General features: G+C 39.1%; 60 protein-coding genes, 1 tRNA gene and 6 pseudogenes (1 of these 67 only partly in view). 28 read left to right on the top strand and 39 right to left on the bottom strand.

What is annotated here, in order from left to right; translation table 11 throughout:
* Positions 1-1592: pseudogene (locus ACFINU_RS04935) on the top strand (toprim domain-containing protein) (its annotated part extends 271 nt beyond the left edge of the window); the annotation flags it as partial.
* Here the strand turns inward: ACFINU_RS04935 and ACFINU_RS04930 are convergent.
* From ACFINU_RS04930 to ACFINU_RS04900, 7 genes are all read right to left on the bottom strand, one after another.
* Complete coding sequence (locus ACFINU_RS04930) at positions 1572-1919, bottom strand: hypothetical protein (RefSeq protein ID WP_375617954.1); 348 nt, start codon at positions 1917-1919, stop codon at positions 1572-1574. The pseudogene ACFINU_RS04935 and the gene ACFINU_RS04930 sit on opposite strands and share 21 nt — an antisense overlap.
* A 563-nt stretch (positions 1920-2482) precedes the next feature.
* Positions 2483-2788 (bottom strand): hypothetical protein, encoded by a 306-nt coding sequence (locus ACFINU_RS04925; RefSeq protein ID WP_375617953.1) that lies wholly within the window; start codon positions 2786-2788, stop codon positions 2483-2485.
* Between the two features lie 164 nt (positions 2789-2952).
* A complete protein-coding gene (locus ACFINU_RS04920) occupies positions 2953-3216 on the bottom strand; it encodes a hypothetical protein (RefSeq protein ID WP_375617952.1) in 264 nt (87 codons plus the stop codon).
* 34 nt (positions 3217-3250) lie between these two features.
* On the bottom strand, positions 3251-3439 hold the full coding sequence (locus tag ACFINU_RS04915) for a hypothetical protein (protein ID WP_375617951.1): 189 nt from the start codon (positions 3437-3439) through the stop codon (positions 3251-3253).
* A 26-nt stretch (positions 3440-3465) separates the two neighbouring features.
* Positions 3466-3912: a hypothetical protein gene (locus tag ACFINU_RS04910; protein ID WP_375617950.1), complete on the bottom strand. Its 447-nt coding sequence runs from the start codon at positions 3910-3912 to the stop codon at positions 3466-3468.
* A gap of 72 nt (positions 3913-3984) precedes the next feature.
* The gene (locus tag ACFINU_RS04905) at positions 3985-4185 is read right to left on the bottom strand and encodes a hypothetical protein (protein ID WP_375617949.1); all 201 of its coding nucleotides are present in this window, start codon (positions 4183-4185) and stop codon (positions 3985-3987) included.
* Between the two features lie 17 nt (positions 4186-4202).
* Positions 4203-4556: a hypothetical protein gene (locus ACFINU_RS04900; protein WP_375617948.1), complete on the bottom strand. Its 354-nt coding sequence runs from the start codon at positions 4554-4556 to the stop codon at positions 4203-4205.
* An 86-nt stretch (positions 4557-4642) separates the two neighbouring features.
* Here ACFINU_RS04900 and ACFINU_RS04895 point away from each other — a divergent pair, with 86 nt between their 5' ends.
* A complete protein-coding gene (locus tag ACFINU_RS04895) occupies positions 4643-5212 on the top strand; it encodes a hypothetical protein (RefSeq protein WP_375617947.1) in 570 nt (189 codons plus the stop codon).
* A 17-nt stretch (positions 5213-5229) separates the two neighbouring features.
* On the opposite strand, the gene ACFINU_RS04890 is transcribed toward ACFINU_RS04895, so the two are convergent.
* Complete coding sequence (locus ACFINU_RS04890; RefSeq protein WP_375617946.1) at positions 5230-5355, bottom strand: hypothetical protein; 126 nt, start codon at positions 5353-5355, stop codon at positions 5230-5232.
* Positions 5356-8348: 2993 nt separating this feature from the next.
* On the opposite strand from ACFINU_RS04890, the gene ACFINU_RS04885 reads away from it, so the two are divergent.
* Positions 8349-8672, top strand: coding sequence for a hypothetical protein (locus tag ACFINU_RS04885; protein WP_375667402.1), 324 nt, complete (start codon positions 8349-8351; stop codon positions 8670-8672).
* Between the two features lie 886 nt (positions 8673-9558).
* Here the strand turns inward: ACFINU_RS04885 and ACFINU_RS04880 are convergent.
* The 7 genes from ACFINU_RS04880 to ACFINU_RS04850 form a co-directional block, all read right to left on the bottom strand.
* A complete protein-coding gene (locus ACFINU_RS04880) occupies positions 9559-10110 on the bottom strand; it encodes a DUF6990 domain-containing protein (RefSeq protein ID WP_375667400.1) in 552 nt (183 codons plus the stop codon).
* A gap of 19 nt (positions 10111-10129) precedes the next feature.
* Entirely contained in the window at positions 10130-10729 is a 600-nt protein-coding gene (locus ACFINU_RS04875; RefSeq protein WP_375667398.1) for a hypothetical protein, read from the bottom strand.
* 13 nt (positions 10730-10742) lie between these two features.
* Positions 10743-11117, bottom strand: coding sequence for a hypothetical protein (locus tag ACFINU_RS04870; protein WP_375617943.1), 375 nt, complete (start codon positions 11115-11117; stop codon positions 10743-10745).
* Between the two features lie 512 nt (positions 11118-11629).
* Positions 11630-11788: a hypothetical protein gene (locus ACFINU_RS04865; RefSeq protein WP_375617942.1), complete on the bottom strand. Its 159-nt coding sequence runs from the start codon at positions 11786-11788 to the stop codon at positions 11630-11632.
* A gap of 885 nt (positions 11789-12673) precedes the next feature.
* Positions 12674-12952: a hypothetical protein gene (locus ACFINU_RS04860; RefSeq protein WP_375667396.1), complete on the bottom strand. Its 279-nt coding sequence runs from the start codon at positions 12950-12952 to the stop codon at positions 12674-12676.
* 646 nt (positions 12953-13598) lie between these two features.
* Complete coding sequence (locus ACFINU_RS04855) at positions 13599-14156, bottom strand: hypothetical protein (RefSeq protein WP_375667394.1); 558 nt, start codon at positions 14154-14156, stop codon at positions 13599-13601.
* Between the two features lie 122 nt (positions 14157-14278).
* Complete coding sequence (locus ACFINU_RS04850) at positions 14279-14557, bottom strand: hypothetical protein (protein WP_375633354.1); 279 nt, start codon at positions 14555-14557, stop codon at positions 14279-14281.
* 587 nt (positions 14558-15144) lie between these two features.
* On the opposite strand from ACFINU_RS04850, the gene ACFINU_RS04845 reads away from it, so the two are divergent.
* Both ACFINU_RS04845 and ACFINU_RS04840 read left to right on the top strand, forming a co-directional pair.
* On the top strand, positions 15145-15708 hold the full coding sequence (locus ACFINU_RS04845; RefSeq protein ID WP_375633355.1) for an NADPH-dependent FMN reductase: 564 nt from the start codon (positions 15145-15147) through the stop codon (positions 15706-15708).
* Between the two features lie 70 nt (positions 15709-15778).
* Entirely contained in the window at positions 15779-16243 is a 465-nt protein-coding gene (locus ACFINU_RS04840) for a short-chain dehydrogenase (protein WP_375667392.1), read from the top strand.
* 452 nt (positions 16244-16695) lie between these two features.
* Here the strand turns inward: ACFINU_RS04840 and ACFINU_RS04835 are convergent, their stop codons facing one another.
* From ACFINU_RS04835 to ACFINU_RS04780, 12 genes are all read right to left on the bottom strand, one after another.
* On the bottom strand, positions 16696-16872 hold the full coding sequence (locus ACFINU_RS04835) for a hypothetical protein (RefSeq protein WP_375617936.1): 177 nt from the start codon (positions 16870-16872) through the stop codon (positions 16696-16698).
* 15 nt (positions 16873-16887) lie between these two features.
* A complete protein-coding gene (locus tag ACFINU_RS04830; protein WP_375617935.1) occupies positions 16888-17460 on the bottom strand; it encodes a hypothetical protein in 573 nt (190 codons plus the stop codon).
* Positions 17461-17470: 10 nt separating this feature from the next.
* The gene (locus ACFINU_RS04825; protein WP_375617934.1) at positions 17471-17845 is read right to left on the bottom strand and encodes a hypothetical protein; all 375 of its coding nucleotides are present in this window, start codon (positions 17843-17845) and stop codon (positions 17471-17473) included.
* Between the two features lie 88 nt (positions 17846-17933).
* On the bottom strand, positions 17934-19085 hold the full coding sequence (locus tag ACFINU_RS04820; RefSeq protein ID WP_375617933.1) for a DUF6990 domain-containing protein: 1152 nt from the start codon (positions 19083-19085) through the stop codon (positions 17934-17936).
* 13 nt (positions 19086-19098) lie between these two features.
* Positions 19099-19464 carry a hypothetical protein gene (locus ACFINU_RS04815; protein WP_375617932.1) on the bottom strand — a complete coding sequence of 122 codons (366 nt, stop codon included), beginning with the start codon at positions 19462-19464 and terminating at the stop codon, positions 19099-19101.
* Between the two features lie 216 nt (positions 19465-19680).
* The gene (locus tag ACFINU_RS04810) at positions 19681-19962 is read right to left on the bottom strand and encodes a hypothetical protein (protein WP_375617931.1); all 282 of its coding nucleotides are present in this window, start codon (positions 19960-19962) and stop codon (positions 19681-19683) included.
* Positions 19963-20222: 260 nt separating this feature from the next.
* Positions 20223-20447 carry a hypothetical protein gene (locus tag ACFINU_RS04805; RefSeq protein ID WP_375617930.1) on the bottom strand — a complete coding sequence of 75 codons (225 nt, stop codon included), beginning with the start codon at positions 20445-20447 and terminating at the stop codon, positions 20223-20225.
* Positions 20448-20872: 425 nt separating this feature from the next.
* Positions 20873-21205: a hypothetical protein gene (locus tag ACFINU_RS04800; protein WP_375617929.1), complete on the bottom strand. Its 333-nt coding sequence runs from the start codon at positions 21203-21205 to the stop codon at positions 20873-20875.
* A 198-nt stretch (positions 21206-21403) separates the two neighbouring features.
* Positions 21404-21994, bottom strand: a complete 591-nt coding sequence (locus ACFINU_RS04795; RefSeq protein WP_375617928.1) for a hypothetical protein — start codon at positions 21992-21994, stop codon at positions 21404-21406.
* Positions 21995-22042: 48 nt separating this feature from the next.
* Positions 22043-22666, bottom strand: coding sequence for a hypothetical protein (locus tag ACFINU_RS04790; protein ID WP_375617927.1), 624 nt, complete (start codon positions 22664-22666; stop codon positions 22043-22045).
* Positions 22645-23112 carry a hypothetical protein gene (locus ACFINU_RS04785; RefSeq protein ID WP_375617926.1) on the bottom strand — a complete coding sequence of 156 codons (468 nt, stop codon included), beginning with the start codon at positions 23110-23112 and terminating at the stop codon, positions 22645-22647. Before ACFINU_RS04785 ends, ACFINU_RS04790 begins: the two co-directional genes overlap by 22 nt.
* Before the next feature lie 355 nt (positions 23113-23467).
* On the bottom strand, positions 23468-23692 hold the full coding sequence (locus ACFINU_RS04780; protein WP_375617925.1) for a hypothetical protein: 225 nt from the start codon (positions 23690-23692) through the stop codon (positions 23468-23470).
* A gap of 1377 nt (positions 23693-25069) precedes the next feature.
* On the opposite strand from ACFINU_RS04780, the gene ACFINU_RS04775 reads away from it, so the two are divergent.
* The 9 genes and pseudogenes from ACFINU_RS04775 to ACFINU_RS04735 form a co-directional block, all read left to right on the top strand.
* Positions 25070-25636 (top strand): hypothetical protein, encoded by a 567-nt coding sequence (locus tag ACFINU_RS04775; protein WP_375617924.1) that lies wholly within the window; start codon positions 25070-25072, stop codon positions 25634-25636.
* A gap of 1452 nt (positions 25637-27088) precedes the next feature.
* Positions 27089-28033, top strand: a complete 945-nt coding sequence (locus tag ACFINU_RS04770) for a YopJ/AvrA family T3SS effector serine/threonine acetyltransferase (protein WP_375617923.1) — start codon at positions 27089-27091, stop codon at positions 28031-28033.
* Between the two features lie 334 nt (positions 28034-28367).
* Positions 28368-29312 carry a YopJ/AvrA family T3SS effector serine/threonine acetyltransferase gene (locus tag ACFINU_RS04765; protein WP_375617922.1) on the top strand — a complete coding sequence of 315 codons (945 nt, stop codon included), beginning with the start codon at positions 28368-28370 and terminating at the stop codon, positions 29310-29312.
* A 334-nt stretch (positions 29313-29646) separates the two neighbouring features.
* Positions 29647-30573, top strand: coding sequence for a YopJ/AvrA family T3SS effector serine/threonine acetyltransferase (locus ACFINU_RS04760; protein ID WP_375617921.1), 927 nt, complete (start codon positions 29647-29649; stop codon positions 30571-30573).
* A gap of 628 nt (positions 30574-31201) precedes the next feature.
* Positions 31202-31864, top strand: a complete 663-nt coding sequence (locus tag ACFINU_RS04755; protein ID WP_375617920.1) for a lysozyme — start codon at positions 31202-31204, stop codon at positions 31862-31864.
* A complete protein-coding gene (locus tag ACFINU_RS04750; RefSeq protein ID WP_375606489.1) occupies positions 31861-32097 on the top strand; it encodes a hypothetical protein in 237 nt (78 codons plus the stop codon). The genes ACFINU_RS04755 and ACFINU_RS04750 overlap by 4 nt, the downstream gene beginning before the upstream one ends.
* Positions 32021-32233, top strand: coding sequence for a hypothetical protein (locus ACFINU_RS04745; RefSeq protein ID WP_375617919.1), 213 nt, complete (start codon positions 32021-32023; stop codon positions 32231-32233). The genes ACFINU_RS04750 and ACFINU_RS04745 overlap by 77 nt, the downstream gene beginning before the upstream one ends.
* A complete protein-coding gene (locus tag ACFINU_RS04740) occupies positions 32226-32438 on the top strand; it encodes a hypothetical protein (protein ID WP_375617918.1) in 213 nt (70 codons plus the stop codon). The genes ACFINU_RS04745 and ACFINU_RS04740 overlap by 8 nt, the downstream gene beginning before the upstream one ends.
* Before the next feature lie 503 nt (positions 32439-32941).
* Positions 32942-33072 (top strand): annotated as a pseudogene (locus ACFINU_RS04735) (integrase); the annotation flags it as partial.
* Between the two features lie 808 nt (positions 33073-33880).
* On the opposite strand, the gene groL reads toward ACFINU_RS04735, so the two are convergent.
* Together groL and groES are read right to left on the bottom strand one after the other, a co-directional pair.
* The gene (groL, locus tag ACFINU_RS04730) at positions 33881-35524 is read right to left on the bottom strand and encodes a chaperonin GroEL (protein ID WP_375606493.1); all 1644 of its coding nucleotides are present in this window, start codon (positions 35522-35524) and stop codon (positions 33881-33883) included.
* Positions 35525-35582: 58 nt separating this feature from the next.
* On the bottom strand, positions 35583-35879 hold the full coding sequence (gene groES, locus ACFINU_RS04725) for a co-chaperone GroES (RefSeq protein WP_005774667.1): 297 nt from the start codon (positions 35877-35879) through the stop codon (positions 35583-35585).
* Positions 35880-36106: 227 nt separating this feature from the next.
* Between groES and fumC (ACFINU_RS04720) the strand changes: the two genes are divergently transcribed.
* From fumC (ACFINU_RS04720) to ACFINU_RS04705, 4 genes and pseudogenes are all read left to right on the top strand, one after another.
* Positions 36107-37495, top strand: a complete 1389-nt coding sequence (fumC, locus tag ACFINU_RS04720) for a class II fumarate hydratase (RefSeq protein ID WP_375617917.1) — start codon at positions 36107-36109, stop codon at positions 37493-37495.
* Between the two features lie 199 nt (positions 37496-37694).
* Positions 37695-37841 (top strand): hypothetical protein, encoded by a 147-nt coding sequence (locus ACFINU_RS04715; protein ID WP_375617916.1) that lies wholly within the window; start codon positions 37695-37697, stop codon positions 37839-37841.
* Positions 37842-38428: 587 nt separating this feature from the next.
* Positions 38429-38602 (top strand): annotated as a pseudogene (gene fumC / locus ACFINU_RS04710) (class II fumarate hydratase); the annotation flags it as partial.
* A 625-nt stretch (positions 38603-39227) separates the two neighbouring features.
* Entirely contained in the window at positions 39228-40115 is an 888-nt protein-coding gene (locus tag ACFINU_RS04705) for an outer membrane protein (RefSeq protein ID WP_375617915.1), read from the top strand.
* 1084 nt (positions 40116-41199) lie between these two features.
* Here the strand turns inward: ACFINU_RS04705 and ACFINU_RS04700 are convergent.
* The 4 genes and pseudogenes from ACFINU_RS04700 to ACFINU_RS04685 all read right to left on the bottom strand — a co-directional run.
* Positions 41200-41904 (bottom strand): annotated as a pseudogene (locus tag ACFINU_RS04700) (RNA-guided endonuclease InsQ/TnpB family protein); the annotation flags it as partial.
* A gap of 12 nt (positions 41905-41916) precedes the next feature.
* Positions 41917-42342, bottom strand: a complete 426-nt coding sequence (locus tag ACFINU_RS04695; protein WP_375617914.1) for an RNA-guided endonuclease InsQ/TnpB family protein — start codon at positions 42340-42342, stop codon at positions 41917-41919.
* A gap of 50 nt (positions 42343-42392) precedes the next feature.
* Positions 42393-43017 (bottom strand): annotated as a pseudogene (locus ACFINU_RS04690) (IS607 family transposase).
* A 285-nt stretch (positions 43018-43302) separates the two neighbouring features.
* A tRNA-Leu gene (locus ACFINU_RS04685) sits at positions 43303-43387 on the bottom strand.
* A gap of 222 nt (positions 43388-43609) precedes the next feature.
* Here ACFINU_RS04685 and ACFINU_RS04680 point away from each other — a divergent pair.
* A complete protein-coding gene (locus ACFINU_RS04680) occupies positions 43610-44215 on the top strand; it encodes a YqaA family protein (protein WP_375617913.1) in 606 nt (201 codons plus the stop codon).
* A 12-nt stretch (positions 44216-44227) separates the two neighbouring features.
* Complete coding sequence (locus ACFINU_RS04675; protein WP_375617912.1) at positions 44228-44800, top strand: disulfide bond formation protein B; 573 nt, start codon at positions 44228-44230, stop codon at positions 44798-44800.
* On the opposite strand, the gene ACFINU_RS04670 is transcribed toward ACFINU_RS04675, so the two are convergent.
* Positions 44797-44928 carry a hypothetical protein gene (locus tag ACFINU_RS04670; RefSeq protein WP_375617911.1) on the bottom strand — a complete coding sequence of 44 codons (132 nt, stop codon included), beginning with the start codon at positions 44926-44928 and terminating at the stop codon, positions 44797-44799. The genes ACFINU_RS04675 and ACFINU_RS04670 overlap by 4 nt on opposite strands.
* A gap of 164 nt (positions 44929-45092) precedes the next feature.
* On the opposite strand from ACFINU_RS04670, the gene ACFINU_RS04665 reads away from it, so the two are divergent.
* Complete coding sequence (locus tag ACFINU_RS04665; RefSeq protein WP_375617910.1) at positions 45093-45617, top strand: type II toxin-antitoxin system PemK/MazF family toxin; 525 nt, start codon at positions 45093-45095, stop codon at positions 45615-45617.
* A 1081-nt stretch (positions 45618-46698) separates the two neighbouring features.
* Here ACFINU_RS04665 and ACFINU_RS04660 read toward each other — a convergent pair.
* Both ACFINU_RS04660 and ACFINU_RS04655 read right to left on the bottom strand, forming a co-directional pair.
* On the bottom strand, positions 46699-46911 hold the full coding sequence (locus ACFINU_RS04660) for a hypothetical protein (protein WP_375617909.1): 213 nt from the start codon (positions 46909-46911) through the stop codon (positions 46699-46701).
* A 269-nt stretch (positions 46912-47180) separates the two neighbouring features.
* Positions 47181-47849, bottom strand: a complete 669-nt coding sequence (locus tag ACFINU_RS04655; RefSeq protein WP_375617908.1) for a hypothetical protein — start codon at positions 47847-47849, stop codon at positions 47181-47183.
* 1043 nt (positions 47850-48892) lie between these two features.
* Here ACFINU_RS04655 and ACFINU_RS04650 point away from each other — a divergent pair.
* Positions 48893-49702 (top strand): hypothetical protein, encoded by an 810-nt coding sequence (locus tag ACFINU_RS04650; RefSeq protein ID WP_375617907.1) that lies wholly within the window; start codon positions 48893-48895, stop codon positions 49700-49702.
* Between the two features lie 259 nt (positions 49703-49961).
* On the top strand, positions 49962-50492 hold the full coding sequence (gene dut / locus ACFINU_RS04645) for a dUTP diphosphatase (protein ID WP_375617906.1): 531 nt from the start codon (positions 49962-49964) through the stop codon (positions 50490-50492).
* Between the two features lie 834 nt (positions 50493-51326).
* On the opposite strand, the gene ACFINU_RS04640 is transcribed toward dut, so the two are convergent.
* Entirely contained in the window at positions 51327-51905 is a 579-nt protein-coding gene (locus tag ACFINU_RS04640) for a biopolymer transporter ExbD (RefSeq protein ID WP_375617905.1), read from the bottom strand.
* The gene (locus ACFINU_RS04635) at positions 51902-52786 is read right to left on the bottom strand and encodes a MotA/TolQ/ExbB proton channel family protein (protein WP_375617904.1); all 885 of its coding nucleotides are present in this window, start codon (positions 52784-52786) and stop codon (positions 51902-51904) included. Before ACFINU_RS04635 ends, ACFINU_RS04640 begins: the two co-directional genes overlap by 4 nt.
* A 998-nt stretch (positions 52787-53784) precedes the next feature.
* Between ACFINU_RS04635 and ACFINU_RS04630 the strand changes: the two genes are divergently transcribed.
* Together ACFINU_RS04630 and ACFINU_RS04625 are read left to right on the top strand one after the other, a co-directional pair.
* The gene (locus ACFINU_RS04630) at positions 53785-54123 is read left to right on the top strand and encodes a YqjD family protein (RefSeq protein ID WP_375633396.1); all 339 of its coding nucleotides are present in this window, start codon (positions 53785-53787) and stop codon (positions 54121-54123) included.
* A gap of 3 nt (positions 54124-54126) precedes the next feature.
* Entirely contained in the window at positions 54127-54570 is a 444-nt protein-coding gene (locus tag ACFINU_RS04625) for a hypothetical protein (protein ID WP_375667389.1), read from the top strand.
* A 582-nt stretch (positions 54571-55152) separates the two neighbouring features.
* Here ACFINU_RS04625 and ACFINU_RS04620 read toward each other — a convergent pair.
* A complete protein-coding gene (locus ACFINU_RS04620) occupies positions 55153-55896 on the bottom strand; it encodes a nuclease (protein ID WP_375617901.1) in 744 nt (247 codons plus the stop codon).
* A gap of 158 nt (positions 55897-56054) precedes the next feature.
* Here ACFINU_RS04620 and ACFINU_RS04615 point away from each other — a divergent pair, with 158 nt between their 5' ends.
* The 3 genes and pseudogenes from ACFINU_RS04615 to ACFINU_RS04605 all read left to right on the top strand — a co-directional run.
* On the top strand, positions 56055-56405 hold the full coding sequence (locus ACFINU_RS04615) for a TrbC/VirB2 family protein (protein WP_375667386.1): 351 nt from the start codon (positions 56055-56057) through the stop codon (positions 56403-56405).
* 18 nt (positions 56406-56423) lie between these two features.
* Positions 56424-56747 (top strand): type IV secretion system protein VirB3, encoded by a 324-nt coding sequence (locus ACFINU_RS04610; RefSeq protein WP_375617900.1) that lies wholly within the window; start codon positions 56424-56426, stop codon positions 56745-56747.
* A pseudogene (locus ACFINU_RS04605) lies at positions 56747-57150 on the top strand (transporter); the annotation flags it as partial. The gene ACFINU_RS04610 and the pseudogene ACFINU_RS04605, both read left to right, overlap by 1 nt.

The raw sequence follows: 57150 nt of genomic DNA, 5'->3' as shown, positions 1-57150 counted from the left end.
CTCTCAATCTGACACGCCCCAAACCCTTTATGGCGCCCCATCGTTCCTATCGCCGTCCACCGGTTCCTACAGGGCAGAACCCGCAGAATCTTGTAAAAACCTATCTCCACGAAGAACGCCGCATTCCTCTAGAAATTATAAAGCGTTACCGCATAGGAGAAGATGGTGAAAAAATCATTTTTCCCTTTTATAAACCCGACGGCACCCTTGCTTTAGTCAAAGAACGGCTCGCACAAGCAGGAGCAAAAACCAAACCAACAGCCTCCCAATGTGAACCGATTTTATTTGGTTGGCAAGCCCTTTACCCCACAAACCACCCCTCCACACACACACACCAACAGGCACCCACGCATGCGCCCCAACAGGCGCCATTCCCCATTTTTTCTTCAACAAACCGTACCATTGTTATCACTGAAGGAGAAATTGATGCACTTTCCTTAGCCGCCTATGGATATCCGGCGGTCTCTGTCCCCTTTGGAGGAGGCAGTGGAGGCAAACACAACTGGATTGAAAATGAATTTGATCATTTAGAATCTTTTGAAACGATTTTTTTAGCCACCGATATGGACAAGCCCGGAGAAGAAGCAGCCCGTGAGATTGCCAGCAGGCTTGGACGCCATCATTGCTACCGTGTCCGTTTACCCCTTAAAGATGCCAATGACTGTTTAACCGCAGGGATTGATAAAGCCACCATAAAAGCCGCCTTTTCCTCAGCACAAAGCTTCGCACCAGAAGGTTTACGGTGCGCCTCAGACTATAAAGATCAAGTGATTGGGCTTTTTTGGCCAGAGCCTGAAAAACATCTTGGTTATACGGTTCCCTATCCTAAACTGAAGGACAAATTGCATTTCCGCCCAGCAGAATTAACGCTCTGGAGTGGTGCGAGTGGTGCAGGTAAAAGCCAATTATTATCAGACTGTATTCCCCATTGGATTGCACAAAAGAGTCGCCTTTGCTTAGCATCTCTAGAAATGAAAGGAGAACAATCACTTCGCCGTTTAACCAAACAAACGGGCGGCTTAGAACAGCCTACAAAAGAGACAATTGAACGGATTCTTCATTTTTTAGACGATGGGCTTATTCTTTATGAACATGTTGGTAAATCAAACGTTGACACCTTGCTTGATGTCTTTGACTATTGTCGTGCGCGCTATGGCTGCGATCAATTTATCATCGACAGTTTGATGCGGCTTGGCATTGCCTCTGATGATTATGCAAGACAAGAACAAGCCGTTTATAAAATGGTTGATTGGGCTGTTTTAAACAGTGTACACATTCATCTTGTAGCCCATGCCCGCAAAGGCGGTCTGGATAAAGACATCCCCAGCACAGAAGACATTAAAGGCGCCTCAGAAATTGGTGCCAATGCCTTTAACATTATCACCATTTGGCGCAATCGATCGTTAGAAGATAAAATCTTTGCCGCTTCTCTCACACAAGAAAAAGCAGATTTAGCCAAACGCCCCGGCGTCATTATGAATATTGCCAAACAACGTTCTGGTGATTTTGAAGGCAAAGTAGGGCTTTGGTTTGATCCCCAAACTTATCGCTATCGCTGTTCTTTTGAACAATCATTCCCTCGACGTTATCTGTAATACCCCATAAACCCCACTCTCTTTAAAAACGCCTCCGCCTTCAAACGCGCACGCCTTGCTCCCACATAAACAACAGGAAGGATAAATCCACAAATGATGAAAAACACCCAATCCTTCGCAAACCAAAGCCAGCTCAACCCTAGATTCTCTGCTCCCAGACGGAAACAAAAAAAGGTCGCTCCAACAACGGCGCAAAACACCACCCCCTTCAATAACCACAAACAACGCGTCACCACCCCATCTCGCCGCCCCCTCATATGCAAAATCAAGAACCACTCCAACAGTGCAACAAACACGATCCCCATCAAGGACAGAAGTCCCCATGGTATGTCCATACTCTCCATCCCCTCAAGAGCTAAAAAAAGAACGACTCCTAAAATGCAATAAAACAGCACTTCCTTCAAAAAGAGGGAAACACCAATAACAGCAAAAAAAACAAATCGTTCGACATCAAATACCCCTCACAGCAAGCCCATTAAAGATCACACCCATAAGACAAAAAAAAACCCTACTTTAAGAACCAAGCCCATAGAACACGCGCACGCCTTACACCCTGATAAATCAAAGGAAAAAGAAATCCAACAATAAAGGAAAACATCCCATCATTCGAGAACCAAAGCCAGCTCAACCCTATATTCTCTGCTCCCAGACGGGTAAAAAAAGGATTAGTGCCAAAATGCAGCAAAACAGCGCAAAATTCAAAGCACGCAACGACCTCTGTAACACCGTATCACCTTGCTCGCGTATAAAGAACCCCAAGAGCACTTTCAACAATACAGACAAGAGCAATCCCTTTAAGAATACCGCCCTTATGCTATCCATATCCCTGACGCCCACAGCAGCAAACCACAGGATAAAACCCATCATGCAACAAAACATAACTGCCTTTAAGAACACTTGCCCCGCCACAGGCATACTCTTGACGCCCAGATGCACCAAACCAAGGACAGTTGCAAAAATGCAAGAAAACACCGCCCCCCCTTCAAGAGCAGCTCCCCGTTAACAGCGCGCCTGCCCACGCCCACATAAATAAAACCAAGATAGGTGGCAACAACGCCATAAAGCACCACCCATCTCCAAAACATCCACTCTGTAACAGAGCGACGCTTCACTCCCTTATAAATAAAAATCAAGGACAGAGCAAAAAAGCAGAAAAATCCCAACAACAGCCAAAACATTACATCGTTCGACATCAAATACCCCTCACAGAAAGAACATCAAAGACCACGCCCGTGGGAAAGAAAAATGCTCATTCTTTTTAAGCACCATCCCAACAGTACACGCACACAACGTACCCCCTCCAAAACAAAAAAAGGAACAAGTCCAATAGTGCCCAGAAACACCTCATTGTTCGAGATCACAAACCAGTGCCCCCCATATGCTTGGCTCCGTTATACGCCAATCCAACAACAGCTCCAACAACGCCACCCAACACCAGAAACTTCAATAAAAATACCCCACGCGATATCCATTTACCCCGCACCCTCATAAGCAAAACCAAGGACAGCTCCAGCAATGCAACAAACACCGCTCCTATCACTAAAAATTCCCACGATATATCAAAACGCTTCACTCCCTTATAAGCAAAGCCAAGAACCACTACAGAAATGGTGCAAAACACCACAGCCTTGAAAAACACGCCCCACGATACAGTTCTACTGTTTGCTCCCACAACAATAAAACAAAAGTACAGCTCCAGCAATGCAAGAAAGCTCCACCCCCTGCCAAAACACCTCCCATGTAATAACCGGTCGCCCCGCATCTTCATAAGCAAAACCAAGGACCATGCCAACAACGCAGCAAAACGCCAGCCCCTTCAAAAACATGTCCCGCGCAACCACCATACGCCCCGCTCTTTCATAAGCAAAAATTAGAGATCATGCCAAAAATGCAGCAAAAGATCAATCCTTTTCAAAGAATGAAATCCTAAACCAAAACGCCTTGCCCCTCTATAAATAAGAGTAAGGACAAGACCAAAGACAACGCCAAAAAGAATGTTAAACACCCACCTGTTCGAGAACCACACCTGAGCCAAACCCAAATGCTCAGCTTGCGCATAAACAAAATCAATGACAGCAGCCAAAATGAAGCTCAACAACACCATCTTGAGGAACAAACCCTTCGTTACACCACGCTGCTGCATTACTTCATAACCCAACATAAGGAAAATACCGGGAATGCCATAAAACGCCACAGCTTGTAAAAATACGCCCCACGTCATCCCAAGGGCCTTCATTTTCACATAAACAGCCACAGAGACATAGGCCACAATACAGCTAAACACCAATCCCTTCAGAGACAAAAGCCCGCGCTCCATCACTCACCTCCCTCATCAAGTCACTCAAGAAAAATATCCACAATGCGACAACCCCCCTATCTTTTCAAGGCTCTAAAGCCAAATCATAACAAGATGCTTTACACCTCTATAAACCAGCCCAATGACAAGACCCAAAAGGACATCAAAACTCCACGGGATTGAGAACCAAAGCCAGCGCCACCCCATGCGTTCAGCAACCGTATAAACAACATGAGATCCCCGCCAATAAAGTCCCCAAACCCCCATCCTCTTAAAAAAATTTATGCCTTTCATGATCCCTCAAATACCTCTTATCCCACATAAATAGAAATAAAGCCCCCAAGAGGCAGAAAAACATCAACCATGGCAAAAAAACAAAACCCTGCGACATCAATTCCCCCCACAGCAATAAAATCAGAAAGAATGCCCATCATGCAACAAAACGCCCATTCTTTAAAGAAGCAGAACCACAAAGACAACAACCACAATGCAGAAAAATACCGCGCAACATCATGCCACTCCCCCATCAAGTCATTCAAGGAAAATCCACCATGCGACAAAACACCCCTCTTTTCAAGAGCCAAATCCATGGGGCTCACACACACAAGCGCAACAGTCCAAGTCACCCCCAAGAGCGCATACCCACACGGCACACTCCAACACATGTCTTCCTCTCACCCCCCTCTTTTGCCTAGAGCAAGCAACATTTTTTAAAAACGAGAAGCAAAATTAAAATTTTTAAGGAGATGCTATGACCCATAAGCAGAAAAAAAATACGCAAACCTGCCCGCCTGAACATCAAGATCAAGGAAAGCACATTGGCCATTTAAAGACGCAAGAAATCCCTGTTGAAACAAGTAATCCTTATTTTAAACCCAATCATCGAGAAAGTTCCAGCAATCCGCGCACCATCAATGCCATTGCCAATGCACAAAGCCATCCCATTGCCCTTTTATATGCGAAAGGACATCTCAGCAAAGCCCAATATAAAGCAGCAGAACGTTTTTATTTTTACTGGCGTCAAAGCAAAGCCGATCTCCACATGAGCCTTGACTACACCCATGAAAAGGTTTCCTGTAGCCAAGGGTACACACACCCTATTGAACGTCAAATAGAAGCATCCAATCATTTAAGAACAATCAAAGTTCAACTGGGTATTCTTGGCTATTCACTGCTTGAACGCGTTATCGGCTATGGACAAGCGATAAAAGAATTAAGTTCTTCAAAACGCAAACAAAACTCCCTTGCCGATCATTTACGAGATTGTTTAGACTTGCTCGCATTTCATTGGGGATATGCAAACCATAAACATTTTGAATAATCCCCCTCCTCGCCATTTTAAGCGGCCTCCCATGTTGCCCCCGCCCCCTCTAAAGCACTTCCCTCACACACGGGCTCAAGCATTGAGCAGCTCTCGCTCCCATTTCCATCACCTTGCCCCCACCCAAAAGGACAATACTTCACCCCCCTCACATACTTAAGATACACTCCTCACTCTTAAAAACAAAAAGCCTTCCCCATATCAATCCTATAATCATGAGGGGCTCTTAATTCGTTTTTGATTGAAGAATATTATCAAGATGCTTGCATGCATCATAATATTTTTAAATATAGTTTAATTAATATCGAGTCTTAAAATAAATATTCAATTGAAAAAAGTATTAAGTTTTAATGAAAAATGACAAAATTTTTTGTAAAAAGTATTTTTTATATTGCTATTTTTTCAATTCTCTGCTAATTATAATGTGGTAGGTTCTTTAAGTATGATTTTTTTATTTAGTACGGCCTTTTAAATTTATTCTTTTTTGACACGTCCTGCGAGTCAATGTTAAAATTCTCCTGCTTTTTGGTCCTCTGATTGCGACGGAGGACTTTTTTTATGACTGTACTTTTTTATAACTGTATTGTCTTAAATCACTTCCTTATGAGCTTTGTGATATTCCTCCATAAGGTTTACCCGCAAAATAGATCATTCTTTTGTCAAATTGACTTGCGTCCCATTCTTAAAGAACAAAGATTCTTAACTCAATCTGATTTACAAACAGCTTAGATACACTTCCCTCTTGGCTTCCATTCAGGATTTTCCGCTAAACTCAAGGCGCAACAGAAGCTTGCTCTGTCTCAAAGATTCACCACGCCCTAAAAAAACACTTAAAACATATCCAAGGAAGCTTGCTTCATATCACCAAACCTCACATGACAGTGTTTTACGGCATAACACCATGACTTAACTATTGGATAACTTTCTTTATCGCCCCCCAACAGGTTGATGTATCACGACAACATATTGATTTATAATCATATCCCGTTATCCATATAAAATTAAGAGACGCAGATATCATAGGGATTCTCTCATTTTAAATTTATTTCATGTTGCATCAATCAACACCTTGTCTTTTCCACATTACAAACATGAGAGACATATGAAACAAAACAATAGCAAGATTTCAAAGATAAAGAATCAAAATGCCTCTTATGAACACGCTCAAGAGCCAAAGGCTGTCATCATATGAGGCGCGAATAGTATAATAGTGTACTGGCTTTTCCTTATGAGAATTTAAAGAAGGACTTATCTACTTCGCAAGAGATTTCTCCATTATCAGATTTACCAATATCCCCAATCACCAATATAATTGTGATGATAAGATAACATAATGTTTTTAAACAAGTAGGTAAGTGTGCAACACAAAGATATCCTATTTAGAACATTCTGTTTTACGTGAGTCGCGTAACCTCCCATTAAAAAACAAAATCCCCATTAAAAACAAAATCCCTATGAGAAAAAATCTAAAGCGTGAGAATAAAAACATGAAACAAGTGTGATTCCATTCAGATATTGCTCTTTAACCGTCAAACCGAATAAAAATAGATCCGGAAAATATGTTAATCTTCCTACCTTAAGAGATAAACTAAGAATATAGACAACATCTCTCCTAAGATTCCCCTTTTTCTAGCATCGCGTAAGAATCAAAAGTTATACAGCTTATTTTGTCATATTATAAAGCACTGTTTTTTTAAGGCGGTGTTGAAGAAGTTAAAATAATTGAAGTGTTTAGCCAACGCCATCGCCATTAGCAAAGCTAAAAAACAAACTGTTGAAAAGCCGTGCATATCTTGTGTAAACACAAAAAAAACAATAAAAAGGCACAAAAATATCTCAATTTTTATAAAAATACTCAGCGTCTTTTACGATTGTATTGACGAACAACCCTTATCACATAATCATCTTAAATATTGAGAATAAAGAATGAATAGCCCTCGCAAATACAACAACCTATCAATATAAAATATAAAAACAAATCTTTTGGTTATCTCTGTTTCTTATGGAATATGCCTTTCCCTATGGATGCACTTTAACCTCCAAAGAGTGCATTCAATCCATGGAAAGGATGCACTCTAGCCCTCAAAAGAGTGCATCCTTCCCCTCAACGGATACCGCCTCAACCCTCATGAGGCAGCATCCAATCTATAAGAGGATGCACTCTAGCCCTCAAAAGAGTGCATCCTTCCCCTCAACGGATACCGCCTCAACCCTCATGAGGCAGTATCCAATCTATAAGAGGATGCACTCTAGCCCTCAAAAGAGTGCATCCTTCCCCTCAACGGATACCGTCTCAACCCTCATGAGGCAGCATCCAATCTATAAGAGGATGCACTCTAGCCCTCAAAAGAGTGCATCCTTCCCCTCAACGGATACCGTCTCAACCCTCATGAGGCAGTATCCAATCTATAAGAGGATGCACTCTAGCCCTCAAAAGAGTGCATCCTTCCCCTCAACGGATACCGTCTCAACCCTCATGAGGCAGCATCCAATCTATAAGAGGATGCACTCTAGCCCTCAAAAGAGTGCATCCTTCCCCTCAACGGATACCGTCTCAACCCTCATGAGGCAGCATCCAATCTATAAGAGGATGCACTCTAGCCCTCAAAAGAGTGCATCCTTCCCCTCAACGGATACCGCCTCAACCCTCATGAGGCAGTATCCAATCTATAAGAGGATGCACTCTAGCCCTCAAAAGAGTGCATCCTTCCCCTCAACGGATACCGTCTCAACCCTCATGAGGCAGCATCCAATCCATGGAAAAGATGCACTCCGCCTTCAATAGAGTGAATCCTTCCATTCAAGGGTTTTACTCAAATTTCATCGCATCTCATTTTTATGAACCCTCATTTTTATGAATCCTTAGTCAAAGGCACAAAAAGAAGTTTGCTAGCAACTATTGTATCACCCACCTTATGGGATTCCACTTGCCTACAGAGCTTTCAAACTTTTTTACGCCTTCATAAAATCGAATCTGAAAGAATTCATTAAGGCAATTAAGAGTAAATTTTGTCAAAATATAGACAAAGTTTATTCTTTTTTGTGATTGTTGTATTTTTACTATAGTTATTTAAATCGAATTTATATATGATACGTATCGATATTTATTTATCGAAATAAATATAGGAGAAAAACTATGAATATCAGATATTTTTTCATAGCTGGGGCTATTACAAGTGGTTTAGCTCTCGCGATTCAAAAATCTGATCGTATAGTCAATAAACAACCCTCTCCTATTGTTGCTCCTTATACTATCGAGAAAACAAATTTACAGTTTGTTAAACAAGTAAGGGACACATCGGATACATTGAATATACTGAGAGTCAGTAATAGAAGCGCATCAGAACAAGCATCCATCAACGATATATACGATAAAGCAGAAAATTTATTGAATGCACTAGCTGGTTTTTTAGGATCACTTATTATATATTTCTTACAACTTGTTGCTAATAAAATATAAGATACAAAAAGTTCTTAAAGTAAGGTTATATACATTTTGTGTATATTGTAAAAATTTAAATAAAAAGGCCCTTTATAAAATGGGGCCTTTTTTAGTTTAATTTTTCCTTTGTTTTAGTTTAATTTTTATTGTGTTTTTATTTTTATTGGCCAAATATCATCGCCTTCAAAAATGCCATTTTTACTTGTCTCACATCTCAAATGACAAAGGCTCTACCCCCTAGCTTCCCTCCCATAGCGCTTTAGTTAATAAGGGTCCGCAATCTTCTTGTTTTTCCCAAAAATTCTTCTGTTTTCAAGAAAATGACCATGCATCCCCTACGTCATCGAATTGGCTTCCAGATCTCCATGAAACAGACTTAAAAACACAAAAATACCATAAATTTTTACATCAATATCACCATACTGAAACACTGTTGAAGCTTAACAAGCGCTGCTTCATTGGCAAGGACTTCTTAAAAAGACAAAAAATACCTCAAAGGCAAAAGACCTTAACACTGCTCAAAAATGCCATTTTTTGCCTTCCTCTCACCTCAAATGACAAAGGCTCTAACTCCTTAAAGGGCTCTAACCCTTAAAGCTCCTCCCCATAAGCGCTTTAGTCAATGGACCTTTCCCTCATACCGCTTGAATAAGCGATAATTTATGAGCATTTTCTAACAAAAAAGAGACCGCCTTTAAGAAGATAGCAAAATTTATAATTGATTTTTCTCCTCTATTCTTGAGGATCAAGCCATTTCCAGTCTATTTTTTAAAATCTTGGCTATTATTCTCGATTTTTCGAACCCTTTATTTTGCTCTGGTAAGAAAGGTGTGAAAGCGCCATGATTGAGACGCTTTCACATCTTTTAAATAAGGGTGCTTTTCTTCAACAGGAGAGTACAACACTAATCAATTTTTATATCCATAAATGCAGGTTCACCATCTTTAATATAAGTAATATCAGGAGCATGTTTTACCCCCTCTGCTTCAAACACGAACTGTTCATCACTCACCCCTTCAAATCCTTGTTCTCTTAATTCTTGTTTTTTCTCCTCAACTAATTTTTTATGAAAATCTCGTTTTTGATTACACAAATTAAGGTTTCTATCTCTAAAAAGCTGATAGTCCATGGCTATGGACAACTTCTCAGCAACCCGTTCCAGCAGATCGTAACTGAACTTTCCTTCCCTTTCCACTTCTTGAGCGATCACCATCGCGCGTTCCAAATGAACTTTTTCAATGGTTTCATCAAAGCCAAGCTGGTTCCCTGCCGTAAAACTTTCGTCATAAGAAGCTAAAGTCTCCACATCGCCCAGCAAAGCAAGAGCAGCAAGATGCAGCAAAGCATAAGGTGCGAGCTCTATGTCATCATCCGGTGCCCAAGATAAAGAGTCTTTTTCCCAAGGAGGAAGACGATATTGAGAGCGAAAAGTTTCATGCAAAGAATCATCTTCCATTGTCCATTTTAAAGTTTTTTCAAGCGCTTTTTTTTAAACACGCGGCACTCACTTTTTCTTCAAAAATTTCCAATCCATTGGGCACAAAATTCATAAATACCGTTGGCAAAACCCCAGAATTATGAGGATTAATCGTCTGACAAGCAGCCGCAAAAACACCGCTCATAATTAAAAGCCCGCGATCAAACGGGGAAAATTCTTCCACGTGTTTTTCGTTATAAAGAAACTGCACTTCGCGATCTGGTAAAAAGAGGGTTGCCAAATAATCTCCTTTTCCCTCGATGTCCACAGACCACCCCAAGCTTTTTAAAAGCGCTGTTGCACTTTCTATCGTGAGAATTTCATCATCATCATAACCGACAAAGGGTTCTTTTTCCTTTTCCTTTAGTTGCAAACGCCTCTTCTGCAGCACGGCTTCATCTTTCCAAAACTGCTGCATTGCAAGATCATTTTCTTTAAGCACGCGTTCCAACGCGCCTTTCACTTGGAAATTCATTTTCATCCGTTTAAAGACAGAGGTATAAAGAGCTAAAACAAGCATGATAATGATCATGCAAATAACAATAAATACCCAGAACTCGGGATCTAATAGAAGTACAGCTATAGGATCACTGTTCATTTTTCCCCCCTCACTATTTACACAACCCGTGCGACAGAGAGCTTATTTGCTCTCGCTCAGAGAGCGCTTCGTCTAGTTTCTGAATATTTTTGTACAACTCACCCGTCACTTTGGTGCGAAGCCGTAACATCACCGGAATCAAGAAAAGTGCACAGACCGTTATGGCGACCGTCGTTTTAAAGAGAACGGCATGCACAACATATTGCCACCCTGTCAGCTGCCAATTTAATACACCTGGTATTTCTAGAACCATTCTCCAGATGACAATGAGAACCGCAATAGCAAAGATAATTTTATAATCCTTTGCTGAGAGCAACACTTGCTGGAGCGAAAAAGAATGCGCTCCTTTATGCGTTTCTTGCTCTGATGTCCAATTTTGCTCCTTCATGTATTCCCCTCTCACTCTTTGAAAAGCCCCATGCGAGAGAGAGCTTATTTTCTCTCACACAGAGATTGCCTCTTCTCGTTTCTGGATCTTTTTTTCCAATTTACGCATTTTGATGATGCAAAACCCAAATACCACCGGAACAAAGAAAAGTACACAGGCCGTTATGGCTTACGTCATAATAAAAATAATAATATTCCTGCTACCTTGCCACCCTCTTACCTTCCTCACATTTCAAATAGTGAAGATTTTCAAACCACGCCAATCTATAAACAATAGTCACAATTCAGCTTTTTCTTCCTAAAAATTCTCCTATTTTCAAGAAAATGACCCTGCATCCCCACTTCAATAGGATTCATTTCAAAGCTTGAATGAACAAGACTCCTAAAAATACGAAAACAACCCATATACCGCGCGCCCCTACAAGCAAAACCGTTCCTTCCTCAGTCCTCAAACGATAAAGTAAGTCTCAAGCACTCACTCTAGGCTCTAAACCCCACGGGCTCTTATTCCCTTTAATCAACACTGATCCATAATCGGCTTTTCTTCCACTCAATGCCATCCTCAACACTGCCCCTTAGAGCAATGTTTATGGACAACCCATAAAGAGCACCAAAACATATCAGAGGCAAAATGGTATAGAGAGCAATCCCTATAAAGGCTGAATCTCTCATAATTTTTTCATTATTTTTCCCCCTCTCATGACTTCTCAAACGCTGTATCCTGTTCTTGCAAGATGTTTTTCAGTTCTTTTCTTAAACAGCGATACGTTCTCACCTGCTTAAAAACACCATAATAAAGTTGTAAAATCCCCACGGGAATAGCAGCAAACCACAGTGTCACGAACAGAAGCACGAGACCAAATATTGTAACAAGAATATCACTCCATTTTTCTCTATCGCCTTTTTTATACCAATCCTTTTGATCGGTTATTTTACCCCGTTGCTAATCTATTTCTTTCAATTTCCGAATATTTTTTACCAACAAAAGCCACAATGTTATGAAGAGTATGTACAAAACTGGAAACAAGACCCAAACACACATTGTAATAATTTGCCAAAACGTACACAGAGAGAGAAAAAGGGGTGTATCCTGCCACCCTGTCAAGTTCTCTTGGCTACCCAAAGATGAGAGAAAGAAAATCCTGTTCCACAACTCAATAATGAGGGAGAGGAAACAAATGACAACACACTCTCGCACAGAAAAATAATCTTTCCCAGAAAAATAGCGTAGTTCATTACAAAATGCTGAATTTTTCCCCTTCATTGCTCTTCCTTTTTTTATAAAAACGCATTTCTTTATCTCATGCCCGCTCTTTTAAGAACCACGAAAAGTACGATGCATGGCGCTTCCCTTGTTTTCAACAAAAAACCCCAATTTTCTAAAAGCGTGGTTGCTCTTCCAAATGATTAAGAGCATCTTCCTCATTACAAACCTGATAGGCTTCTTTATCCTCTTTGCCTAACGATTTTCCAACCATTCATCCCCTCTTCTTGTGTCACGAGAGCTTCTAAACATTGCCTCTTACCCCTCACAATAGCTACGCAAGCGCTTTATAGCTAGGCAAGCGCCTTGTCACTCTCTTTTCTTACGCGTTTCAATACCCGTCTCACTCTACAATACGTTCTCGCCTGCTTAAAGACACCATAATAAAGTTCCAAAATCATCATGGGAATACAAGCAACCCACACTGTCACGAACATAAGTACAAGAACAAATATCATGACAAGAATATCACCCCTTTTTTCTCTATCGCCTTTTTTATACCAATCCTTTTGATCGGTTATTTTACCCCGTTGCTGATCTATTCCTTTCAATTTCCGAATATTTTTTCTCAACAAAAACCACAATGTGATGCAGAGTATCAACATAACTGGGAACAAGACCAAAACACACACTATAATAACTTTCCAAAACGCATACAGAGAGAGAAAAAGAGGTGTATCCCACCACCCTGTCCGTTCCCCATTGCTACCCAAGGATAGGAGAAAGAAAATCTTGTTCCACAACTCAAGAGAGAAAATGCTGTACTCTTTGCTATCCAAGGATGAGAGAGAGAATCCTGTTCCACAGCTCAAGAAAGAAAATCCTATTCTATAGCTCAATAATGAGTGAGAGAAAACAAATGACAACATGCTCTCCCACAGAAAAAACACTTTTTTCGAAAAAATGGCGCAGTCCATTATAAAATGCTGAATTTTTCCCCTTCATTGCTCTTCCTTTTTTTTATGAAAAACGCATTTCTTTATCTCATGCCCGCTTTTTTAAGAACCACGAAAAGTGCGATGCATGGCGCTTCCCTTATTTTCAATAAAAACCCCCAACTTTCTAAAAACGCGGTTGCTCTTCCAAATGATTAAGAGCATCTTCCTCATTACAAACCTGATAGGCTTCTTTATCCTCTTTGCCTGATGATTTTCCAACCATCCCCTCTTTCTTGTATCACGAGAGCTTCCAAACATTGCCTCTTACCCCTCACAATAGCTACACAAGCGCCTTGTCGCTCTCTTTTCTTATGCGTTTTAATTCCCGTTTCACTCTACAATACGTTCTCACGCGCTTGAAAACAAAATAATAAAATTCTAAAATGAGCATGACAACACCCGCAGGAAAAAAGACGTTTAGCAGAAATATCAACCAAAAGTATACGATAAAAAAACTGCTTATTGTTTCTCTATTGTTTTTTACCGAATTATTTTGTTGATCGGTTGTGTGCCCCCGTTGCTGGATAGCCTCATCCAACTGCTGAATCTTTTTTTTCAACAAATACGTTAAGATGAGATAAAGCACCAATAAAACAGGCATCAAGGCAACAACACACACCATGATGACTTCACGCAGCACAAAAAGCGCCAAAAGAGTGCTATCCTGTGATACACTCAACGTCCACTTGGATTCTAATGGGATCAAAAGAGCTTTATAACCTATCCCAATAAGGATAGAAATAAGACAAATAATCATATGATCTTTATAAGAACGAAATGATTTTCCAAAAACAAGAGAGCACCGTTTGTTATAAAATGTGGAATTTTCCCCCTTCATTTGCTCTTCCCTTTTATGCAACTGTTTGTCCCTGACTTTATAAAGACACGAATAACCTCTCAAGAACAATTGCATCCATTATCGTCAAACAGAACACCCCAGAGAACACTCGTATCGCATATTTATGTTGCCAATACTTTTGCCAATTCACGTGCTTGTTTTAAAGAAACATCTCTCAACACTTGCAAACCAACACGCATCACCCCCATTTCATGAACAGCCCCCATGAAGGGGATAACAATAGTGCCCCCATGAATATATCCCCTTACTATAAACTCTATCACCACCATTATTTCAATAAAAAATGTAATCCGGCACCATTCATATACGCCCCCTGTGGCCTCTACAATAGCCTTACCCTCCCCTTGCGACAAGCCACGCCATAACTCGTTCCTCAACACGGACAACCCCCATTAGCCTAAGGCTCCTACAACAAACCCACCCCTGCCCCAAAAACAGGCATATCTAGCTTCTACGATAGTCTTTATCCCTTGAAAAGACAGAAGCATTTTTATTCTTTTCTCAATTGTTTTCCGCCCACTTAAGACATAAAAAAAGGAACTTCCATTGATTTGCAAATGATCGCGCAATAAGAACATTTGAAATGAGAAAATCTTACAACTTTCTTATTTCAATTAAAAAGGCTCAATGATCATTATAAATCAAAATATGACGATACATTCCATTTTTCATTAGAGTTCTTGCAAGCCAATAGCTCAGAATATATTCATAAAAGCGCTTCTAAGACACGAGACAGCCGCGATTCTTGAGATCAAGCATTTTAATATTAATGAAAGCACTAACATTCTCTTACAAGTTTGAGGTGTTGTTTTGTCAACAATCTTGTTAGCATGGACTGATTCTATGATGATGCGATATCATCACAATTGCTCTTTATGGACAGCATAATGATACGCGCCATTTTACTCACAATTCTTTATAAGCCTTGCGTTATAGGCTTGTGGGGAAAAGATAAAGGAGAATCCTGTTGAATATAGCAATTATTTTGGGGTCTGTGCGTCAACCTTCCTTAACAAGAACTTTAGCCAATTATTTAGCCGATTGCCTCATAAAGCGGGGTGCATCACTTCATTGGGTTGATTTGCGTGAACAGCCCTTGCCGATGACAGATCCAGATTATCATCAGCAGGTTGAGGCTAATCCAAGTGCTGCGGTTCGTAAGTTTGTAAAAACCATTGCAGCGGCTGATGGCGTTATTCTAGCAAGCCCCGTTTATCAAGGGTCTTATTCGGGTGTTTTAAAAAATGCTCTTGATAATTTGAGCTATAATGCCTTTTTAAATAAACCTGTTGGGCTTATCTCTCATGGAAGTACCGCCAAAAAATGCGCACAACCGTGTGAACATTTATTGCCGTTGGTGCGCACGCTTTATGGTTATGCACTCCAATGTCAAATCGCCTCTTCCAACGAAGATTTTTCCTCAGATGATGAAGGTCGTACTTGGAAAGTTATAAGTGATGAGGTACAAACACGTTGTGAAAGACTTGCTGATGAAATGTACACATTTTTAAAGCAAAGAGGTGGGATTTAAAGCAAAGAGGGAGGGAGCATGAAAAAAAAAGGAAGCACACTATCGTTATTTAGTGGTAGGGGGCACAGGGATGCTAGCCCCTTTGTGTCAATCACTAGAGCCAAAAGAAGTGATTATTGCTGCACGCTTTCTTTCCCATAAAGTTCAGCTTGAGGCATTGCAAAAACAGCATATGTGTGTGCCATTGAATTATGATTGTGCGGCATCAAAGGCACAATTTTTAGAAGCTGTGAAGCAATGGCATAATCTAAAATATTGCATATTATGGATTCATTCACCCGCCCATGCATTTTCTTGCGCATTAATTGAGCAGTTAGCTCTTTTACCTAAACCACCATGTATTCTTCATATTTTTGGTTCCAACACGCATGATCAAATGATCCTCGAGTGCGCGCGCAAAAACAAGGTTGATTTTATCCCCATTCAATTAGGACAAAAAACAACGTCAAAAGGTTTACGATGGCTAACACATCAGGAGATAAGCCAACAGGTACTGGATGCCATAAAAAAACATATGAATAAACAAAACTTATGATCAATACCTCTTGCCATGCAAAGAAGCCGAGCCCCCTCAATCTCTATCCATACCCGAACATCCTCTTGAATAGCCCATACTCTCTTACATCATAGGCTTTGAGAACGAACAATCCCCTTCCTTTACGCCTCTAAACAGCATCCTTATATCAACAGCTTCAGAACCAAACTTTTTTCCTCCTCACACGGGCTTATCCCCTCCCCACAACCATCACAGCCCTTAAGCAACCACATACCCTATTACAGTTTCACGTTTTTACGATTTTGCAAATTCACAGAAAACAACAACACTTCCGATCAACAGCCCCATTAAAGCCTATCATCAGCCTATTCATTGCCATCAGCCCTTTTCCCCCAGAGATCAGCGTAAAATGAGAAAAACAATCGATGCCCTCCTCCCAAGTCATGAAGCAATGGCATGATCTAAAACTTATGCCCCCCATGACACGAGCACTACATGCGCTTTTTCAGCGCTGCATTTAATTGTTTGGTAACCTTGTAATACGAGATCAAACGCTTGATAAAAGAAATATACAGTGCCACAATGGGTATTGTTAAGAAAAAATCAAAAATACCCCCCAGCAGAATGATCAAAATCAGCGTGTAAGCTGCCGCCATTGCGTAATGCATTTTATTCCCTTCTCTTTATAAATTGATTGATTGGGTTGCTTCAGTCACTTCTTCCAATTGCTGAATCTTCTTTTTCAATCGATGAGTTAAAATTTCACGAAGGATCACAACAACAGGGATCGTTGCAAAAATACATACCGATAAAAAAAACCAGAAAAGCAAGAGAATGGCAAAATATTCAAATCTGCTCTCATCTATCTCATCTATCCCTTTAAAGAAAATCACATAGACATAAGCTTTGAAAAATATAATGATGAAAGAGAGGCATGCGTGGAGGATATAATCTTTGCGTGAAAAAGCGAGCCATTTTTTTAACGAATAGGAACTTATCTTTGTTTCTAGTGCTAAGTTTTGCGGCACTCTCTCTTTCCCTTTTCCGCTTTTTTCAAAGAAACAAAAACGCTGTGGATGTTCTTTCATCAAACGTCTTTGTTTTTTCACTCTGTAATAGAGCCTCAAACGCTTTATTAAAGAATAATAAGGCGCCACAATAATCATATTCACAAAAATGGCAAAAACTGTAACTGCATTTAGAAGAAAACATCCAATCGGCAGAAACAAAACAAAAACCGCGGACTCACTCCTCATACGTATAACCTCATTGATTAATCTCTTGCTGCTTTATTTTTTCTTTTAGTTTTTTCTTTATTTTTTCCAATTTACGCTCTTTAAAACGACAAATGCCCCACAAAATAGGAAGGGGTGTGAGAAGACAAAACCATATCAACACTGGTAAGAGAAAAATAAGAGAACCAATTCCTTCCCATCTTGTCCATTGCAACGGCTGTACCAGAGACTTTGCACCCGCAGGAACTTCTAAAGCCATCATGATAAGGCATGTACAAAACATGATGAAAAAGCGGTGCCCTATTATTTTACACCGTCCCACCCCTTTGCGCCTTTCCACTGAAGACACCATAAATTTTTTAAATGAAAAGAAAGACACTTCAAATGTTGCTTTTTTCTCCTGCATTGTTCCCCTCTATTTTTACGCTTCGCGCTTTTTACGCATTATTTTTAGGTTTAAGCTCTTTTTAACTTATCTAAACTCTTTATTTTTCTCAATAAATTTTTTCATCAATCCTAATTTCTACATCCATATATTCTAACTCCCCATCCTTTATGTAAAGAATATCGGGACGATAGTTTTTTCCATCAACCTCACAAATCGCGTCCTTTTCGTAAACAAAATATCCCTGTTGCCTTAATTCTTCTCTTTTTTCCTCGATCAATTTTTCATAAGAATCTCTTCTTCTATTGCACAAACTGGGATCTGTAGCTCTAAAATATTCATAGCTTTCTACCTCCATGGAAAAATCCTTTGCCGCCTGTTGAAGCAAATCGTAACTGGGTTGCTTTGTCTTTTCTACCGCTTGAGCGATCACCATTGCGCGTTCCAGATGCTCTTCTTCGATGCTTGTTTCAAAGCCCAGCTTCTCACCTTCCATAAAGCTTTTGTGATAAGAGTGTAAAGTTTCAACATCACCCATCAAAGCCAGAGCCGCAAGATAACGCAGGGAATAAGAAGCCAACCGAGAGACCACAGTTTTGTTTTCCCAAGGCAAGATTCTATATTGAGAGCGAAGCATCTTGCCAAGATCAACCTCAGTCATTGCCTTTTCTAAAGCCTTCTCGAGTGCACGACGTAAACATCCAACGCTTACCTTTTCTTCAAAAATTTCCAACCCCTTCACATCAAAACTCAATTCAAGAGCAATCAAACCTCCAGAATTATAAGGGTCTATTGTTTGGCAAGCCGCCGCATGGATACCAGAAACCACCGCAATTGCACAATCAAATCGCGGATACCCCTTCTCAGCATTATAAAGAAACTGCACTTCACGATCTGGTAAATAATAGGTGGTCAAATGATCTCCTTTTCCTTCAATTTCCACCCTCCACCCCAAACTCTTTAAAAGCGCCGTTGCACTTTCCATCGTTAAGATTTCCTCATCAAAAAGAGAAAACTCTTTTTCCTCAGATAACGGCTTAATCATCAGCGTTGCTCCACTAGACGGCTCAAAAGCGACAGGTTGTTCAAGCACGCGGCTTAATTCTTTTGTCACTTGGCAATACAGTCTCACCCGCTTGAAAATAGAGTAATACAATGCCCAAATAAACATCACGACCACGGCAGAAAGCAGCGTGAAAAGCGTCAAGCCCACACCCCACGAGAGTACAACAATAATATCCATCATTTTAATATCTATCATTTTCTCCGCCCCTTCATGCGCTGTTTTGTTGAGAAGCGGTTTTTCTCCGCTTCCAGATTGCTTGCTCCAACATATCGATCTTTTCTTTCAACAGAACCGTGAAAATGATACGAACCACAAAGGCAACAGGGATGAACAAAAAAATAAACCATGATATAAGCTCCATAATTAACGATAGAGCTGCCACGACATCCCCTTCCCACTTCGCCAACTTCCACCCAAGCAACATGGGTACGAAGCGAAGAGCCATTCTTAAAGCTGCCACAATGAAAGCAATACAAAAGATGACTTTATAATTTTTGCGTGTCAGAAACGCTTCTTCCAGCGAAAAAGACCGTGGTTCTTCATCCAATGATGCATTTTTTCCATTGCCCCTCATTTTTTACCCCTCATTTGTCTCAATTTTTAAGCCATTTTCATGAACCGAAGCTTTCGTCCTCACAATGGATGAGGGTTCATCAATATCAAGCGCTTGTATCCCTCATCTTTTATAAAGACAATATCAGGGGTGTTTTTTTTCATCACCTTCAAACATCATGTTTTCATCACTCACAGTGTACCCCCTATTATCTTAAGGCTTCTCTTTTCTCGTCGATCAAATTTTCATAAAAATATCTTCTTCTATTGCACAAATTTGGGTCTCTGACTCTAAAATTCTAAGTGCTCTTTTTATTTTCAGGAAGATAAGCTGCTTTCCAAAGAAGAAGCAAACGAGTGCAAGAAAATCGTAACGAAGTTGCTTTGTCTTTATGACGATTAGAATCATCAACAAAACCGGCCCAAATTGATTTTTTCGATATTTTTTTTCAAAGCCCAAACTTTCACCTTCCATAAAGCTTTTATGAGAAAGCTGCCAAATGTTAACATCACCAAGCAATGTCAAAACCACAAGGGTGTGCAAGTAAAGAAGAAGCCACTTGAGAGATAGAACAATTTCCTTTCCCCAAGGTGGTGCCCCTATATTGAAAGCCCAAACACGCGGCCAAGATCAACCTCAGTCCCAGATCAACCTCATTCATCGCCCTTATCTAAAGCTTCCTCAAGCACACGACGTAAACGCCCTACGCTTATCTTTTCCTCAAAAAATTTCCAATCTCTTTGCCTTAAAATCCACCCCTTTGCCTCAAAGCCTCGTTGTCAATCTGGCAAAGCCCCAAAATGATAAGGATTAATCATTTGGCAAGCCGCCGCATGGATACCAGCGCCTCTCACAATTCCATAACCAAATTGCACAAAATCTTTTTCATCCAGAGAGAGAAACTGTCCTTCACGGTCTCGTAAATAAATAACGGTCTCGTAAATAAATAGATGTCTCTCTTTTCTTTCAATTTTCCCCCTCCACCCCAAGCTCTTTAAAAGCACTATTACGCTTTCCATGGAACAAAACGTGTGCTTTTTGCTCATCCTCTCTGTGCGTTTTGCCTCTCCACCTGCAAAAAAATGGGCTTTTCTTCCCCAAACACCAGAATATCTTTTGCTTTAAGTATAGATTTTTCGCTCTCAATATCGCTCGGTAAGACACATTTTTATGCTTGATAAAAAGAAAATAAATTACAAGATTTTCTCTCTTTAAGAGAACAGAAACAGCAAGTAAAGTCCAAGAGCAGCCTCTCTTCACTTTCCCCCCAGCACTCAAGCAAGAATCCCACTCAAGCAAGAGCACCAACTCAAGAAAGAGCCTCAATTTTTCTCAAAACACGACACAAATATAAAAAGGCATAAAACGAGAAGTATACCCATGCTCCTTAATGAACAAGTCAAAAGCAAGGCTCAACGAAAGCCTCTCTTCACTTTTTCCCCTCGCACGCTTTTCCCTCACTCACATCGTATAATATGACGGGAGCTCCTTTCTGCTCAACCCCTTCTTCTAATTGCCGTATCATTTTGTTCAACTGACGGGTCACGATAAAACGCATAATAAAAACAATCGGTAAGAATAAAAAAGTACAGGCAAGCATCCATGCCAGTGGCTCGAATACGACAAGAGAAACAAAGTCCTGCCCTCTCCATATCTTAACGACAACAGTTATAACTATTGGAGCAGTCGCCATGACCGTAGAAAGATAGAATATTTTTTTATAGTCTTGCCAAACAAGAGAAAGCTGCTTTTTATCAAACATTCTGCTGCTTTTTATTTTGGGGAGATCTGTTTTAAGGCAATATCGCGTTCATTCAGCACGCATTTCAGTTCCTTTTTCACGCGACAATAAAGCCTCGCACGCTTGATAAACAGGTAATAAATGACAACGATTGGCACCCATATTAAAACACCTAAGAGCGTAAAGAACAGGAAAGAAATGGCTATTAATGTTATAAGACTACTCGTCATTTTGTCCCCCTACCACATTCTGCATACGGATTACCTGATCGCGTTGTTGTATCGCTTCTTCCAATTGTTGAAGCATTTTGTTCAATTTTCTCGTTAATTTTATACACATCATCCCAATGATCGGAGAAAAGAGAAGAACCCCTAACCATAGAAGGCCATAAATAATGCGACCTATTGAAAACCGCGGTACTATAAAACTGACCATACTATCCTTCCACCATACCAAATGTACGATAGAGAAAGCAAATTGCAAAACGGTAAAGAGGATAAAAATAAAAAGAATTATTTTACATTCTTTTGAATAAAGAGGCAGAGATTCTTTAAAGTTAAGAAAGCGTATTTTCGCATCAAGTGTCTTATGCGCGAGATTGTGTCTTTTCATTTCTCCCAGATCGTTGCGCAACTGTTGTATGGCTTGCTTTTGTTGCGTCGTACTCTTTTTCACGTCTTGAGCGAGTTTAAAAGACAACTTCATATGCTTGATCAACAGGTAAGGAAGCCTGATCATAACCATAAACATTAAAATGGCAATAATGATGCCCCCTAAAAAAGCCAAATGTTGTAGTATTATAATGCTCACTTTTTTCCCCTATCACATTGATGTGAAATTATCATTTTCATTCTCTTCTCAAACAAATGTTTCTAATCTCTTTGCTGTTTTTTTCACGCCATAATGAAGAAGACTATGGAGAATTAAAATAACAGGCAAAGTGATGGCACTACATACCAAAATAAACAAAAACGGCAGCGCAATAATCAATAACAAAAAAAACAACGGATCATTGTGTGAAACAGTCGCATATCGTGCAATAAAGGACAAAAAAAGCGTAGCCCATATAAAAAGCGCAACTGCAATGAAAGCCATCCAAGAGATTATTTTATAGTCCTTTTTTGAGAGAAGCAAAGATTCTTGAAAAGAAAAGGCACGCAACTGTGTTGCAAGAACTGTATTCTGTCCCCTACCCTCTGCCTGATTATGCCTCAAATTCTGCGCTGCAGCCTTTTTTAATTTTCGCTGCGTCACCAATAACAAGATTGTCCGTTTTATCAAAGAATAATAAATGGACAAGATGATCTTCACGGTAGAAAAGAGTATCATGCTCCACGCAGAATAAATAACGATAACTATCCCTAAGGAGATCAATAATGTAGTTATTAAAAGAGGCATTATAGAAGTGATCACTTTTCCCCCTATCATATTTTGTTGAGAGATTGGTTGTCTAGCTGTTGCTACTCTGGCAATGTATCCCACAGCTTCATCATTTCCTTCGCATCCCGTTTAGAAATGGCGTTAAAAATAGAAAAGAGCGGAAACAACACGAAAAGGACGCCAAAACTTATTTGCGGTAAGAGACATAAAAAAGCCCAAACACCATTCCACCCGAAGTTACGAAGAAATTCGATCGCAGGAATCTGTATAAAACTCTGACTCATTTCTTGAAAATCTTCTTGTTTCATTTTTCCCAGTGCTTGGAGCTGTTCTTTGGACATAATGTGAAAAAATTCCAAAGGGCTCATATAGACAGACGCGGAAAAAAGCACCAACAAGAGGATAGCCAAACAACAAATGATGATATAATCGCCTGTTGAGAGAGCCATCCATTTTTTGAAAGTTGCCGATTGATCCAACACTGGCTGCGATACAAAAGCCTTATCTCCCTTATGGGCAGATTGGTGTTGTGATTTATCTTCGATCATACGGACACTCCCCCACTTCTAAAATTCCCACTCTTCAATATTTGATAGCACGCCACCAGCGCGGTAAATTTGCTTAGCACCCTTCTCAGAGTAATGCAAGCACTATAATCTCCCTTCTAAATATTTTATTCATTGCCCTATACGCGCTTATACATGCGCGCTTACAAGCCAAAACACCCCTTTTCCCAAGGAAGGGTGTTCTATTGAAAACCAAGCACGCGGCCAAGATCAACCTCAGTCCCAAATCAACCTTAGTCATTGCCTCTTCTCAAGCTTTCTCGAGTGCACAACGTAATCACTGGACGGCTTACTTCTTCCTCAAAAATTTCAATCCCTTTGCCTTAAAGCCTCGTTGTCAATCTGGCAAAGCCCTAAAATGATAAGGATTAATTATTTGGCACGCCGCCGCATGAATACCAGCGCCTCCTACAATTCCATAATTAAATTGCACAAAACCTTTTTCATCCAGAGAGAGAAACTGTCCTTCACGGTCTCGTAAATAAATAACGGTCTGGTAAATAAATAGATGTCCCTCTTCTCTTTCAATTTCCCCCCTCCACCCCAAGCTCTTTAAAAGCATTGTTGCCCTTTCTCTATAGAGTAAAACGTCTTGATCAAGAGGACTGGCAAAATGTGTGATGCTATAGACTTTCTTCTTCACAAGCGTAAAAATGGAAGTGTGCAATAGATTTTATATTATTCAAACTTTATATGGATTTCATTGGGGACTTTATCGTTATACCCTTCATGAGCACCCTTGCAAAATGGGCAAAAGAGAGCCCTAAGACATGGCTCTTTAAAAAGCAACACAAAACAAAGTCAAACAAGCAACCGATTATCCAGTATGAAAAACGTGCGACAAACAACCTTAATCCTCATTTGAAAGCTTCTTAATCAAAAAGGCTTCATTTTAAAAATTCTTCATTAAAGATGAAATATCTCACAGCCCCTACATTCATCAAGGCATCTCCTATAAAAGCATCTTTTTATAAAGGCATTTTCCACTTATAAAAACAGCTTCTTTCGATAATGCATTCCGTCCTTTAAACGACATCCCCTCGTCTTATGATGAGATCCATTAAAACGGAGATTTTTATACTCTATAAAGGATACTCATAAAGGATACACCAAACAAAATAGCGAGATCATTCACAGTTTATTTTAAGCCGATAAACGATATTTTATTTGAAAATATAGGGTATCTTATGCTACTATAATAGAATGCGGAGGTTTGCTTTTTGCCGCTCTCTGCCACTCAACAGAAGACAATATATCTCCTATAAAGGATAAAAGTATGCTTAACAGCGTGATGTATATCAAATATCTTGGGAAAGCGCCCAACAACAAAAAAATAAGAGAACCCAAATAAAAAAGCTTCCAACTTAAGAAAACAATGACCTTTCAAAAGTGGAATTGAAAAATTTCCACAAAGCGCTCGTGAAAAAAGAGATAAATAATCCCATTAGAAAAAACTTCCTATTAGAAAGACGATGACATGCCCTTGAAATCCATTGTTATTTTTTCATTCACATTTGACAAAAATTTTCCTTCAATCTCTCAAGAGAATTCAACTTCTCAAGAACAGTTAAGAAATATTTAGAAAGCAAATAATCCGCTATCAATAAAAAATAAGCATGATAGGGGCGGAAAATAAGACTGATAGGGATAAGATAAAAAAGGTAAGAAACCACCTTAAAGATGATTTTTTCGCCCCACACCGTTGCTTTTCTTTGCATTTAAAACGCCTTTAGTATCGTTTGTTTTTTGATCTGCAACGGCTAATATTTCCCAGTATTTGCTCACTCCCCCAGTATTTTCCTCCTTTTAAGTATTTTCCCCCTCTTAAGTATTGGCTCCCTTTTAAGTATTTGCTCCCCCCAATATTTGCGCCAAGTGCTTTTTACATCACTGTCCCCCATCAACAGACAGTTTCTTTTTCATTCAAATGGTTAAGTTCATGAAAATACGTAAAAAACGCGGTAGATCGAGAATAACAGGAAAGCGAGAGCCCAATAGCTGTATTTCACGTGCCCAAAATTCCAGCGAATCTGCGCTTCAATCTGCGATTGAAATGCGTGCAAAACACTTTGGTTTAAGCCTCGAAGAAGCGAAAAATCCGCTTGTCGGAACCTATATTGGGCGTCTTTGTTTGCTTGGCTATAAAGAGGCTTCATCAGGCATCAGTAAAGAGCAATATGACACGGCGCAACAATACTTGCAAATTAGAAACGACTATTTATGTGCAAAAGGTTTACCAAACGGTTATTATGATGGTTTTATGCACAGCGCATCAGATGAGAAAGCAAAAAAGCAATGGGTCCAAAGAGCAACGGAACACTATGAAGATATGCAAGAAGCGATTAAAGAAGCACAATATCTACATCGTCAACACAACTTTCATGCGGCATTACACTATCTTGTTATAGAAGATCAACCGCTGCCTAATCTTGTTGGTTCGTTGCGTATTATTCTTGATGCCCTTTATAAACATTTTGACAGTTCTACCCAAAAGAGCCTTGGCTAAAACACCCATCATTTTCTCCCCCTCACAGGATAAAGATTCTCCCCCTCCTTTATAACATGCCTCTTTATAACCAGCGCCTTTATAAAGTCCCCCTTTGGCAAGTGACACTTGAGATCCACTGAGCATGCCCTTTCATAAAATTTCATGGGTTAACAAGCTTAAAAATATCCACCACGCCCTTTAAAAAAATACTTCAACTGTCAAAGAGACTTAACCTTATATCTACCCATGCCTCACTTATCCATGCCTCAAAGGACAATATTTCACGGCATATTCACGGCATGGGCAGGATAAATATTGCCCCCTCTTTAAAACAGCAACATTCTCCCCTCTACCCCCCATTGTAACAAATCACCCTCATCATACGCTTCCCCCAATATCGCGACATCCTTAGCTCTTCAGATAATTCATTATCGTCATTTTACGTCTTTTCTTGTACAATTCTATATGGCTCTTCTGATCTTATGACGGACAAGAGCTATGGCTTTTATTTCAGCATAATCTGGGTTTCTCATTCAAGATAAATAACGATAAAATATCCACTATAAATCAATAGCTTATCATTAAAATAACCCGTTTTTTTTGACACAATTAAAAGCATCATCCTTTAAAGGAAAGAAAAAGCCCCTACCAACAATCTCCTCCATCATCAACAACGTATACCAGCAATCATCCCACCCCCATCACACCACCACTAATACGACAGCCAGCACAGCCCCAATCACCCTCACAAATCGCCAACACCTAAAGCTTTGCCCCAGCAACACCTTCCAGCCACCGCCTTCCCAATTTCATCAATAAAATACCACGGATTTCAAAACCACAATTTTCCCTTCATCTTGTCCCCTCCTTTCTCAAAGGAGAAAATGTTTTTTACCACATCAAAAACTTTTCCATTAAAACAAGATATTTTGCTACATAGCCAATGAATGAGCTTTTTTCTGTAGATTTTTTCCCGCGATAAAGGAAGAAAAATTATCGTTTTGCGGTTGACAGAATATGAAAAATCGTATTTAATGGTAGATGCGGTAAGGGGTTTTCTGCGTCCAGATTTCATCATAAAATTTTCGTATTATTATAGGCTGTTATAAAACAGTGTGTCTCGCGACAATGTTTAAAACTTTACGGTTTGAAGGTATCTTTCGTCTTTTTCTGACTGTTTTCTTTTGCATCACCCAATTTGCATCACCAACAACTCTATAATTTTGAGATTTTCAAAACAAGCCGTATTCACGGGCTCCCAATAGAACGCCCTAATAACCCCCCATAAAATACCAATATAATACATCACAGCAATGATGAGCAATACACGCATAAAAATATGAAAACGGCATCATTATGCTCTCATCGCCTCACCTTTCAAGATGCAAAGGCTTGTTTTTCAAAACATTGTTTAGCCAGAATTGAAGAAGATAATATCACTTATCGATCATCAACATAGAGGCTAAGATTATGAAGCCACAAGATTCTCCCCCACCTCATTCCTCACAAACACCAGAAGGAGCAAGTGCACCTGAAGGAGCGCATGCAAATGCATCATTAGACACTCTTACTACACATTTAGAACAGCTTAACATTGAAAAAATAAAAAACACCCCTTTCAACCGTGCAGAGTTAAAAGATATTGTTGCTGGTTTAGAACAGCATAATGCCGATGGCAGTTGGATCAAAAATTATTATGATATTTTAGATCTTTACATGATGCCAGCCTTGGTCGATCAAGCAAATCGTAAATATCCAGAGATGAATCTCAAACTTACAAGCCCCCCTGACGGCTTTGCCCTTGCACTCAAAGAAACGCTCGAAAAGGGCATAAAATCTTCTAGGCTGATCGTTAACGCACAAGATAGGGGAATTCATTTTGCGGTTGTCGATCATCAAACCATTGATAATAAAACATCTTTGATCTTTTTTGAACCGACCTTACTGCGTGACACGCTTCCCGCATTACTTGCATTAAGGACGCGACAATCCATTGAACATCACCAATTTCCGAATATTCATTTTGCCATGGTAGAAATGGATATTCAACGAAGCTCCTCTGAATGTGGGATGTTCAGCTTAAGCCTTGCCAAAAAGCTTTATCTCGAAGCTCAAAAATTAGAAAGACTACACAAAGATAATATTAAGGGTGTGTTATGTGAACCAGACACGCCTTTACCTGCTGAAAAATTAGATCCATATCTTCCAGCTCGTTTATACAAACACGTGCAAGGCAGAAGACGTCTTAAGGAGTATTTAACAGCCAACCCAGAAGCAGCACAGGAGAAAGTAAACAAAAAAGGCGAAACCCTAACCGAAAGATTTGAGAGAAGCCTGGTAGCAACAGAGACAAAAACTGTTTCTGTTTCACAACACAGAAAAAGAGCCACAGAATACAAATCTCTAATGATGTAATAAGCGTTTTGGCCATAGCCATATTCCACATCCACAAAGAATGAAGCTCTGTAGCTTTACGGTAAGGCATAAATTGCTGTTAGCAAATCTTCTTTTCCCTTTGAAAGAGGTAAAGATGCAAACAGTAAGCAACGTGATCTCTTAAAAGATAAAAAGATACCTTACCTTTGACTCTGAAAAGCGTGGGATTTTGTCTTTCGTAATAAATTTTTTTTAATAAAGATGATTTCATCTCTTTGTTTTTTTTAGTTAAAAATCTTTCCTGCAAACATTGTTTAGCCAGAATTGAAGAAGATAATATCACCTATCGATTATCAATATGGAGGCTAATAGTATGAAGCCACAAGATTCTTCCCTCCCTCATTCCTCACAAACACCAGAAGAGGCAAGTGCACCTGAAAGGGCGCATGCAAATGCATCGTTAGACACTCTTACTGCACATTTAGAACAATCCAGTAGTGAAAAAGGCAAAAATATCCCATTCAATCGTAAAGAATTAAAAGATATTGTTGCCCGTTTAGAGGATGATATCTCAACGGGTCGTTGGTTCACAGCTGATTATGCAAGTACAGACCTTAAGCTAATGCCAGCCTTGGTAGATCAGGCAAATCGTAAATATCCCGACATGCGTCTTCAATTGGCAGCGTCATCTCACGACTTTGCCCTTGCACTCAAAGAAGCCATCGAAAACGGCGTTCAATCTTCTAGATTTATCATTCACACAAAGGATAGGGGAATTCATTTTGCGCTCATTGATCATCAAACCATAGAGGACAAAACATCGGTGATATTTTTTGAACCTACAACATTTAACAATATGAAACCAGCAGTACTCGCATTAAGGACGCAATTGGCCCTTAAAGCGCATGAATTGCCCAACTGTTCTTTTGCCATGGCAGAAATGGACATTCAACGCAGTTCCTCTGAATGTGGAATGTTTTGTTTAGCGCTTGCTAAAAAGCTTCATACCGAATCTGCTAAATTAGAAAGACTGCACAAAGATAATATTAAGGGTGTGTTATGTGAACCAGACACGCCTTTACCTGCTGAAAAATTGGATCCATATCTTCCGACCACTTTTTACAAACACGTGCAAGGAAGAAGACGTCTTGGGGAATATCTAAAAGCCAATCCAGAAGCAGCACAGGAGAAAGTAAACAAAAAAGGCGAAACCCTAACCGAAAGATTTGAGAGAAGCCTGGTAGCAACAGAGACAAAAACTGTTTCTGTTTCACAACACAGAAAAAGAGCCACAGAATACAAATCTCTAATGATGTAATAAGCGTTTTGGCCATAGCCATATTCCACATCCACAAAGAATGAAGCTCTGTAGCTTTACGGTAAGGCATAAATTGCTGTTAGCAAATCTTCTTTTCCCTTTGAAAGAGGTAAAGATGCAAACAGTAAGCAACGTGATCTCTTAAAAGATAAAAAGATACCTTACCTTTGACTCTGAAAAGCGTGGGATTTTGTCTTTCGTAATAAATTTTTTTTAATAAAGATGATTTCATCTCTTTGTTTTTTTTAGTTAAAAATCTTTCCTGCAAACATTGTTTAGCCAAAATTGAAGAAAATAATATCACCTATCGATGATCAATATGGAGGCTAAGATTATGAAGCCACAAGATTCTTCCCTCCCTCATTCCTCACAAACACCAGAAGGAACAAGTGCAAATGAATCTTTAGAAGACCTTATTGCACGTTTAATGCAAAGTTCCATCCAAACAGAAGAAGAACATGTTGCACCGAGTTCTGACGAATTAAAAGATATTATTACAGGCTTAGAGAGAGATCTTGTCACCGGCCGTTGGATTAACTCTTATTATGAAAACACAGATATTAGATTGATGCCGGCTCTCGTAGAAAAAGCAAACAGCAAATATCCAGAAATGAATCTCAAATTGGCTCTTACAGCAGAAGAGTTTTCGCACGCACTAAAAGAAGTCGTTGAGAGCGACGCAAAATTTGCCCGATTTATAGTCAATTCAGGAAGCAAAATCCACTTTGCCGTCCTTGATTATAAAAAAGTTGATGACAAAATCTCTTTGATTATGCTTGAACCTACAACCTTTCAGAATATCACGGCTTGCAAACTAGGGATAAAAATAAATCAAACCCTTCAATGTCTTCAACTGCCTCCTTATTCTTTTACCACGGCAGAAATGGATATTCAGCGAAGCTCTTCTGAATGCGGGATGTTCAGCTTAAGCCTTGCCAAAAAGCTTCATCTTGAATCTGATAAATTAGCAAGATTGCACAAAGATAATGTTAAGGGTGTATTATGTGAACCCAATTCATCTTTATCTGCTGAAAAGTTAGATTCCTATCTTCCAACCACTTTTTATAAACACACACAAGGAAGAAGACGTCTAGAACACTATTTAAAAGCCAATCCCGATGCTGAACATGAAACAGTCAACAAAAAAGGCGAAACCCTGAGGGAGAGATTTGAAAAAAACTTAAGAGAAACAGAGGGAAAAACTGTTTCCGTTTCCTCCCACCAAAAAAGGCTCACTGAATACAAATCTTTAACGATGTAAGTGAGGCTTTTTCCATATTCCTATTCATCAAAGAACGAAGAGAGGCTGCTTTACAGCTAAGATTTTTCTAAGCAAACCAGCTTTTGCGTTCATAAAACAAAAATAGCAAACAACTTTCCTCTTAAAGAAAAAGCACCATTGTCCTATAAAAACCAGCCCCTCTTAAAATTGTATCAAAATTCCACAGCTCTTGTTAGCCCAAAGCTCTGTGTAACAATGAGACTCTTTGGATAAGCAAAACGTTTGATACATAAAATATTTAATGCTTTCGTCTTCAGTAAAAGCATATGTCTTGTTTTTCTGAGAGTATCCACTTCGTATCTCAAACACCCCCACATCAATGCCATACGACCAAACAACCGCAATAGACCACACTTATCGTGCATCAACCCAACAGCTGCCCGCACCCCAAGAAGGCTCCATCAAAAACACCAGCCCAACCATTATTCCACTTGACCAACCATTACCCCACTTGGCCAACCATTCCCCATTCCCTAAGATGTCACAACCAACCTTTTGATTTCATAAAAGTTTCACATCTCTTCTGTTTTTGAAGCGTGAAAAAATTCATTTTTAATCTGTCAACCAGCCTCACGTTACCGTGAGGCTTTATTTTATGGAGAAGCAAATGAGAAAAATATCAGCAGCAGGGCTTGCACTCATTAAACAATGGGAAGGATTGCGTTTACATGCCCATAAAGATGCCATCGGGGTGTGGACAATTGGCTATGGTCATACCAGCACGGCTGGCAAACCGTTCGTTCACAAGGGCATGATCATTACTGAAAAACAAGCAGAAGAAGTTCTTTCTCAAGATTTAAGACAATTTGAAAATACCGTTGAAAAACATGTGACGGTTTCTTTAACGGATGAACAATTCGCCGCGCTCGTATCGTTTTGCTATAATATAGGAACATCGGCTTTTTGTAATTCGACCCTGCTCAAAAAACTCAATAATGGCGAATATGAAGCCGTCCCTGCTGAGTTACAAAAGTGGACTAAAGCAGGAGGAAAACGTCTTCACGGTTTAGTGCACCGTCGTGCAGCAGAATCGGGATTATGGGCAAAAGGGGCTTATGTTTCTCCCAACTACCAAACTGTAGAAACGCAAGCTCCAATGGGATTTTTCAAAGCAGAAGCGCTTACACCGATTATTGGTTCTTTTTCTGGACTTGGGGGCTTATTGGCAGGCAATGGTCCCATCCAATGGGCATTAGCAACCATTATGGTTTTAGCCGCCTGCGTTGGCATTTTCTTTGTGGCAAAACGGTTTCGGGAGCAGAGCTTATGATGTGGTGGTTGAAAAAAAATCTGATGATAACAGGAGCGGCTCTGACCGCTTTTTTTATCGCTTTAGCAAAAGCTTTCACTCTTGGAAAGAAAGTTGAACAACAAAAGCAAATAGAAAAAACGCTAAAGTCATCAACAACACGGCTAGAGGTGGAAAATGAAATTAATCAAAAAAGTGATGCTGATGTACGCGCTTCTCTTACTCACTGGTTGCGCGATAAAAACAATCAATAAGCCTTTTTCTTGCGTTGGTTGGATGCCCATTTATTTAGACAAAAAAGATCTCAATATCATCAGTTCAAATCTCGCAAGAGATATTTTAAAGCATAACAAACAAGGGGAAGGCTTGTGTGGGTGGAAACATGGCTAGAAAAAAAACAGAAAAACAAACAGAGCTTACAGAAAAGGAAAAAGAAATCCTACAAGAAATCATCACAACGTATAAAAGTGTAAAAATGATGTCACGCTATACGAAGTGGATTATATTCATCATTTTCTTATTAGCACTTGATTTTTCACGGATCATAGATGTGCTGGGAAGTATTTTTACACAAAAATCGAATATTCAGCTCTAAAATAAATAAAAAACGTGAGACGTGTTAAATCTTTTAAAAAGATAAAAAGCCATTCGTTATTTTTTGAAAACATGGAGATTTTATTGATGATTTTTTCACGTCTCACGAGAATTTTTTACACGCCTCACAAACATCCTGCTCTTCACAAACACTTTCATGAAATGAATTTAGGGGTATGAAGAGAGATTTTTAACCAACGCGTAAGTCAGCAACTTTGGTAACATAAGAAAAGGATCATACCAACATACATTTTTTTAATAATCTATTGATATCCAAATGATTTTATACTCTTCATAAATAGCATAGCCAAGAATTTTGTATTACAAAATATTTCTTTTAAAGAAGCGCATAAACAAGTAATGTAATGGGAGCCTTACATAAAACCTCTTATCTTTACGTTTAATAAAAAAGCAAGCTGGCTCCTCTCTGCCTCTCAATGCCCCCCAATTCCCACCCTCTCAATGCCCTTATGTCCTATGCATAAAGGTCAAGTTGAAGAGAATATATGGAAAATCCTTGGCTCGAAAATATGAAAAGAAAGCATGAGGCTACAACAGAGTTTCGCGTGCCTTTATCATCAGAAGCATTAAAAATTCTAACACAAGCGCGCCTATTGTCTCGTCATGATTTTTTCGGCTACCTATCATGGTCCCCTTAGCTCAAAAATTGCTCCCCACTTAAGAATTTTCTGTCACAATATAGGCAACAAACAGAACTTGAGTATAACAACATGGGTTTGGCTCTAGGTGATGAGCTTACCGAAAAAAGATGAGAGCAAGGCGAAAAATTAGCTTTTATCTTTAAGCTTCTCAAATGGAGCAGTCTCCTCATTCCCAAAACTACCCAAACAGAAAAATGCTTGTCCCAGTATATAAAAGCCCTTTAACAGAGCAAACCCTTATTTTTTTCATACAAAAGCTTGAAATACCAGCATCTTATTCATAAAAAAACAAACCAGCCCCATCATGCTCTTTTCAACTCTGTCTTTCCAACGCTCAATAGGTACTAACTCTTAACTACTGACTCTTCTTAACTACTGACTTTTAATGATTACGTTGGTTCATAAAAACCGTAGTGACCTCTCACCCTATGAAGCACAAACACAGGATTTTTTAACGGGGCATGCATAAACCTGAAATGAAAAAACAGAACTGTATTAGGAATAAATGATTATAAATCAAAGAGTTATATTTTTATTAGCACAATATTTTCAAAGGAAACCACGATCCCCGCACAATAGAAACATTTCATAAAAACAAGAGAAAAAGCCAAGAACCGAGAATGAGATTCATTCACAATAACGGTAGATCAACCAGTGGAGAATAGAACAATCCTATAAGATAAAGAAACTGTCATAAAAGGAAAAACTGTATGAAACGTGAAAAAGCATAAAAAAACGGGCCCAGAAGACCCGTTTCTTTATTATTTCTATGGAAAAGAGCTTAGAAATCCATTCCGCCCATTCCACCCATTCCGCCAGCAGGCATCGGAGGCATTGGTGTATCTTTCTTTGGAACTTCAGCAACCATTGCTTCTGTTGTGATCAGAAGGCTCGCAATTGAAGCCGCATTCTGAAGAGCAGAACGCACAACTTTCACAGGATCAACAATTCCCAAAGCAATCAAATCACCGAATTCACCAGTTGCGGTATTGTAACCATAAGTGTCAGCATTATTTTCCAGCACTTTTCCCACAATAATAGCAGCTTCTTCACCAGCATTGCTTGCAATCTGGCGCGCTGGTGCTTGTAGAGCACGACGAACGATACTAATACCAGCTTCTTGGTCAGGATTACTTCCCTTAACGGTCAACGCATTTGCTGCACGCAACAATGCGGTACCACCACCAGCAACAATACCTTCTTCAACAGCAGCACGTGTTGCATTCAAAGCATCATCAACACGGTCTTTCTTTTCTTTCACTTCAACTTCTGTTGCACCACCCACACGGATAACAGCAACACCACCAGCGAGTTTAGCAAGTCTTTCTTGCAATTTTTCACGGTCATAGTCAGAAGTTGTTTCTTCAATCTGAGCCTTGATTTGATTGACGCGAGCAGTAATTTCAGCCTTTTGTCCAGCACCATCAATAATGGTGGTGTTTTCTTTAGAAATATTCACTTTCTTTGCACGTCCAAGCATATCCAAAGTGACATTTTCAAGTTTAATGCCCACATCTTCAGAAATAACCTGTCCGGATGTCAAGATAGCGATATCCTCTAACATTGCTTTACGACGGTCACCAAATCCAGGAGCTTTTACAGCAGCAATTTTCAAACCACCACGCAATTTGTTGACAACGAGCGTTGCCAAAGCTTCACCTTCCACATCTTCAGCGATAATGAGAAGTGGTTTTCCAGACTGAACAACAGCTTCAAGCACAGGAAGAAGAGATTGCAAATTAGACAATTTCTTTTCGTGAATGAGAATGTAAGGATCATCAAGATCAGCGACCATTTTCTCAGCATTTGTGACAAAATAAGGGGAAAGATACCCACGGTCAAATTGCATTCCTTCAACGACTTCTAATTCTGTTTCAGCAGTTTTAGCTTCTTCAACGGTAATGACGCCTTCATTGCCCACTTTTTCCATAGCATCAGCGATCATTTTACCGATTTCAGCAGCGCCATTAGCGGAAATTGTTCCCACCTGTGCAATTTCTGCTGAAGTTTGGATTTTTTTTGCTTTTTTGAAGAGGTTTGCCACCACTTCTTCAACAGCAGCATCAATCCCACGTTTAAGATCCATTGGGTTCATGCCCGCAGCAACAGCTTTAACACCTTCTTGCACAATAGCTTGTCCTAAAACAGTTGCTGTTGTTGTTCCATCACCAGCGATATCATTGGTTTTAGAAGCAACTTCGCGCAACATTTGTGCACCCATATTTTCGAACTTATCTTCCAGTTCGATTTCCTTTGCAACGGATACACCATCTTTTGTGATGCGAGGCGCACCGAATGATTTATCAATCACCACATTGCGACCTTTAGGGCCGAGTGTCACCTTAACAGCATTAGCAAGGATGTCGACACCGCGCAACAAACGCTCACGCGCTTCACGGCCAAATTTGACTTCTTTAGCAGCCATTTAATTTCTCCTTGGAGTTTTCTCAAAATAGTACACAATGAAAAATTAAGCGCTTCAATTAGCCCATAATTCCCATAATGTCAGATTCTTTCATAATGAGGAGGTCTTCCCCATTAATCTTGACTTCAGTTCCAGACCATTTTCCAAACAAAATACGGTCTCCTGTTTTGACTTCTAAAGGCACGCGCTTTCCGTTATCATCGAGAGCGCCATTGCCAACAGCAATCACTTCGCCTTCTTGGGGTTTTTCTTTTGCTGTATCAGGGATGATAATCCCACCAGCCGTTTTATTTTCAGATTCAACCCGACGGACAACGACACGGTCGTGAAGTGGGCGGAATTGTATATTAGCCATGTTTTAAATCCTTAAAACTGAACATAATTGCATTAATCTTAAAAGTTCTTGCTAGCACTCTCAAACTACGAGTGCTAGCATGTGTTAGATATAAAATCGGCATCTCTCAATGTCAAGAATAGCCATAAAAATAATTTCTCTAAATGAAGCTTCAAAGTCTTGCCTCTTATTGCACTTTCGCGTTATCTATCTTTTTTGAGAACCCGTGAACAAAAAAGGATCTTATCATGGTTGAAACACGTCAGGAAACGGATAGCTTTGGAACGATTTCGGTACGTCAAGATCGTTATTGGGGCGCACAAACTGAACGTTCTCTGCATAATTTTAATATTGGCAGTGAAAAGCAGCCTCTTGCCATCATCTATGCTTTAGTCCTTGTCAAAAAAGCAGCAGCGATTGTAAATATGGACAAAGGAAAACTACCAGAAAATATTGGAAAAGCAATTATTGCCGCCGCTGATGAAGTGCTTGCTGGCGATTTTGATACACATTTCCCACTATCCGTCTGGCAAACAGGTTCTGGCACACAAAGCAATATGAATGTCAATGAAGTCATTGCTAATCGTGCTAGTAAGATTTTGGGAGGAAAACTTGGAAGCAAAAAACCAGTTCATCCCAATGACCATGTCAATATGAGCCAATCATCGAACGATTCCTTTCCCACGGCGCTTCACATTGCCACCACGTTGCAAACACGCCAACACTTATTGCCAATCCTTGAAGCTCTTATTGCGACATTAAAACAAAAAGAGCAAGAATTTGCAGATATCATTAAAATCGGCCGCACCCATACCCAAGATGCAACCCCTTTAACCTTAGGGCAAGAATTTTCAGGCTATCGTGCCGCATTAGAAGCCAATCTTCAACGCATTGAAAATGCTCTAACCGATGTCCAAACGCTTGCTCAAGGTGGTACGGCTGTTGGCACAGGGCTGAATGCGCCAAAAGGTTTTGACGTTGCTTTTGCGCAAACAGTGAGCACTCTCACAAGAATAACATTCCAAACTGCCAGCAATAAATTTGAAGCACTTGCCCATCATGGCGCCCTTGCGCATTTCCACGGAAGCTTGAATGCTCTCGCTGCTGATCTGTTTAAAATTGCCAATGACATTCGGTTTTTAGGCTCTGGTCCACGTTCTGGTTTAGGGGAACTCAGTCTTCCTGAAAATGAACCCGGATCTTCTATTATGCCCGGCAAAGTTAACCCCACGCAATGTGAAGCCTTAACCATGGTTGCATGCCAAGTTTTTGGTAATCACACCAGCGTAACCTTTGCCGCAAGCCAAGGACATTTTGAACTCAACGTTTATAAACCTGTTATTGGCTATAACGTTTTACAATCAATTACCCTTCTTGGTGATTGCATGCGTTCTTTTGATATGCATTGCATTCAAGGATTACGGGCCAATCGTGTTCATATTCACTCGCTCATGGAGCGCTCACTCATGTTAGTCACAGCTCTTGCACCAGAAATTGGCTACGAAAAAGCTGCTGAAATTGCCAAAGCAGCACATAAAAATGATACAACTTTGCGCACCGAAGCATTAAAAGCAGGCGTTTTTGTAGAGGATTATGACCGATTAGTTAATCCCAAAAAGATGATTGCTCCCCAATAAACAACCCACTAAAAAAGATGCAAACATCTTAAAACAAATCTTTTTGTCAAAAGATCGGGGTGTAAACACCCCGATGATGACCGATAACAATTACCCACAGCGTTCATTTTAGGCTCTGATCCGCATTTATGCTATGGGTGGTTTTGTCGCTTATATTGTACTTAAAAGGCACAACGGTTTTGGAAAGGCATGGATAATCATGGCTCAACACCCAATGGCTATATTGACAGAAAGTGATTTAAATGGATATGACCTTAAGGTGTTTTTCATTCTAGCTTCGCGTCTTGATTTTGAAAATCTATTAGCTATCAGCCAAACAGAATTAGCTCAAAAAAATCGGTATTAATAGACATAATTTCAATCGAAGTATAAAAAGATTAATGAATTCATCGACGCTTTACAATGTTATCATTATTGATAACATTGGGTAGATAACTCTTATCTCAATGAGATAATGTGTTTATTTATAATGATAATCTAGCGTTATCCATATTGAATGAGAATCCTAAATACCGTAAGATTTTCTCATTTTAAATCGGTCCCATGTTGCATCAATCAAAATCACTGACTTACACATCACAAACGCAATGAATGTGTGAATAGAAATTGTATCCGATAAGGACAAAAACACCTCTAATGAACCACCTCAAGTGCCAAGGACTGTCACAACGGACAAAGGGGCCTGTCACAACATTGTGGAGAGGACTGTCACAACACCCCACGAACTGGCAAATATAGTAATGGTACCGGCGTACTCCTTTATGAAGCGTAAAAGAGGTGCTCAATAGATTTATCATTATACCATTTACAATCGCTGTCGTGAAATGGGTTTAGGAACATTGAGAAATGTCTCTTTTATGAAGCGTGAAGATGGGAGTGCTCAATAGAGGAACAGCTGTTGGAAAAAACTCAATGCACTGAAAGGTTTTGCTCTTTGCTGAAACAATCAGCTCTCTGACGGGGATATACTTGACAGCTCGCAAGAAATTGGAGGCATTTGCCCATTATGGCACCCTCACCCATTTCCACAAAAACCTGAATGCACGCGCTAATCTCTTTAAAATCGCCAAAGACATTCAGTTTTTAGACTCTCATCCACGTTCCGGCTTTAAGCGAACAGAACAGAGAGTTTATCCGTTTTACATGGCGCATAAGAAACTTCATGAAACTTGAGATTCTCGCACTTTACTCCTTCTTATTCTTCGTATTCCATTCAATCAATCAAAACTATTCGCTTGGATTATCACAAGCAAAAGTGGCATATAGATAAAAAAGAAATAAAGTCCCTCATCCCCTCAAGTGCTCAAAAGGCTACCGCAATACAAAGCTACGCAATATCAGAAACGAGCAACGAATATGATGGTGCCAATATGCATTTTTTACGATCAATTGAATATGTAAGCACATTGATGTCAATCATAATGGATAATACATTTAATAACAAAAAGTGTTTTAATATGTATAAAATAATGTTTTTTAAATAAATAAAAAGCTTATTTACTATACTATATTTTTTTCTAAAACACAGAGAACATTGAAAGAGTATAAAAAATCCTGAAAAATCAATATAAACGCGGGATAATAGCATGAAAACAAGTTTTAAGAACGCTTAAATATGGATAATTATAGAGTTTTTGAGTGTTTTAGTTTTCATAATGATATTAAGTATAGATTTTTTTAACCAATTTGTATATAATACGATTTGTATCTGAAATAAATTGGGGACGTTTTTATGAAAACAAAATGTTTAGTTGCACTATCTATTTTCACCTTCATTACCGCTTCAACAGCGCAAGCAGCAGATACGGTAATCTTTAAGCAATCAGAACCGAAGGTTTCATTGCAAGATGTTTCATCGTCACGTATTTCACCGGTTACTGTTTCTGCGCCTTTTTCTTGGTCTGGTTTTTATTTTGGAGGACAAATTGGATATTTTTCCAATAAAAATACTCTAAATTACGCACAAGAAGCTAGGGACGGAAAATGGGCTTGGATTGATAGAGATTTATCACCTAAACTATCAGGATTGAGAGCAGGTTTGTATGCAGGTTCTAATATTGATCTGGGAGATCTTGTTTTCGGTTTTGATATCGACATGGTCTGGTCTGGGAGGAAAAGCACCCAAACAGACAATGGAAAGAAAATTCTAGATGAATTAGACTCTATTAACATTGCCTTTAAAGACGCTGGGATTCCTATCATAAAATCTGCAGCTCAGGGTGAAACGATATCCAACTATGGTGACATTGTTGTTAGCAGTGTAACACTGAAAGAAAAATGGTCTGGTGCCACGCGCGCGCGTATTGGTTTTGCTTCCCATCGTCTTATGCCTTATATTGCAGGGGGTATAGCCTATACACAGATGCAATATATCATGTCACTTTTATCAAAATCGCAAGAAGATTCGACAATTTTTGCTTCTGGCAATGTGTTAGATGAGACAAAAACAATGTTTGGTTACACTGTTGGTGGTGGTTTTGATCTTGCAATGACAGATAATATTATTATGCGTACAGAATATCGTTATTCAGATTTTTTTAAAAAGAAATTTGCAAACGATAACCTTAAAATCTCTTCTCAAACGCATGATGTTCGCTTTGGTATCGCTTATAAATTCTAAGTTTTGTAGAAAAATTGAACGATTAAAAAACCCTGTTAAAAACGGGGTTTTTTAATGCCCCTTTCCCCCTAAAAAGACGTAGATTCTAAAAACCAGTACTAAACTGTAAACAAATAGTCACGAAACGATAAAGCATCTCCCTCTTTTAAAGCAAGTTTCTATCCTCTCAGCCTTTCATGTCGTGCATTGGGAATATAAAAGCTTTACCATCATACCATTGGGCGCCATCGTAAAATAAATGAGAGCCGTTATTTAAGAGATATTTCTTTAAAATAAATATGGATATTGTGCATCAATTGCAGTTTTATAAAATAATGTTGACTTGCCTCCCCGCTCTTAAAGGATAAAGATTCTAAAAACCCATTTTTAAACACCATGTCCGTTTATAAAAGCACAAAAACCCTTGGGAACTCTTGGGGGATTTGGGCGGGCTTCTCTGGGCTCCTCATGGAATGCCCTTAAACCTACAGCAAGACAAACACACTGAAAAATATCCAACACACACCGAAAAAATACTGTAACGTTTCAAGGAAGTATGCCCTATATTACCACACTTCAAACAACAGTATTTTACCGCTATTGTATGCCAGAGTGGAAAGAGGATATTGCGGTTCTCTGTTTATGTAATTTCTGTAACGGGGAGACAGCTTCATTTAGGGAGCACATGAAGTTTTCAAAGTAAAAACCAATTTCCAATCTTACCATTTCCCTCTGCTTTACGACTTTCAAAAGCCTCTAAAGCATAATCTTTTAAGCCTCTGCTCCTGTCTTTTAAAGAGAGGAAATTACACATTACCCCATGTTTTTGTTTCTCACATATCTTTTTGGCGATCACACCCTTCATATCATACGGCAGCGCTTCAAACCAAACACACTCAAATTCAAGATACTTGGGTTGCCAATTCACATGCGTGTTTTAAAGAAACATCTCTCAAAACCCTCAAGCCCATTTTGCGACAGCACCCACAAGAATATAAAATCTATAGAGCACCATCTCTACACTTCAATAAAAGTGCAAGCTGGCACCATCCATCATACACTTTACCTCCAATGATGCCGTTCTATCAAACTTATGTAAATGTGATCATTTCTGATTAAATATAATGTTGATTTCCTGCTTCTTTGAGGCTGGTTTCACCAAAGTCACAAGACGTTGGCCAGAGCCTTCCTCTCCACAGGCTGATACGGTGGAACTCACCGCCAAGTTTTTTAAATTAATCGCGGCATTAATGTCTCGATCATGGTGTGTACCACAATGAGAACATCTCCACTCACGTATGGTAAGAGGCAATTGTTCAATCTTACATCCGCAATGATGGCAGATCTTACTGCTCGCATACCAACGATCTGCAATAACAATCTGTCGACCATAGCGTTCGGCCTTATATTCCAATTGACGGCGAAACTCGAAAAAACTTTGATCTGCAAGGGCACGCGATAAATGCTTATTTTTCAGCAAACCTTTTACATGAAGATCTTCCAGACAAAATGTACCAAAACGCTGAATTAAATCTGTTGTAACCTTATGCAAATGATCTGTTCTGATATTACTTATCCGTGCATGAAGCTTAGCGAGTTTTTGTTTCTCCTTATAACGATTGCTCGAGCCTTTTTGCTTACGGCTTAGCCTTCGTGATAAGCGCCGTAAACGATTTAGCAAAGCCTTATAAGGTTTAACGCCTCCTATGGTTTCTCCTGTCGAAAGCGTTGCAAGTGCATTGATGCCCAAATCAAGACCAACAATAGCTTGGTTCTCGCTCAGTGACTCTTGATTATCTGTTTCAACGCTAAGACTTACAAACTACCGATCCGCTTTACGGCTAATGGTTGCTGACAAGATCTTTCCTTGAAATCGCAATTGTTCTCGCAGACGAACCCAACCAAGCTTGGGAATTCTTATCTTGAAACCTTGCAACTGTATTTGATCATTGGTCAAAGTAAAACGATCGTGCACTCCTTTCTTTCTAAAAGTGGGATATCGGCTTCTCCCTGAAAAGAAATTCTTAAAAGCCACACCCAATTGAATAATTGCCATTTGTGGAGCATTTTTAGTAACTTCCATCATCCATGGAAATTGTTCTCGTTTTAGAGAATTGAATTGTCTACGTAGCGCATAGTCATTAGGCTTTGGTAAATTATTATCTTTCTTCCATGCTTCATATTGCTGCTGCCATTCCTTCAGTGCCCAATTATAAGCAAAGCGCGCGCAACCACTGGCTCGAGCCATGTAGCTTCGTTGTTTATTGTTTAAGTCTAGAGCTATTTTGTGAGCAACAATCATTGCGATGCCTCTACAGCTTGACGAACATTCTCTAATAACCTTTGATTTTTTCTCGAACGACTTCCATAAAGACGAGCACTAAAGACAGTAATAATTTCTAAAACATCTTTGGCTAAATCCTCTTCAAAACTGCTTTCTTCCCCCTGATTAAGAATGACAACCTCAACTTGTTTGGCTTCACAAATGGCGAAGACTAATTCTGCACCAAAGCACAATAAACGATCTTTATGCGTAATCACCAAACGACCTATCTCATTTTCAATGAGAGCATCCAATAAACGTTTAAGTCCCTTTTTACGATAATTCATCCCTGCCCCCTAAATCAGAGATGAGTTCATAAGTCCAACCTTGGCTTGCGCAATAAAGCTCAAGAACCTGTTTTTGTCGCTCTAAATCGTCTTTTTGATCATGGCTCGATACACGCGCATAAGCAATGGTTTTTCTTTGTGACAGTTCTCTCGAATGAAAAAGCTCAGGTCTAAGCTTGGATAGGTCATAACGACGGTGTCCTCCTGCCGTATGCTTAGAAATAATTTTGCCTTCACCTTCCCAACGGCGCAAAGTGCTAATCGAAACACCCAAAACTTGAGAGACCTTACCTATCCCAATAAATCTATCCATAATGTATATTATTAAAAAGATATAAATAGATTACAAGTAAGCTGTTAAAGCCCTTGAAACGGCATAAGAGGCATTTTTATTCATTTTTTGTAAAATTTCACTCCACGCAAGCTCATCTAGCTTGTAACGTACGAGCGACATGATTTTTGTTGAATTACTATAAACAAACTTGAAATGAAAGAATCCTACGGTATTCGAGTTTTTCATTCAACATGCAAAACATTGAATACGGTCTATAAAACAACGTGATGCGCCATAACAGGATAAAGGAAAATATTTATGAAGTGGTGCGGGTGGTCGGACTCGAACCGACACTCCTCTCGGAACCAGATTTTGAGTCTGGCGCGTCTACCAGTTCCACCACACCCGCACACTGCTATAAAAGACAGGACTATAAAAGACAGACTTGTCGATTATTCCTTTGCACTATATGAAGAAGAACAGATTCGTCAACAGAAGACTTCTCATTTTTTAAGAATTCATATCATTTTCTTATCTATTTTATGAAATACTTTCTTTATTGGATTTCTCTATCGGATTTATAGCAATCTCATTTGTAAAGTGTTTACCTCTTAAATTTATAAAAAGCCTCATGATATTAAACAAATTAAAGCTTTGGACGATTTCTTTAGCAAATCGGCGTACAGCACCACACTGGCTTGGTTTCATTGCCTTTATTGAAAGTTCTGTTTTTCCAATTCCCATAGATGTTTTATATATTCCGATGCTTCTTATCCATCAAAAGCGGGTTTATCGTTATGCTTTGATTGCGACGATCTGTTCTGTATTAGGAGGCATTGCCGGTTGGTTTATCGGACATTTTGCCTATGATACCCTTGCCAAACCCATTTTAGAAATTTATGGTAAGGTTGAAAGTTTTGAATCTCTGAAAAATAGTGCAACCCTGCAATTTCTAATCATTTTACTGATAACATCAGGTTTTTTTCATCTTCCCCCCATCAAGATTGTCACAATTTTGGCCGGTGTTATGAGTGTGCGTCTTGAATTTTTCATTCTTATTTGTACTTTTTCCAGAGGCGCTCGTTTTTATCTTCTCGCGTGGCTGATTAAACATTTTGGGCAAAAAGCAATGAATTTTCTAGTACAGCATTTTAAATGGATTGTTCTCATTGGTTGTGTTAGCCTCCTTTTAATTTATGGGATTTTCATAGCTTTTTTAAACAAGAAGCTTTTATAAGGAACAGACTTAATGGCATGCGTTTTGTCTTCTCACCCGCTTTTACACAAGCACCTTCATCTTGAACCCAGCAGAAAAGAACAAAGTTTATGGGCTTTTTTTCTCGCTTTTTGCTTGTCTGCCACAATAGGGATTGCCCTTGGTTTTGAACATTTCGGAGGATATCTTCCTTGCGATTTATGTCTCATAGAGCGTTTTCCCTATTATGGTGCCATACCATTTTTGCTCTTAGCAGGTTTTGGAGCATGTTTTTTTCGCACAACTGCTTGGATACAACTTTTATTTTTGTGTGTTTTTGTCTTAATGTGCATCAGCCTTGTTTTAGCCGTTTATCATGCGGGTGTTGAATATGGCTTTTGGACAGCTCCCCTCAGTTGTGGTTTAAGCGCAGTGAGAAAAACCTCAGACATTAACCAGTTGCTTAACCAACTAAACAACATTCATCCTCCTTCTTGTTCTGAAGCATCCGCACGCTTTCTTTTTCTTTCATTTGCCGGTTGGAATGTCGTCTCAAGCCTATTTTTCTCCCTTATAAGCCTCTATATTACTTCAAAAGGGCTCCTTTCAGTCCATAAAAAACTCTAACCATAAAATAGAAACGAAACCGCGTGCACTCGTTCTCTCCAATCGCTTTCCACCAACAACCCTCCAGTCACCAATCCCCACCCAAAACCACCCACCGCCAAACCAACCCACCAACACCAACGAGTCACCAACATCCCTCCTCTAGCGTTGTACTCAAAAGACAAAAATGAGCAGATACATCCACTTTATGGTTTCACCTCTCTGTACTTATAAGCAACATTTTGATAAAAACTCGTGATAGAAAAGCCGTAAAATAATAAGTGAGGGGACCAATAAATATAAATGGTCTGCTATGGCTGAAGATAAGAACACAAAGCCTTCTACCCTATCACCTATTTCCTTAGATATAACCAAACTTGAAGAACCATGTGTTATGATGGAACATGATCATAATGCATGGCGCGAGCATATAAAAGAAAGGGATTTAAATGCTCCTTACGAAAAACCACCTCATATAAAACCACGAATCAAATCGGCCCCACGCATCAGGCAAGTTTTTTGGTGCGATTTTCCTCATGATTCGATACTCCCTGAATTTTGGAAAAAGCGGCCTGTTTTAGTGCTTTCTAAGAATGCAAAATTATATGGAAATGTGACAGTTTTACCTTTTTCAACGAAATCACAACCCAATAATCCCGCTGCGTATCCAATACAATCTCCTATAGAGAATAAAAAAGCATGGATTATCTGCAATTATGTCACAACAGTTTCTGTAAGTCGTTTAAGTTGCTCACGTACCGTTCCAAGGTTATCCTGCGAAGATTTTCATAAAGTTGTAGCTCTGATGCTCAAATATTTACCGCATTTACAGTATTGACTTTTGAGAAAAATAAGTGTATCTATATCACCATACACGGCATCAGTAATGGTGGCCGCTTCCCCGCAAGGGGAGATAGGAACGAAGGAGTGGGAAACCGCTCCTTTCGTCATTTTTGGTATTTTTTTGAAAACTTTTTAGCCATTTTTGCAAACTTCCCTAGAACATATCCAATATCCCTCCTCCACCGTTGTTGTTTTGAAATATCTGTGATTTGGGATAAGCAGAAAACAATATCCGTACTGTTGATCCGGTAAAGTTTCCCATGAAGATTACCGATATATTGTACATACTTATCATTTCATTGCACAAAAAATCGTGCTGCCGTTTCTTAAACTTTATATGATTTTCCGCAATGGGAATATCTTTCCAAGATTGAAAAAAAAGCTTCGCTTTATATGACCACACCTCAAACGATCGTATTTTACGAAATAACAAAGAAAATTCTCTAATAAACCAGAAATCAACACCCAACCGATTTCTATCTCTTCACCAAAAACAATTGGTTATTGCCCTAACCGCATTATTTCACCGGTCACATGACCTAACATAGCTTTTGCAGATAGACTTTTTCCTCTTCTCCTAGAAACGATCTATGTTAAGCTATTTTGGGATTTACTGCTGAATTGCTTATGCTTGCGCTTTGAATACCTTTTTCTCATTATACAAAAGGTAGATAAAAAAATAATTTCGTTTATCAGCTTTATTTTAAAGACACACCTATTTTTACAGGATACGTTTTCCTTTCTATCAGCCCTATCGCGTTCAATACACTTATCGTTTCTAAACATGAACAACCAAGCATCACAATGGAGCAATAGACACCCATCACTTTCATGGGCACTTGCATTGACAAGAGATAAACAAGAGTATTGATCATCACACACGGAGCAAAAATCTATAGCGACTATGCCATAGACTTTCGCCACGCACGGGTTATTCTTAAAGCATATTTATGATGAAATAATCATTTATGACATCCTTTTTGTTGTGCCAAAGAACAGGTTTTGCTAACTAGTTTTACTATTGTGCAAATTTCTTAAGAAAAACTCTCACTGGGTCTATAGATAGCAAGATTTCTTTATGGAGAGCGCACATGACGCTCAGCTTTGACCTTTTCCATAACAAGGATAAGTTCAAATTTTAACCAACACGACAATACACCTACTCTAAACGATTTATGTACCACCTCATCCGCAACAGGCTGCTCCAATATTGGTGCATTTATCGGTGCATTGACTTGAGAATTTTTTGCACTTCCACGCACCGTAAAAAAAGAAAGTATTTTTATCATGTTGCACTCCATTTTAATTGATTTGGATTTTAAAATGCCCAAAAAAATCAAACAAAAATAGAGAGGTAAGTTACGAAAACTACAGGGTAAATTTTACTGCCCCAAAATGTCTATTTTTCCCCGCCTGAACAGTCAGAGGAACACTATAAAAATTATTTTCATTGAAAAACAATTACTTATAATCTAGGGAAGAAAAGTAAAAATCTCCCCCAGAAAAAGAGATTATCTTCAGAATTATCAAAAAAAACAGCACAATTTTAGTGATCTTTTTATTTTTTTTCTTTTGATAAAAGAGAGCTGGCAGGTGTCTTAGGCGCCCCTCCGGTAGGTTCCCAATTCGCAACAGCTGCTAATTCCTCAATAACATCCTTTTTTAACTTACCATTTTTCTTATTGTGTAAATCATATTGATCAGCATTCTGTTGCAACCATTTTGCAAGCGTTCCTTTAACAGTTTTACCACCCTCAACCTCACTCACCGCTTCCCATGCCGCAACAATAGCAGCAAGCTTTGGAGCATAACGTGGATGCGTTGGATCTTGAAACGCATATTTTTGGTCCTTAGTCTCAGCAGAATCATCCTCAGGGAAAAAAAATGGAGGGTACAGACCACGCGATGAAAGCCATTCTTTTAAATCATCAACGCGAACATATGAGGAATCTGCATCTATAAAATCCGAAAAATTATAGTACGACCATTCTATCTCTAATCGATTGCTTTTTCCCGCTTGAACGATAGCATGATAGGCTGCACGGAAATTAGCAGTTTTCTCTGATGATACGGAAAGGTTATCTTCGTAAATATCACTTTTTTCTGGTTCTAATTTGTTGACAAACAAATACTTTCCTGGATTTAATCCAACTATTAAAAGCGCTGCCTGCAGTATTGTTAGTTTTTCAGAAAGCCGCCAAAATTTCAAACCATCACTATTTTCCATATATGCTCCCTTTTTTCTGCACAATTTCGCTCTTTTTTAAAAACATCAAAAACGTTTGTTAACGCGTAGAGATTATGCACTTCTCACATTTCAACTCATCCCATACTTTAAATAAAACACAGCACCCACACCCCTCCTTGTGATACACAAGAAAATGATTTGAATTGCTTCAATATAAGAAGTTTTGAAGTGAGAGGAATCCTACTGAATTTTGGGCTTTCATACAAGATATCAGGCAAGTTACAAGGCGATAAATGCCCCTTCATAAAGCATAAATTCTTATGCGTGATCAAACAATTTGATATGATAATATCTCTTTCATTTATGCACTCCCACCCTTAAACCTGCCCCTGCAATTACAGCACAAAAGATAATTCGTTACATCAAATCCACCTAAATGCAAAAGCTGTAACAACGCTCAATGCGCGTAAATATCATAAGAATACTGTCTTACACCTCCACAAGCAGGATGATTGGCGTAAAACTGTACAATAAAATGCCATACCTATAATGAACCGTACTAAAGACTGTCGCAACATTGGGAGCTAAAGTGTATGATGATGCCAGCTTGCTCTTTTATGAAGCGTAAAGATTAAGAAGACTCAATGGAGTTTATATTATTTCATGGAAATTTTGCGGCTCTACCCTTCTATACTCTTCACGGGGCCCCCTCGCGAAATGGGCTTTTGTCCCTTGAAAAAGGTCTCTTTTTAAAGAATCATTTCAAATTCCAAGAGCTATTACAGTCTTTTGAACGCATCAAATGAATGATGGTGCTAGCTTATTCCTTTCCTATATTCTCGAGCATCAATACATTAAAATGCTCCATTCAAACATCCCTTTAGCAAAATAAAGCACATTATCTCTTAAATTTTTTCACGCAATTATTTCTTTCATGCGCCCCTTTCGTCTCCATTTGATAAATCTCCTTGTACTTTCTCAGTGCAACCTTTTTGTAATTTGTCAGTTTTTAACTTTTAGATTGACTTTCGGTTTATTTTTCTTATGTTTTAGAATTATTCTAAAGTGCAGAGGAACAGAAAATGTTGAGATCGTTTTTTTCATTTGTACAACGTAAAGCTCTGTCCTTTCGTTCAGCACAAAACGTGATACTTAAAGTGCTCAAAATAAAAGAGCAACATGCGGCGCTCTATTTAAAATATGCAAAAGCTCTAGAACCTTATTCCTCTAAGGAAGCCGCGGTTTTTACCGCCATGGGGCTTCAAGAGCTTAAAAATTATAAGCAACTTTTGTGCCTTTCTTGCCATAATCGTGCAAACACTATCGGTTCATTATGTGACAGAACTTCTCTTGTGAAAGGCAAGAGCCGCCATCCCTCCCAAAAAACAACAGCGGCAAATCACACCATAAAAAAACCTTCGAAAACGCAAAGACAAACACTTTTGACTTGGATTCAACCAGGTCTTGCAGGATTAATGGATGGCTCTGTCTCCACCCTTGCCCCCATTTTTGCCGCAGCTTTTGCCACGGGAGACACGCATCAAACTTTTTTGATAGGGCTCTCAGCTTCAATTGGTGCGGGACTTTCAATGGGTTTCACAGAAGCAGCCCATGATGACGGAAAATTATCAGGGCGTGGTTCGCCATTAAAAAGAGGTCTTGCCAGCGGCATTATGACAACATTAGGAGGACTAGGCCATACTCTTCCCTATTTGATCAACTCTTTTTATGTAGCGACAATTATTGCTTTTATCATTGTTTTTTTCGAACTCGGCGCCATCGTCTGGATTCAGAACAAATACATGTCCACTCCCTTTTGGCGCGCCTCTTTACAGGTTATCATTGGGGGAACTCTGGTTTTTGCGACGGGTATTCTTATCGGTAGTATCTAAAAAATCTTATCTGTAACCATAATTTAGATCTCAAATAAGCGCATGCCCCTAGGCATAAGCCATCATTGATGATGCCATTATTGAAAAATGCCATTGATGATGTTAGGTGGTGTTGTGGAATATTTTAAGTCAGTAAGAGATGATAAGCAAGCTCTGGGGACAACCTATATCCACACACCTTTATCGACTTGGTTTTATAGATATCTTTTGTTAAAGTATCATTTTCTTCTAGACCTCATATTTTGGAAATGCCTCAATCATGTCGCACACTGAAACCAACGCCCCTCTAAACAATCATCCTGTCTCTTCTCAATCTTCACATGCCCAGACTTTATTTGTTCAGCGTCTTGCACACGGACAAGGTTTAGAACTTCCTTGCTACGCGACAGAGGGTTCTGCGGGTCTTGATCTACGGGCAGCAATTGGAGAAGAAGAAACGCTTGTTCTTGCCCCTGGGCAGCGGGCACTTATTCCAACAGGTCTCATTTTTCATTTATCACTTGGGTTTGAAGCACAAATACGTCCACGCTCTGGCTTAGCCTTAAAACACGGCATCACATGCCTCAACACTCCAGGAACAATTGATAGTGACTACCGTGGTGAAGTCAAAGTCCTTCTTATCAATTTAGGCCAAGAAGACTTTTCCATCCAACGGGGCATGCGCATTGCCCAAACAATCATCGCCCCCGTATCCCAAGTTAATGTTTGCACCATTGAACCAGAGCAAAATACCCAAAGCCATAACGAGAGCCGTGGAACAGGAGGTTTTGGTTCAACGGGACACACTTAAGAAGCTCTGAAAAATCGCTACTCTCAAAATAACACATACTTATTCCAACCACTCTTTCACTGGAAATTCTTTGAGCTTTTAAATTGCAGAGGGAATGCGCATTTGCTTTCAAAGTTTTTGCACTAAACTCACCTCTAAACAAGCATCTCTCAATTACGTCTCGTGCGCTATACAAAACTTCATTATCACCAGATACCCCTCCCCCATAACAAAAACATTGGCATTAAACATTGAGAGCTCACACACCGCTGGTAATGTCGACAATCTGTACATCATATTGATTTATAATAATAATGAATTGTCTTGCAACTTAAATGAGAAATCTCAATACTGTAAGATTGTTTCATGGCAAGCCTATTTATATTAAATCAATCAAAAGCATGTTTCTCACATTCCAAACGTGGCTAGCATGCAGATAAAAACTGAAAAAATACCTACAATAAATAGCACTATCACAACATTGGGAAAAAAATATAAATACGATAATGGTGCTCGCTTGCTCTTTTGTTAAGCATAAAGATGGTGATGTTTGATAGGTTTTTTATTATGCTACGGGGGCTTTACCGTTATACCATTTATGAACACCGCCGCAAAAAAGGCTTTAAGATGTATTAAGATACACAACAATCGCCTCTGCTGTTTTCTTGATCGCACCTCTTGCGGCAAGATGAGTAGAGCTTAATCCTAAAAAAACCGATTCAATATATGAACCCCCTGCATAATATCAAACCCATACGTATTTGGTTTAATAAATCCACGGAACCCTCATCAATTTCACTCCATGACTTTGAGTAATATGCTTTGCTTCCTGCAACAAAGGCTGTTTTTTTATCACTAATCAGAAACATCGGCTGGAATATTAGCGTTTCCCGCATGGCTCGTTGTTACGGCATCCACACGCCCCACAACGTTACCACCCGCTCCATCGACAGCAGCATCCGCTACCCCTGTTGTTTTATTATTGATCCCACCTCTTGAGACAAGATTGGTAGAGTTTTGCAATCCTACAAGACCGATTTTATTATATCCAGCCATGCGTATTTGATTTAATAAATCGATGACAGTACCATAATCAATTTCGCTATCCGCTTTGATTAAAATTTTTGCCTCTAAATTTTGCGTAGTTTCCCTCAACAAAGCTTCTCTCAAAGCTGCTTGTTCTACAAGATGATCACCAATGTAAAGAGAACGATCTTTTTGCAACGTAACATAAAGAGGTTCATCAGACTGAACCACTGAAGGTGCTTGAGTTATAGAAGGAAGCTGAACGGAAATGACAGACGTTGCCAAAGGCGCTGCAACCATAAAAACAATAAGCAACACCAATACAACATCAATAAAAGGGGTCACATTGATTTCACTTTGCAACCCACTCTCGTCTATATCCCAATCATTATTAAGGCTTGCTTTCATTTTTTATGACTTTTCTGTTGTCTTTGTCTATCAAGTTCACGGCTCAAGAGCCTTTCAAGAGCAGCAGCGATATCGCCTAAATCACTGCGATAACCACTCAAAGCACGCATAAGGCTATTATACATAACAACGGCGGGAATAGCCACAAAAAGCCCAACAGCCGTTGCGAATAAAGCTTCAGCAATTCCAGGCGCCACCACATCAAGTCGCGTTGTTTGAGACTGAGCAATCCCAATAAAAGAGTTCATAATTCCCCAAACAGTTGCAAAAAGACCAACAAAAGGAGCAATTGCGCCAATAGTTGCAAGAACAGCACTTCCACATGCAACACGGCGTGTAGCAGCCAGCAAGCAGCGTGACAAAAGTGAATGAACCCTTTCTTTTAAACCTTCATGAACATCGCGAACCCTAGCATCGCGAACATCGCGGGAAACATCTTCATATTGATTGCTCTCCTCATAAAAGAGAATATCTTCAATCGTTTGTGCCCTTTCCCCTGTACTGGTTTTTTCACCAGAGCTTTCGTTTATCCCTTCAGGAGCAGAAAAATGAACCTGTTGTGCAGAAAGATACACCTCTTTAAGGACTTCTTTGAGAAAAAATACACCAGCCCCTTTGCTTTCTTTCAAGCTAGCTGCCAAACGCGTAAGAGTCTGAGCATTTAGAACCAATTGAAGTTCATGACGTACTCTTCGTTTTACCAAAGTGATCTCAACAATTTTCACAAAAGCAATTGTCCAAGACACAAGTGAAGCAAGTAACAAAATAATGATAACCGCTTTCACCACCCAATCAGCAGCCATAAACATAGAAAGAGGAGAAAAATCATGCGTTGTCACTACAGCAGACATATTATCTAAAGGTACTGTTTCAGATTCCATTTTTATCTCACATTCTTGTGCTCTTATCTTTATTTATGAGCTGGGTCGTCACCCCGCATAGCATCACTGTTCCAAAATGCCACGACCCTTTTAACGTCACTTGTGTATTCCTCTTAAGAAAGAAAACTTGATAAATCAAGTATAGTTTTATTCCACAAGCTCTCTCTTAATTCTAAAGAAATCACTCAAGAAATTTTTCTCTAACAATTCAACAAGTTTATCTTACCCAATCAATTTATTGCATAAATTAGGCAAAATGATAAACTTACAAGAAGTATCGCATATAATATTTTCATTTATAAGAATAATTTATCATCGTTCCTGTTAAATAAATCTCTCATATCGCAAAGCTTTTCTCATTTCAGCGGCTCTTTTAAATCCAACAAAATATTTTCTTACATGAAACAAGCAGCAAAAATATCATAAAACTCTTGAAGAAAAGGATACGCACATCTCTAACAACCAGTGCACTAAAGTACCTTCTATCCAAATAAAAATATACCTTTTTTTAAAAAAAGAACTATTGCAATATCTTAAACTAACCAAAAGTATCATGGGGAGCGCGTGTTGCCCCCAAATACATAGAGAGCAAAGAGCCGCAATATTATTTTCTTTTTCTTTGCTTCAAAAGCATAAAAATGACAGTACTTCTGCCGCAAACTCACAATAACCATGTTTTTGACCTGTCACAAGCCTAAAAAATAAACCTCAACACGCTTTTTAAAAACTTTTATAAAAACTGTGCCATGAGAAACTGAAGAATGGTGCTAAATTCTTGCAAAAGCATAAGACAATTTTCAACAAATGCGACCCTTTACAGACAGAGCATATCGTATAGGAAAGATTTATTTTATCAAAAACAGTTTTAAATTCGACAAAATGAAAGGAACCAAAAAAAGCTTTTGGCGTTACTCAAGCAGTGAAAATTTTCACTCCAATGCAAATGATCACTATGAACACACCAATACAAATATAATGAATCAAGAGGGAAAAATACCATGGCCCATAATAAAACAACACAGCACGATAAATCAGCCGTAGAAAAAGACCAACAAAAAGACCTACAAGGACAATTAGAAAAGTTACGCACTGAAATTTCAGGGATTACCTCAACCCTAACAGATCTTGGTGCAAACAAATTCAACGCCGCCAAAGACAAAGCAGAAAAACTATATCACTCAGCGAAAGAAAGTGGTGAAGACATGATGTCTCAAGCAAAAGACAAAATCAGTGATCTTGAACAAACCATGAATCAATGCGTTCGCAAAAATCCTGGCAAAAGCGTTTTGTTTGCCGCAGGGATTGGTTTTATTCTTTCTCAATTACTACGTCGTTAAGCAATGCATAAGTTTATCGCTCCTCTTTTAAACCATCTTGTCGGTGGAGGGCTTAAAAGCACAGTCAAGCAAGTACGCCTCCAAGCAATTTTCTATGGGTTTATTGGCATTTCATTCTTCATGTCTTTGCTTTTTTTATGTACCATCGGTTTTATTGCGTTATGTTCTGTTATGCAGCCTCTTGCCGCTGCTAGTATCATGTTTTTAATTTGTCTTTCTCTTGCGGGATTAGGTCTTATTATCAGTCGCATTCTCAAAACTTATCAACGCTATGACCAACAAAAAAAGACAGAAGAACAACGCCATAAACTCATGACAGATGCGACCGTTTCCAGCCTTGCAGCTCTCAGTCAACATCTCCCTTTTGCCAAATTGAGTGTTCCCATACTCGGACTTGCAACTTATTTTCTGTGGAAAAAAGATAAAAAAGACCGCTTTTCAGAGTAAAATATGTAAAACTGTCACTCTAAATCCCCCCTCAATGTGCTTTCTTTTATTATAAAAGAAAGCACATTTTTTTCCTCATAGCTTCTTTAGCTTCTTCAAGTGCCTGAAAAGAAATCCCCTTCATTTTGGTTAAAAGTTCCATAGAACCCTACACTCTCTTTCAGATTGCAACCCATGTTTCATGAACATGGCAACATGAGGCAAAGCTTACATTAAAAATTCTGGTTTAATTTGAAGCCATTTATTGTTTTTGAAGGCAAGGTGTTTTCAGCTTTACCTTTTCTCTATATTTTTATAAGCCTTTTTTTCATGACCAAAGGTCACGTCATCGATTTGAATTTATTCATATTTTTCTGAACACTCATGTTTGTTACAATGACTATTTTGTTTAGGGGGAAAAACGCGCTCTCCCATAGCGCTGTAGTAAGCAACCTATATGCGTAAGCGAGCTTTAAACACAACAATTTTCCATAACGAACGTTATTCACCAAGGACTGCGTGGATTATAATTAACTTTTTTCTGATAAGATTTGCAGTAGAATATTGTCTTGATTTTTAAATAGCGCTTAAGAGGACGCTTTATCAATAATGGTCAATGGGATTGTAGCTCCCGTGATCTCTTCGCCAATCTTCTGGTTGTTGAAATTGGCTCGACCATAAACCGTTTTGTGCTTTTTGAGCAGCAGATTGTAGAGTTTTATAGTCTGCGGGGGATGGAAAATGATGCTGATCTTTTGTCAACACCATCAACCCTTCTGCCAGCCCCAAACGTGCCAGATCAACTCCGTCAACAAAACATTGTGCATAATGAACCTGTTGAATGACACGTGCTTGCCGACAAGTAACCTTTTTATCCATTGTTTTTGAGACAAGCCACGCCGTAACAAAAGCACCGCATGGCCACTTAACTCCGTTGCGTGAGGCAAATTGTCGTGTTTCACAGCTTTCCACACCATATAATCGGATATCACGGATGATCTTTTTTCTCCATCCATCATCTACGAGCGTGATCATTTTAAAGGTCACACCACTTGTGACCTGTATAGCACCGGAATAGACCGGCACATTTTCTTCATAAAATTGTGATGCGATTGGTTCTGAATGCAATACCACATTTTGTTGGCTTGCGTCTTGTTGGTTTGCATAATCTATCAATTGTGACTTCGGATTTTGAACGGAGTTTTCTATTGTCTTTTCTGATCCTTTTAAAAAAGAATTTTGAGTAAGTTGTTCATTATTTTTAATTAAATAAAAGTATCCTAAAATAGTAATACAAATTAATACAATATATTTAGGCGCTGCTCGAAGATGTTTTAAAAGTATCATTTTGAATATTACTATATTTTTTGTTTATTAAATAATAAAAGATTAAATATTATTAATTTATCGATAGAAAAATTTATTTTTTTCATTTATATGATTCCTGAATAATATTTTGAATATTAATTTTTCTATCAACTTAAACATAAAGCGGGGAAATTTTCATGAAAAACATGAATAATTCGTTCAGTTGTGAACATACCTTACAAAAAACTATTCTATCCAACACACAAAAGAAATGGTTAACAGCAGCATTGATGTTGTTTATTACCTTCATCGCACTGAGTGAACCAGCATTTGCTGCAGGTGACTTCGGAAAAATTGAAGGCGCTCTTGATAAAATAATCTCAGCTTTAACAGGAAAAATTGCAACATCAATTGCCACCATTGCGGTTGCTGGTATCGGGCTTGCCTGGATTGCTGGTTATGTTGAAATGCGTAAAGCTTTTTTTGTTTGTGTTGGCATCGGCATTGTTATGGGTGCATCGCAAATTGTATCAATGTTGTCCAATTAAACTTTGCCTTTCAAAGCCATGAAAGAGCACGACAAGCTAACAGAAGATACGTTATTTCTTGCTTGCACGCGTCCCGCCATGATTGCAGGTGTGACGGTTGAAGCTATGGGATTAAATGGGATAGGAACGATGATATTGTTCATTATGGCGGGCAATATTTTTCTTCTAACCTTTGGTGTGATGTTGCATTTCATATTCAAGGAAATCCTAAAGCATGACCATAACAAATTTCGTATTCTTCTGACATGGCAAAAGACAAGTATTTTTGCCAGAAACTCTAGTCTATGGGGTGGGGGAAGTATTTCTCCATTACGATTAATTCGTAATTATGAGGAATTATAATGAATAGAACAGAGCGCAAACGTGAAAAGCTGCCAGAGGCGATCATTCCTTACGTGCGCCATGTTAACAAGCATATCATTGCGCTGGATTCACGCGCTCTCATGAGCGTTATTAAACTTGAAGGGATTAACTTTGAGACAGCGGATATTATTGATCTGAATGTGCTTCACGAGCAGCTCAATAATCTGTTTAAAAACATAGCGGATGAACGGATAGCGCTTTATAGCCATATTATCAGAAAGCGTGAAACGATTTATCCGGATGGAACTTTTAGATCGGCATTTGCCAAGCAATTAGATGATAAATATCGCGAGCGGATGATCTCACAGGAGCTTTATCGCAATGATCTTTATCTTTCGATTTTGTGGAATCCACACGTTGATCAAACGGATAAATTAGTGGA

This window comes from Bartonella sp. AC130YNZD, assembly GCF_042196865.1.
In the GTDB taxonomy this organism is placed as follows: domain Bacteria; phylum Pseudomonadota; class Alphaproteobacteria; order Rhizobiales; family Rhizobiaceae; genus Bartonella.
Note: the sequence above shows the minus strand (reverse complement) of the source record. Positions and strands in the feature narration are given on the sequence as shown.

Excerpts from the sequence above, each read along its gene's own strand:
- ACFINU_RS04870 (WP_375617943.1), bottom strand. The coding sequence starts at position 11,117 with ATGAAGGAGCAAAATTGGACATCAGAGCAAGAAACGCATAAAGGAGCG.
- groL (WP_375606493.1), bottom strand. The coding sequence starts at position 35,524 with ATGGCTGCTAAAGAAGTCAAATTTGGCCGTGAAGCGCGTGAGCGTTTG.
- ACFINU_RS04640 (WP_375617905.1), bottom strand. The coding sequence starts at position 51,905 with ATGAAAGCAAGCCTTAATAATGATTGGGATATAGACGAGAGTGGGTTG.
- ACFINU_RS04785 (WP_375617926.1), bottom strand. The coding sequence starts at position 23,112 with ATGATCGAAGATAAATCACAACACCAATCTGCCCATAAGGGAGATAAG.
- ACFINU_RS04615 (WP_375667386.1), top strand. The coding sequence starts at position 56,055 with ATGAAAAACATGAATAATTCGTTCAGTTGTGAACATACCTTACAAAAA.
- groES (WP_005774667.1), bottom strand. The coding sequence starts at position 35,879 with ATGGCTAATATACAATTCCGCCCACTTCACGACCGTGTCGTTGTCCGT.
- ACFINU_RS04800 (WP_375617929.1), bottom strand. The coding sequence starts at position 21,205 with ATGTTTGATAAAAAGCAGCTTTCTCTTGTTTGGCAAGACTATAAAAAA.
- ACFINU_RS04625 (WP_375667389.1), top strand. The coding sequence starts at position 54,127 with ATGCATAAGTTTATCGCTCCTCTTTTAAACCATCTTGTCGGTGGAGGG.
- ACFINU_RS04675 (WP_375617912.1), top strand. The coding sequence starts at position 44,228 with ATGGCATGCGTTTTGTCTTCTCACCCGCTTTTACACAAGCACCTTCAT.
- ACFINU_RS04815 (WP_375617932.1), bottom strand. The coding sequence starts at position 19,464 with ATGAGGGGCAATGGAAAAAATGCATCATTGGATGAAGAACCACGGTCT.
- ACFINU_RS04900 (WP_375617948.1), bottom strand. The coding sequence starts at position 4,556 with ATGTGTTGGAGTGTGCCGTGTGGGTATGCGCTCTTGGGGGTGACTTGG.
- ACFINU_RS04930 (WP_375617954.1), bottom strand. The coding sequence starts at position 1,919 with ATGGGGACTTCTGTCCTTGATGGGGATCGTGTTTGTTGCACTGTTGGA.
- ACFINU_RS04760 (WP_375617921.1), top strand. The coding sequence starts at position 29,647 with ATGAAGCCACAAGATTCTTCCCTCCCTCATTCCTCACAAACACCAGAA.
- ACFINU_RS04610 (WP_375617900.1), top strand. The coding sequence starts at position 56,424 with ATGAAAGAGCACGACAAGCTAACAGAAGATACGTTATTTCTTGCTTGC.
- ACFINU_RS04775 (WP_375617924.1), top strand. The coding sequence starts at position 25,070 with ATGAAAATACGTAAAAAACGCGGTAGATCGAGAATAACAGGAAAGCGA.
- ACFINU_RS04770 (WP_375617923.1), top strand. The coding sequence starts at position 27,089 with ATGAAGCCACAAGATTCTCCCCCACCTCATTCCTCACAAACACCAGAA.
- ACFINU_RS04880 (WP_375667400.1), bottom strand. The coding sequence starts at position 10,110 with ATGGAAGATGATTCTTTGCATGAAACTTTTCGCTCTCAATATCGTCTT.
- ACFINU_RS04695 (WP_375617914.1), bottom strand. The coding sequence starts at position 42,342 with ATGGCTCGAGCCAGTGGTTGCGCGCGCTTTGCTTATAATTGGGCACTG.
- ACFINU_RS04680 (WP_375617913.1), top strand. The coding sequence starts at position 43,610 with ATGATATTAAACAAATTAAAGCTTTGGACGATTTCTTTAGCAAATCGG.
- ACFINU_RS04745 (WP_375617919.1), top strand. The coding sequence starts at position 32,021 with ATGAAATTAATCAAAAAAGTGATGCTGATGTACGCGCTTCTCTTACTC.
- ACFINU_RS04915 (WP_375617951.1), bottom strand. The coding sequence starts at position 3,439 with ATGGTGGTTGCGCGGGACATGTTTTTGAAGGGGCTGGCGTTTTGCTGC.
- ACFINU_RS04905 (WP_375617949.1), bottom strand. The coding sequence starts at position 4,185 with ATGAAAGGCATAAATTTTTTTAAGAGGATGGGGGTTTGGGGACTTTAT.
- ACFINU_RS04765 (WP_375617922.1), top strand. The coding sequence starts at position 28,368 with ATGAAGCCACAAGATTCTTCCCTCCCTCATTCCTCACAAACACCAGAA.
- ACFINU_RS04910 (WP_375617950.1), bottom strand. The coding sequence starts at position 3,912 with ATGGAGCGCGGGCTTTTGTCTCTGAAGGGATTGGTGTTTAGCTGTATT.
- ACFINU_RS04855 (WP_375667394.1), bottom strand. The coding sequence starts at position 14,156 with ATGAAGGGGGAAAATTCCACATTTTATAACAAACGGTGCTCTCTTGTT.
- ACFINU_RS04750 (WP_375606489.1), top strand. The coding sequence starts at position 31,861 with ATGATGTGGTGGTTGAAAAAAAATCTGATGATAACAGGAGCGGCTCTG.
- ACFINU_RS04865 (WP_375617942.1), bottom strand. The coding sequence starts at position 11,788 with ATGAGAGATTCAGCCTTTATAGGGATTGCTCTCTATACCATTTTGCCT.
- ACFINU_RS04715 (WP_375617916.1), top strand. The coding sequence starts at position 37,695 with ATGGCTCAACACCCAATGGCTATATTGACAGAAAGTGATTTAAATGGA.
- ACFINU_RS04705 (WP_375617915.1), top strand. The coding sequence starts at position 39,228 with ATGAAAACAAAATGTTTAGTTGCACTATCTATTTTCACCTTCATTACC.
- ACFINU_RS04840 (WP_375667392.1), top strand. The coding sequence starts at position 15,779 with ATGCTAGCCCCTTTGTGTCAATCACTAGAGCCAAAAGAAGTGATTATT.
- ACFINU_RS04825 (WP_375617934.1), bottom strand. The coding sequence starts at position 17,845 with ATGCAGGAGAAAAAAGCAACATTTGAAGTGTCTTTCTTTTCATTTAAA.
- ACFINU_RS04830 (WP_375617935.1), bottom strand. The coding sequence starts at position 17,460 with ATGAGGAGTGAGTCCGCGGTTTTTGTTTTGTTTCTGCCGATTGGATGT.
- ACFINU_RS04740 (WP_375617918.1), top strand. The coding sequence starts at position 32,226 with ATGGCTAGAAAAAAAACAGAAAAACAAACAGAGCTTACAGAAAAGGAA.
- ACFINU_RS04630 (WP_375633396.1), top strand. The coding sequence starts at position 53,785 with ATGGCCCATAATAAAACAACACAGCACGATAAATCAGCCGTAGAAAAA.
- ACFINU_RS04885 (WP_375667402.1), top strand. The coding sequence starts at position 8,349 with ATGAATATCAGATATTTTTTCATAGCTGGGGCTATTACAAGTGGTTTA.
- ACFINU_RS04620 (WP_375617901.1), bottom strand. The coding sequence starts at position 55,896 with ATGATACTTTTAAAACATCTTCGAGCAGCGCCTAAATATATTGTATTA.
- ACFINU_RS04660 (WP_375617909.1), bottom strand. The coding sequence starts at position 46,911 with ATGATAAAAATACTTTCTTTTTTTACGGTGCGTGGAAGTGCAAAAAAT.
- ACFINU_RS04635 (WP_375617904.1), bottom strand. The coding sequence starts at position 52,786 with ATGGAATCTGAAACAGTACCTTTAGATAATATGTCTGCTGTAGTGACA.
- fumC (WP_375617917.1), top strand. The coding sequence starts at position 36,107 with ATGGTTGAAACACGTCAGGAAACGGATAGCTTTGGAACGATTTCGGTA.
- ACFINU_RS04835 (WP_375617936.1), bottom strand. The coding sequence starts at position 16,872 with ATGCATTACGCAATGGCGGCAGCTTACACGCTGATTTTGATCATTCTG.
- ACFINU_RS04875 (WP_375667398.1), bottom strand. The coding sequence starts at position 10,729 with ATGAACAGTGATCCTATAGCTGTACTTCTATTAGATCCCGAGTTCTGG.
- dut (WP_375617906.1), top strand. The coding sequence starts at position 49,962 with ATGTCGCACACTGAAACCAACGCCCCTCTAAACAATCATCCTGTCTCT.
- ACFINU_RS04650 (WP_375617907.1), top strand. The coding sequence starts at position 48,893 with ATGTTGAGATCGTTTTTTTCATTTGTACAACGTAAAGCTCTGTCCTTT.
- ACFINU_RS04780 (WP_375617925.1), bottom strand. The coding sequence starts at position 23,692 with ATGCTTTTAAAGAGCTTGGGGTGGAGGGGGGAAATTGAAAGAGAAGAG.
- ACFINU_RS04820 (WP_375617933.1), bottom strand. The coding sequence starts at position 19,085 with ATGATAGATATTAAAATGATGGATATTATTGTTGTACTCTCGTGGGGT.
- ACFINU_RS04925 (WP_375617953.1), bottom strand. The coding sequence starts at position 2,788 with ATGTCGAACGATGTAATGTTTTGGCTGTTGTTGGGATTTTTCTGCTTT.
- ACFINU_RS04895 (WP_375617947.1), top strand. The coding sequence starts at position 4,643 with ATGACCCATAAGCAGAAAAAAAATACGCAAACCTGCCCGCCTGAACAT.
- ACFINU_RS04755 (WP_375617920.1), top strand. The coding sequence starts at position 31,202 with ATGAGAAAAATATCAGCAGCAGGGCTTGCACTCATTAAACAATGGGAA.
- ACFINU_RS04655 (WP_375617908.1), bottom strand. The coding sequence starts at position 47,849 with ATGGAAAATAGTGATGGTTTGAAATTTTGGCGGCTTTCTGAAAAACTA.
- ACFINU_RS04665 (WP_375617910.1), top strand. The coding sequence starts at position 45,093 with ATGGCTGAAGATAAGAACACAAAGCCTTCTACCCTATCACCTATTTCC.